The 57671-nt window shown below is 64.7% G+C and carries 52 protein-coding genes (2 of these 52 only partly in view); 22 read left to right on the forward strand and 30 right to left on the reverse strand.

Features of this window, described 5'->3' with window-relative positions; genetic code table 11:
• The 3 genes in view from panD to FB460_RS01855 are tightly spaced (at most 11 nt apart) and all read right to left on the reverse strand, a layout consistent with a single transcriptional unit that may run on beyond the window.
• Window positions 1–191 carry the start of an aspartate 1-decarboxylase gene (panD, locus tag FB460_RS01845; RefSeq protein ID WP_281281817.1) on the reverse strand. The gene continues 193 nt to the left of window position 1, outside the view, so only the first 191 of its 384 coding nucleotides appear in the window; it begins with the start codon at window positions 189–191; its stop codon lies off the left edge, out of view.
• An 11-nt stretch (window positions 192–202) separates the two neighbouring features.
• The gene (panC, locus tag FB460_RS01850) at window positions 203–1069 is read right to left on the reverse strand and encodes a pantoate--beta-alanine ligase (protein WP_142092416.1); all 867 of its coding nucleotides are present in this window, start codon (window positions 1067–1069) and stop codon (window positions 203–205) included.
• On the reverse strand, window positions 1044–1733 hold the full coding sequence (locus FB460_RS01855) for a DUF2520 domain-containing protein (protein WP_211345791.1): 690 nt from the start codon (window positions 1731–1733) through the stop codon (window positions 1044–1046). Before FB460_RS01855 ends, panC begins: the two co-directional genes overlap by 26 nt.
• 214 nt (window positions 1734–1947) lie before the next feature.
• Between FB460_RS01855 and FB460_RS01860 the strand changes: the two genes are divergently transcribed.
• Window positions 1948–3417, forward strand: coding sequence for a hypothetical protein (locus FB460_RS01860; protein ID WP_142092418.1), 1470 nt, complete (start codon window positions 1948–1950; stop codon window positions 3415–3417).
• A gap of 17 nt (window positions 3418–3434) precedes the next feature.
• Window positions 3435–4100, forward strand: coding sequence for a DedA family protein (locus FB460_RS01865; protein ID WP_142092419.1), 666 nt, complete (start codon window positions 3435–3437; stop codon window positions 4098–4100).
• Window positions 4101–4197: 97 nt separating this feature from the next.
• Here FB460_RS01865 and FB460_RS01870 read toward each other — a convergent pair whose 3' ends face one another.
• On the reverse strand, window positions 4198–7089 hold the full coding sequence (locus FB460_RS01870) for an aconitate hydratase (protein ID WP_170209908.1): 2892 nt from the start codon (window positions 7087–7089) through the stop codon (window positions 4198–4200).
• A 129-nt stretch (window positions 7090–7218) separates the two neighbouring features.
• On the reverse strand, window positions 7219–9444 hold the full coding sequence (locus tag FB460_RS01875) for a 6-phosphofructokinase (protein ID WP_142092420.1): 2226 nt from the start codon (window positions 9442–9444) through the stop codon (window positions 7219–7221).
• Between the two features lie 261 nt (window positions 9445–9705).
• Between FB460_RS01875 and FB460_RS01880 the strand changes: the two genes are divergently transcribed.
• Genes FB460_RS01880 through FB460_RS01890 form a run of 3 tightly spaced genes read left to right on the forward strand, consistent with a single transcriptional unit; the run spans window position 9706 to window position 12022 of the window.
• Window positions 9706–10539 carry an alpha/beta fold hydrolase gene (locus FB460_RS01880; RefSeq protein ID WP_142092421.1) on the forward strand — a complete coding sequence of 278 codons (834 nt, stop codon included), beginning with the start codon at window positions 9706–9708 and terminating at the stop codon, window positions 10537–10539.
• Window positions 10536–11225, forward strand: coding sequence for a TetR/AcrR family transcriptional regulator (locus FB460_RS01885; RefSeq protein ID WP_142092422.1), 690 nt, complete (start codon window positions 10536–10538; stop codon window positions 11223–11225). Before FB460_RS01880 ends, FB460_RS01885 begins: the two co-directional genes overlap by 4 nt.
• Window positions 11226–11284: 59 nt before the next feature.
• The gene (locus FB460_RS01890; protein WP_170209909.1) at window positions 11285–12022 is read left to right on the forward strand and encodes an alpha/beta fold hydrolase; all 738 of its coding nucleotides are present in this window, start codon (window positions 11285–11287) and stop codon (window positions 12020–12022) included.
• 37 nt (window positions 12023–12059) lie between these two features.
• On the opposite strand, the gene FB460_RS01895 is transcribed toward FB460_RS01890, so the two are convergent.
• Window positions 12060–13055, reverse strand: coding sequence for an alpha/beta fold hydrolase (locus FB460_RS01895; RefSeq protein ID WP_170209910.1), 996 nt, complete (start codon window positions 13053–13055; stop codon window positions 12060–12062).
• A gap of 93 nt (window positions 13056–13148) precedes the next feature.
• On the opposite strand from FB460_RS01895, the gene FB460_RS01900 reads away from it, so the two are divergent.
• From FB460_RS01900 to codA, 5 genes are all read left to right on the forward strand, one after another.
• Entirely contained in the window at window positions 13149–13736 is a 588-nt protein-coding gene (locus FB460_RS01900; RefSeq protein ID WP_170209911.1) for a TetR/AcrR family transcriptional regulator, read from the forward strand.
• Between the two features lie 75 nt (window positions 13737–13811).
• Complete coding sequence (locus FB460_RS01905) at window positions 13812–14645, forward strand: protein NO VEIN domain-containing protein (protein ID WP_142092425.1); 834 nt, start codon at window positions 13812–13814, stop codon at window positions 14643–14645.
• Between the two features lie 210 nt (window positions 14646–14855).
• Window positions 14856–15683, forward strand: coding sequence for a DUF559 domain-containing protein (locus FB460_RS01910; protein ID WP_142092426.1), 828 nt, complete (start codon window positions 14856–14858; stop codon window positions 15681–15683).
• Window positions 15684–15716: 33 nt separating this feature from the next.
• Window positions 15717–16973, forward strand: coding sequence for a cytosine permease (gene codB / locus FB460_RS01915; protein ID WP_142092427.1), 1257 nt, complete (start codon window positions 15717–15719; stop codon window positions 16971–16973).
• Window positions 16974–16987: 14 nt separating this feature from the next.
• Complete coding sequence (codA, locus tag FB460_RS01920; RefSeq protein WP_142092428.1) at window positions 16988–18223, forward strand: cytosine deaminase; 1236 nt, start codon at window positions 16988–16990, stop codon at window positions 18221–18223.
• 49 nt (window positions 18224–18272) lie between these two features.
• Here codA and FB460_RS01925 read toward each other — a convergent pair whose 3' ends face one another.
• Window positions 18273–19424, reverse strand: a complete 1152-nt coding sequence (locus FB460_RS01925) for a class I SAM-dependent RNA methyltransferase (protein WP_246044200.1) — start codon at window positions 19422–19424, stop codon at window positions 18273–18275.
• A 261-nt stretch (window positions 19425–19685) separates the two neighbouring features.
• Here FB460_RS01925 and FB460_RS01930 point away from each other — a divergent pair, with 261 nt between their 5' ends.
• A complete protein-coding gene (locus FB460_RS01930) occupies window positions 19686–20345 on the forward strand; it encodes a potassium channel family protein (RefSeq protein WP_142092430.1) in 660 nt (219 codons plus the stop codon).
• A gap of 74 nt (window positions 20346–20419) precedes the next feature.
• Entirely contained in the window at window positions 20420–21163 is a 744-nt protein-coding gene (locus FB460_RS01935) for a potassium channel family protein (protein ID WP_142092431.1), read from the forward strand.
• On the opposite strand, the gene FB460_RS01940 is transcribed toward FB460_RS01935, so the two are convergent.
• The 4 genes from FB460_RS01940 to FB460_RS01955 are packed head-to-tail and all read right to left on the reverse strand — an operon-like array spanning window position 21142 to window position 23409.
• Window positions 21142–21498, reverse strand: coding sequence for an OB-fold nucleic acid binding domain-containing protein (locus FB460_RS01940; RefSeq protein WP_142092432.1), 357 nt, complete (start codon window positions 21496–21498; stop codon window positions 21142–21144). The two genes, FB460_RS01935 and FB460_RS01940, sit on opposite strands and share 22 nt — an antisense overlap.
• Window positions 21499–21500: 2 nt before the next feature.
• Window positions 21501–22370 (reverse strand): DUF3710 domain-containing protein, encoded by an 870-nt coding sequence (locus tag FB460_RS01945; RefSeq protein ID WP_142092433.1) that lies wholly within the window; start codon window positions 22368–22370, stop codon window positions 21501–21503.
• Between the two features lie 59 nt (window positions 22371–22429).
• Window positions 22430–22864 carry a dUTP diphosphatase gene (dut, locus tag FB460_RS01950; protein ID WP_142092434.1) on the reverse strand — a complete coding sequence of 145 codons (435 nt, stop codon included), beginning with the start codon at window positions 22862–22864 and terminating at the stop codon, window positions 22430–22432.
• Entirely contained in the window at window positions 22864–23409 is a 546-nt protein-coding gene (locus FB460_RS01955; RefSeq protein ID WP_246044201.1) for a DUF3093 domain-containing protein, read from the reverse strand. The genes dut and FB460_RS01955 overlap by 1 nt, the downstream gene beginning before the upstream one ends.
• An 81-nt stretch (window positions 23410–23490) precedes the next feature.
• Here FB460_RS01955 and FB460_RS13260 point away from each other — a divergent pair, with 81 nt between their 5' ends.
• Entirely contained in the window at window positions 23491–23784 is a 294-nt protein-coding gene (locus FB460_RS13260) for a DUF4235 domain-containing protein (protein ID WP_246044202.1), read from the forward strand.
• A gap of 102 nt (window positions 23785–23886) precedes the next feature.
• Here FB460_RS13260 and FB460_RS01965 read toward each other — a convergent pair whose 3' ends face one another.
• Window positions 23887–24186, reverse strand: a complete 300-nt coding sequence (locus FB460_RS01965; RefSeq protein WP_142092437.1) for a DUF4193 domain-containing protein — start codon at window positions 24184–24186, stop codon at window positions 23887–23889.
• A 190-nt stretch (window positions 24187–24376) separates the two neighbouring features.
• The gene (hemH, locus tag FB460_RS01970; protein WP_142092438.1) at window positions 24377–25447 is read right to left on the reverse strand and encodes a ferrochelatase; all 1071 of its coding nucleotides are present in this window, start codon (window positions 25445–25447) and stop codon (window positions 24377–24379) included.
• A gap of 127 nt (window positions 25448–25574) precedes the next feature.
• On the opposite strand from hemH, the gene sepH reads away from it, so the two are divergent.
• Window positions 25575–26978, forward strand: coding sequence for a septation protein SepH (gene sepH / locus FB460_RS01975; RefSeq protein WP_170209912.1), 1404 nt, complete (start codon window positions 25575–25577; stop codon window positions 26976–26978).
• 17 nt (window positions 26979–26995) lie between these two features.
• On the opposite strand, the gene FB460_RS01980 is transcribed toward sepH, so the two are convergent.
• From FB460_RS01980 to FB460_RS01995, 4 genes are all read right to left on the reverse strand, one after another.
• Window positions 26996–27844: a sulfurtransferase gene (locus FB460_RS01980; protein ID WP_170209913.1), complete on the reverse strand. Its 849-nt coding sequence runs from the start codon at window positions 27842–27844 to the stop codon at window positions 26996–26998.
• Window positions 27845–27925: 81 nt separating this feature from the next.
• The gene (locus FB460_RS01985) at window positions 27926–29065 is read right to left on the reverse strand and encodes an alkaline phosphatase family protein (protein ID WP_142092441.1); all 1140 of its coding nucleotides are present in this window, start codon (window positions 29063–29065) and stop codon (window positions 27926–27928) included.
• 5 nt (window positions 29066–29070) lie between these two features.
• The gene (locus FB460_RS01990; protein ID WP_142092442.1) at window positions 29071–29658 is read right to left on the reverse strand and encodes a DUF5998 family protein; all 588 of its coding nucleotides are present in this window, start codon (window positions 29656–29658) and stop codon (window positions 29071–29073) included.
• A gap of 46 nt (window positions 29659–29704) precedes the next feature.
• On the reverse strand, window positions 29705–32365 hold the full coding sequence (locus tag FB460_RS01995) for a GNAT family N-acetyltransferase (RefSeq protein ID WP_170209914.1): 2661 nt from the start codon (window positions 32363–32365) through the stop codon (window positions 29705–29707).
• 91 nt (window positions 32366–32456) lie between these two features.
• Between FB460_RS01995 and FB460_RS02000 the strand changes: the two genes are divergently transcribed.
• The 3 genes from FB460_RS02000 to FB460_RS02010 all read left to right on the forward strand — a co-directional run bounded on the left by FB460_RS02000 (window position 32457) and on the right by FB460_RS02010 (window position 37803).
• Entirely contained in the window at window positions 32457–34145 is a 1689-nt protein-coding gene (locus FB460_RS02000) for an AMP-binding protein (protein ID WP_142092444.1), read from the forward strand.
• A 62-nt stretch (window positions 34146–34207) separates the two neighbouring features.
• Window positions 34208–35251 carry an App1 family protein phosphatidate phosphatase gene (locus FB460_RS02005; protein WP_142092445.1) on the forward strand — a complete coding sequence of 348 codons (1044 nt, stop codon included), beginning with the start codon at window positions 34208–34210 and terminating at the stop codon, window positions 35249–35251.
• A 140-nt stretch (window positions 35252–35391) separates the two neighbouring features.
• Window positions 35392–37803 (forward strand): DNA gyrase/topoisomerase IV subunit A, encoded by a 2412-nt coding sequence (locus FB460_RS02010; RefSeq protein ID WP_142092446.1) that lies wholly within the window; start codon window positions 35392–35394, stop codon window positions 37801–37803.
• Between the two features lie 3 nt (window positions 37804–37806).
• On the opposite strand, the gene FB460_RS02015 is transcribed toward FB460_RS02010, so the two are convergent.
• From FB460_RS02015 to FB460_RS02030, 4 genes are read right to left on the reverse strand one after another with little or no spacing between them, the layout of a single operon-like run.
• Window positions 37807–38451 carry a LutC/YkgG family protein gene (locus FB460_RS02015; protein WP_142092447.1) on the reverse strand — a complete coding sequence of 215 codons (645 nt, stop codon included), beginning with the start codon at window positions 38449–38451 and terminating at the stop codon, window positions 37807–37809.
• Window positions 38451–39947 carry a LutB/LldF family L-lactate oxidation iron-sulfur protein gene (locus FB460_RS02020; RefSeq protein WP_142092448.1) on the reverse strand — a complete coding sequence of 499 codons (1497 nt, stop codon included), beginning with the start codon at window positions 39945–39947 and terminating at the stop codon, window positions 38451–38453. The genes FB460_RS02015 and FB460_RS02020 overlap by 1 nt, the downstream gene beginning before the upstream one ends.
• Window positions 39944–40732 (reverse strand): (Fe-S)-binding protein, encoded by a 789-nt coding sequence (locus FB460_RS02025; RefSeq protein WP_142092449.1) that lies wholly within the window; start codon window positions 40730–40732, stop codon window positions 39944–39946. Before FB460_RS02025 ends, FB460_RS02020 begins: the two co-directional genes overlap by 4 nt.
• A gap of 10 nt (window positions 40733–40742) precedes the next feature.
• Window positions 40743–42437: an L-lactate permease gene (locus tag FB460_RS02030; RefSeq protein WP_142092450.1), complete on the reverse strand. Its 1695-nt coding sequence runs from the start codon at window positions 42435–42437 to the stop codon at window positions 40743–40745.
• A 107-nt stretch (window positions 42438–42544) separates the two neighbouring features.
• Here FB460_RS02030 and FB460_RS13395 point away from each other — a divergent pair, with 107 nt between their 5' ends.
• From FB460_RS13395 to FB460_RS02045, 3 genes are all read left to right on the forward strand, one after another.
• Window positions 42545–43246: a FadR/GntR family transcriptional regulator gene (locus tag FB460_RS13395; protein ID WP_142092451.1), complete on the forward strand. Its 702-nt coding sequence runs from the start codon at window positions 42545–42547 to the stop codon at window positions 43244–43246.
• A gap of 616 nt (window positions 43247–43862) precedes the next feature.
• Window positions 43863–45323: an NADP-dependent phosphogluconate dehydrogenase gene (gene gndA, locus FB460_RS02040; protein ID WP_142092452.1), complete on the forward strand. Its 1461-nt coding sequence runs from the start codon at window positions 43863–43865 to the stop codon at window positions 45321–45323.
• Complete coding sequence (locus tag FB460_RS02045) at window positions 45320–45844, forward strand: beta-class carbonic anhydrase (RefSeq protein WP_142092453.1); 525 nt, start codon at window positions 45320–45322, stop codon at window positions 45842–45844. The genes gndA and FB460_RS02045 overlap by 4 nt, the downstream gene beginning before the upstream one ends.
• Here the strand turns inward: FB460_RS02045 and FB460_RS02050 are convergent.
• Window positions 45828–47189 (reverse strand): MFS transporter, encoded by a 1362-nt coding sequence (locus FB460_RS02050; protein WP_142092454.1) that lies wholly within the window; start codon window positions 47187–47189, stop codon window positions 45828–45830. The genes FB460_RS02045 and FB460_RS02050 overlap by 17 nt on opposite strands.
• A 206-nt stretch (window positions 47190–47395) precedes the next feature.
• The gene (locus tag FB460_RS02055; protein ID WP_142092455.1) at window positions 47396–47593 is read right to left on the reverse strand and encodes a DUF7455 domain-containing protein; all 198 of its coding nucleotides are present in this window, start codon (window positions 47591–47593) and stop codon (window positions 47396–47398) included.
• Window positions 47594–47870: 277 nt separating this feature from the next.
• On the opposite strand from FB460_RS02055, the gene FB460_RS02065 reads away from it, so the two are divergent.
• Window positions 47871–49952: a DNA gyrase/topoisomerase IV subunit B gene (locus tag FB460_RS02065; RefSeq protein WP_246044203.1), complete on the forward strand. Its 2082-nt coding sequence runs from the start codon at window positions 47871–47873 to the stop codon at window positions 49950–49952.
• A gap of 134 nt (window positions 49953–50086) precedes the next feature.
• On the opposite strand, the gene FB460_RS02070 is transcribed toward FB460_RS02065, so the two are convergent.
• The 7 genes from FB460_RS02070 to FB460_RS02100 all read right to left on the reverse strand — a co-directional run bounded on the left by FB460_RS02070 (window position 50087) and on the right by FB460_RS02100 (window position 55956).
• Complete coding sequence (locus tag FB460_RS02070) at window positions 50087–50938, reverse strand: tetratricopeptide repeat protein (RefSeq protein ID WP_142092456.1); 852 nt, start codon at window positions 50936–50938, stop codon at window positions 50087–50089.
• A 32-nt stretch (window positions 50939–50970) separates the two neighbouring features.
• Window positions 50971–51639 (reverse strand): hypothetical protein, encoded by a 669-nt coding sequence (locus FB460_RS02075; RefSeq protein ID WP_142092457.1) that lies wholly within the window; start codon window positions 51637–51639, stop codon window positions 50971–50973.
• A gap of 122 nt (window positions 51640–51761) precedes the next feature.
• Window positions 51762–52634, reverse strand: coding sequence for a tetratricopeptide repeat protein (locus FB460_RS02080; protein WP_142092458.1), 873 nt, complete (start codon window positions 52632–52634; stop codon window positions 51762–51764).
• Window positions 52635–52688: 54 nt separating this feature from the next.
• Window positions 52689–53309, reverse strand: a complete 621-nt coding sequence (locus FB460_RS02085) for a hypothetical protein (protein WP_142092459.1) — start codon at window positions 53307–53309, stop codon at window positions 52689–52691.
• Between the two features lie 99 nt (window positions 53310–53408).
• A complete protein-coding gene (locus FB460_RS02090; protein ID WP_142092460.1) occupies window positions 53409–53900 on the reverse strand; it encodes a GNAT family N-acetyltransferase in 492 nt (163 codons plus the stop codon).
• A complete protein-coding gene (locus FB460_RS02095) occupies window positions 53900–55447 on the reverse strand; it encodes an RNA polymerase sigma factor (protein ID WP_246044204.1) in 1548 nt (515 codons plus the stop codon). Before FB460_RS02095 ends, FB460_RS02090 begins: the two co-directional genes overlap by 1 nt.
• A gap of 134 nt (window positions 55448–55581) precedes the next feature.
• Window positions 55582–55956 carry a universal stress protein gene (locus tag FB460_RS02100; RefSeq protein WP_142092462.1) on the reverse strand — a complete coding sequence of 125 codons (375 nt, stop codon included), beginning with the start codon at window positions 55954–55956 and terminating at the stop codon, window positions 55582–55584.
• A 163-nt stretch (window positions 55957–56119) separates the two neighbouring features.
• On the opposite strand from FB460_RS02100, the gene FB460_RS02105 reads away from it, so the two are divergent.
• On the forward strand, window positions 56120–57671 hold the 5' portion of the coding sequence (locus tag FB460_RS02105; RefSeq protein ID WP_142092463.1) for a S9 family peptidase. The gene runs 584 nt beyond the window's last position; 1552 of the gene's 2136 nt are visible here — the first part of the coding sequence; its start codon is at window positions 56120–56122; its stop codon lies off the right edge, out of view.

Genomic DNA, 57671 nt, shown 5'->3' on the forward strand with positions numbered 1-57671 from the left:
TCCCCACTACCGCGCTCGCCCTCGATCGTGTACGTGACGAATCGTTCACCGTTGTCGACATCGACGACATGCACCTGTTCGTGGACACAGATATCGGCTGCCTCCAGCAGATCGGGATCGATGGTGATCGACCCCACGTAGTGCAGATCGCTGCCGGTCACAGTGGCTCGATGGATCTTCGATTTCAGCATGGTTCGATGCATCAACGGCTCTTCTCCCCGGTCCCCGACCCGGGACCGATCACGATGTTGTCCAACAATCTGGTGGTTCCCACTGATCCGGCAAAGGCCACCAGCACCTCGCGGTCGATCTCGTCGACCGGCTCGAGACTGTCAGGGTCGACGAACGCAATGTATTCCACGAGCACTTCGGCCTCTGCCAGAACGTCCAACGCTCGAGCCGCCAGCGTACGCGCATCGATTTCCCCGCCAGCCACTGCATCGGCGATGGCGTTCAAGGACCGGGGAATCGCCAATGCTCGGGCACGTTCCTCATCCGAGAGATGCACATTGCGGCTCGACAGCGCAAGCCCATCCGCATCCCGCACGATCGGACACGCCACCACACGCACCGGCAGCCCGAGGTCAGTGACCATGCGCTGCACCACGATGACCTGCTGTGCGTCCTTCTGCCCGAAATACGCCGCATCGGCAGCCGAAGCGATCATCAACTTCGCGACGACGGTGGCCACACCATCGAAATGACTGCGCCCCCGCTTGGCCCCCTCCAAGGTCTCGGCAACCGGTCCGCTCACCACGATATTCGTCGCATAACCACGCGGATACATCTCGACCGGGTCCGGGAGGAACACCACGTCGACACCCGCCTCGGCAGCCGTTTCGAGATCACGTTCCTCATCACGCGGATAGGTCGCAAGGTCTCGTGCGTCATTGAACTGGGCGGGGTTGACGAAGATCGACATCACCACCGTCTCGCACTCGTCCTTCGCCCGCTCCACGAGCGCAAGATGCCCCGCGTGCAGTGCCCCCATCGTGGGCACCAGCCCGATCGGACCGTCGCGTCTGGCCATCTCCTCACACAGTTCAGCCACCGTGCGTACCACCAGCATGTGGTCCCTCCCCTTCCATGCCCGCGTCGCGGGCGATTTCTCGTGAGCATGCAAGCCGCCGCGTCGACCGGGCCAAGGCGTCGAATGTCTCAAGCCCCTCGGGTAGTCGCGCCGCCACGGCTTCTCTTTGACGCAGGACCACGGCATCGTCACCGCGGGCGATCGGTCCGGTGAGCGCAGCCGCAGCACCCTTCTCCACCCAGTTCTCGATGGCTGCCCGCGCGAGAGGAGCCAACATCCGTCGCTGGACACCGGCACTTTTCGCCATCTCGGTGGCGAGACCTTCCAGCGTCACCACGAAGTTGGACGCCATCGAGCACGCGGCATGGTAGGCGACTCGATCATCGTCCGCGACTCGGAAGGTCTCCATCGCCATGAGGTGCGCGATGTGTTCGGCCATCGCGATCTCTTCATCACCCACCCCCGCCACGGCAGCGGGAGCACCTGCGAAGTCGGTCTCGGCCCCGGTGATCGTCATGACCGGGTGCAGGCTGAAGGCCCGGTGCCCATGCAGGGGTTCCAGCGTCGTCGCTCCCGATAGGTGACCGACCATCGGCCCCGGGCCGATCATCGCTGCGGCGTCGGCGATGGCAGCATCAGGTACCGCGAGCAGAACCACGTCGGCACCTTCGCCGGTCGCACCACGCCCCAAAGGTTCGGACATTGCAAGTCCTGCGGCGCGGAGGTTGGCCACCAAAGCCTTCCCCACGCGTCCTCTACCGATCACTTGCACCACAGGGCGGGGATGCTCACAGGTCAACGGAGCCGACACACGAACTCCTCCCCCGGCCCTGGACCGATGCGACACCAACCCGGGGAATGATACTCGCCCACGGCAGGGTTCTGGACTCCCCCGAAGCTTTGTGAAGAATGGTCGCATGTCCGAACAGACCACCGGAATCCACTTTCCGCTCATCGGCGATCGACGCTCCACCACCGCGACGACCCGCGGCATCCTCGCCGATGCGGCCCGTCATACGGATCCGGCCCTGGCCGCCCGGATCACCGATGCCTCCAACTGGCGCCGCGACTACGTCGATCACGTCCATGCACTCACCGCGGCTTCATCGGTGTCCCCACGCGCTGCGATCGACATCGCCGAAGACGGGTTGCGGTCGATGTATCAACGCATGGTCGTGATCGCCGATGACGGATCCGAAACTCCGCTGGTTGATGCACAGCTTGAGGTGGGCTCCGCGTCACGCTTCGGGACCGAGACCGTCCGCGGCACCGGCACCCCGCACACCGAACTCGTAGTGCCCTACCGTGGCACGAAGCTCCGCGGTGACGCGCTGCGCCGCCAGCTCGATGCCTGGGTTGCCGATGGCATCGTCGAGGACGGCTTCCGATCCGCGATCACGTCGGTCATGGAGAACCCCGAGTGGCTCATCCTCCCCGATCATCAGGTGATGCTCATCGGCGCCGGCGCCGAGATGGGGCCCCTGGAGCCTTTGCTCGACTGGGGCTGCGACGTGCTCGCGATCGACCTGCCCCGCAGCGAGGCCTGGCGCCGCAAACGAGGAATCGCCGCGCGCTCGGCCGGATCCCTGACCTTCCCGATCGATGACCGGGGCCACGCCGGCGGGGACATCGTCCACCAGCCGGGGCAGGTCCTCGATTGGATCCGGCACAACCGTGATGGCTCTCCCCTCGTGCTCGGCATGCACGCCTATGCCGATTCCGGGGTCCACGTCCGTATCAGCGCTGCCGCCGATCTGCTCACCACGGTGCTGCTCGATGACGATCCCGACACCGCCCTGGCCTGGCTCGCCACCCCAACCGATGCCTTCGTGGTCAACGAAGCGATCGTCGCAGACGCCCGCGCGCACTGGGATGACCGGGGAAGGCTCATCCGAGCAGCACAGTCGTCGCTGCGCACCGTGTCCCGTGGGCGTCTCTACCGCCGTGCCTACCCGGAGGCCACCGAGGGCGGCCCCGGGGTCGCCGACATCATCGTGCCGCAACAGGGCCCCAACTACTCGATCGCAAAACGGCTACAACGCTGGCGCGGCGTTGCCGCCGAACAGGCGGGGCACACCGTCTCGTTCAACGTCGCCCCCGCGACGCTGACGCGATCGGTCACCAAGAACCCCGTACTGGCCGCTGCCTATGGGGGTGCACGACGCTTCGGCGTCGAGGTCTTCGAACCCGAGACCGTGCGTCCGCTCATGGCCGCCCTCATGGTGCACGACGTCATGCGCGGCCCCGTGGAACGGCAGCATCCCGAGGAACTCTTCAGCGACGCCGCCGCGCACGGCGGACTGTGGCGCGTTGGCTATGACCCGAAGAGCGTTCTGGGCATCGCTGCTCTGGAAGGCTTTCCGAAGCAGCTGTTCACGCGGCACTGAAACATATATTTATCGACATGAACCTTGTTGACTGGGCAGTACAGACGATCGACCACTTCGGTGGCCCAGGCGTCGCTTTCCTCATCGCATTGGAAAGCGTCTTCCCCCCGATTCCCTCCGAGGTCATCCTGCCGCTGGCCGGCGTCAGTGCTGCCGGTGCCGAGCAGAGCTGGGCAGGAATGCTGATCTGGTCGACGATCGGTTCCCTCATCGGCGCCTTGGTCCTCTATGGAATCGGCCGGCTCCTGGGCCCCGACCGACTCCGGAAGGCCTTCATCAGACTGCCGCTCCTCACCGTCGAGGACTACGACAAGACTGTCTCCTTCATGGACCGGCACGGCTCCAAGGCCGTCTTCTTCGGGCGCATGGTCCCAGGCATTCGCTCACTGGTGTCCATCCCTGCGGGCATCTACCTGATGCCGGTATGGAAACTCACCGTGCTCACCGTCGCTGGAAGCGGAATCTGGAATGTCCTGTTCATCAGCTTCGGCTACCGGCTCGGACAGGACTGGCAGATCATCGAGCCCTACACGAACCTGATCTCGAACATCTTCTACGCCATCATCGGAGCCATGCTTCTGTGGTGGATCGCAGGTCTGATCCGACGCGAACGTCGACGCCGCGCACTTGGCCTCCCGCACCCTGATGAGGCGAACACAGACGGCTGGAACCCCGACGACTGATCGTCACATGCCGGACGTCACATGCCGGACAACGCCCGAACGCCGGGTGCGAGGACGAACCTCGCACCCGGCGTTCGGGCTTCACGACGTCAGAACGTCAGTTCTTGGCCATGTTCCGCAGCACGTACTGCAGGATGCCTCCGTTGCGGTAGTACTCGCGCTCTCCCGGTGTGTCGATACGGACGACCGCATCGAACGTGATCGGGTCAGCGCCCTCGCCGGTGGCAGTGACCTTCACCGTTTCGGGGATCGAGTTGTTCAACTCGGCGACACCCTCGATGGAGAAGACCTCTTCACCGGTGAGGCCCAGCGAATCGGCCGATTCCCCTTCGGGGAACTGGAGCGGCAGGACGCCCATGCCGATGAGGTTCGAACGGTGGATCCGCTCGAAGCTCTCGGTGATGACGGCCTTGATGCCCAGCAGCGCCGAGCCCTTGGCGGCCCAGTCACGTGACGAACCCGAGCCGTACTCCTTACCGCCGAGGACCACGAGCGGCGTATCGGCCTGCTTGTAGTTCTGGGCGGCGTCATACACCGTGGTGACCGGTGCATCGGACTGGGTGAAGTCACGGGTGAAACCACCCTCGGTGCCCGGGGCGAGCTGGTTGCGCAGACGGATGTTCGCGAAGGTGCCACGCACCATGACCTCATGGTTGCCACGACGCGAGCCGTAGGAGTTGAAGTCCTTGCGCTCAACGCCGTGCTCGCTGAGGTACTTACCCGCGGGGCTGTCGGCCTTGATGGCACCGGCCGGCGAGATGTGGTCGGTGGTCACCGAGTCGCCCAGCTTCAGCAGCACACGGGCGTTCTGGATGTCCTCCACCGGAGCCGGCTCGGCAGGCATGCCATCGAAGTACGGGGCCTTGCGGACGTAGGTCGAGGCGTCCTCCCACTCGAAGCGCTCGCCCTCGGGCGTGGGCAGGTTCTGCCAACGCTCGTCACCGGCGAACACATCGGCGTAGCGGGAGGTGAACATCTCGGCGTTGATCGAGCCGTCGATGGCGGTCTGGATCTCGTCGGCCGACGGCCAGATGTCCTTCATGAACACGTCGTTGCCCTCGGCGTCGGTCCCGATGGGATCGGAGTCGAGGTCGATGTCCATGGTGCCGGCCAGGGCATACACCACGACCAGCGGCGGGCTGGCGAGGTAGTTCATCTTCACATCGGGGCTGATGCGCCCCTCGAAGTTGCGGTTGCCCGAGAGCACCGCGGTGACAGCAAGATCGTTGTCGTTGATCGCCTGGGAGACCTCGGGGATCAGCGGACCGGTGTTGCCGATGCACGTGGTGCAGCCGTAACCGACGAGGTTGAATCCGAGCTTGTCCATGTAGGGCGTCAGGCCGGACTTGGCGAGGTAGTCGGTGACCACCTTGGAGCCGGGTGCGAGCGAGGTCTTGACCCAGGGCTTGCGGGTCAGGCCCTTCTCGATGGCCTTCTTCGCTACCAGACCGGCCCCGACCATGACGCTCGGGTTGGAGGTGTTGGTGCACGAGGTGATGGCCGCCACCGCAACGGCGCCGTGGTCGAGGGTGAACTTCTCACCACTGGAGAGGGTCACCTCGACGGGGTTGGACGGACGACCCGAGACACGCTCGGCCGCCTTGCCCTTGACCGATTCAGCAACCGAACCGACCTTGTCGGCAGCCGCAGCCGCAAGACCCTTCGCCTTGTCAAGAAGACCACCCTTGTCAGCGGTCTCAGCAGCAGTCTTGTCGCCACCTTCAGCGCCCGGAGCCGCCGCTGCGGGATCAGAGGCCTCCATGGAGTCGGCCACGGCCTTGTCCTGGGGCTCCATTTCGGTGACGTAGTTGCGGATGTCGGAACGGAACTGCTTCTTCGAATCGGCCAGCAGGATGCGGTCCTGCGGACGCTTCGGGCCGGCGATCGAGGGCTTGATGTCACCGAGATCCAGCTCGAGGTACTCCGAGTAGACCGGCTCGGCGGAAGGATCGTGCCACAGGCCCTGCTCCTTGGCGTAGGCCTCTACGAGGGCGATCTGCTCCTCGGAGCGACCGGTCAGGCGCAGGTAATCGGTGGTCTTGTCATCGACGGGGAACACCGCGATGGTCGAGCCGTACTCGGGGCTCATGTTGCCGATCGTCGCGCGGTTGGCCAACGGCACGGCCGAGACGCCGGGTCCGTAGAACTCGACGAACTTGCCGACGACCTTGTGCTCACGGAGCATCTCGGTGATCGTCAGCACCAGGTCGGTGGCGGTGACGCCGTCGGGCAGCTCACCGGAGAGCTTGAAGCCCACCACGCGAGGCACGAGCATCGAGACCGGCTGACCGAGCATGGCAGCCTCGGCCTCGATGCCGCCGACGCCCCAGCCCACGACGCCGAGGCCGTTGACCATGGTGGTGTGCGAGTCGGTGCCGACGAGGGTGTCGGGGTAGGCACGCAGAACACCATCGACCTCACGCGGGAAGACCACACGGGCGAGGTTCTCGATGTTGACCTGGTGCACGATGCCGGTGCCCGGGGGGACGACCTTGAAGTCGTCGAAGGCGGTCTGGCCCCAACGCAGGAACTTGTAGCGCTCCTCGTTGCGCCCGTATTCGATGTCGGTGTTGCGGGCGAAGGCGTCCTGGGTGCCGAAGACGTCGACGATGACCGAGTGGTCGATCACCAGTTCGGCGGGCGACAGCGGGTTGACCTTCTGCGGGTCACCCCCCAGATCGGAAACGGCCTCACGCATCGTGGCGAGGTCGACGATGCAGGGCACACCGGTGAAGTCCTGCATCACGACACGTGCGGGCGTGAACTGGATCTCGTTGCTGGGTGCTGCGTTGGGGTCCCACTGCCCGAGGCCACGGATCTGATCCGCGGTGACGTTGGCGCCGTCCTCGGTCCGCAGAAGGTTCTCCAGCAGGATCTTGAGGCTGTACGGGAGCTTCTCCGAGCCCTCCACGGCGTCCAGCCGGAAGATCTCGTACGTCTTGTCGCCGACATTCAGGTCAGCGCGTGCTCCGAAACTGTTCTCGCTCATAGGCTCCACTTCCGAGTCGCTCACTTGTCTTGACATCAAGATAGTACAGTGATGTCTCGAACCAGACTCTGCCCCATCGGCATCATGAGCCGGAGGGAAGGTACACCTTCCTTCCGCCTCACGGAGACCTCACTGCCGCTCGGGCTCATTGGAAACCGCCTCGAGCACCGGCTTCAGCGTCATCCACCACTGCGCACGCGGGCGGCGGCATTCGAGATCGAAGTCGTCGAACAGGTGAGCCATCGGCGTGCGACGCACGTGTCCCTGGACCAACCCCACGGCTTCGGCGTCCGATGTTCCGGCCTCCACCCGCTGGGCCAAGTCGTCGATGGCATGCATCACCAGACGCGTGGCCAGGGCGCGGTCGGCCGGGGTCGGATTTCCGCCCTGCTGGATGTGCCCAAGGACATTTTGTCGCACGTCATACAGGCCACGACTCTCCTCGGCGAAGAGCCGACTGATGAAGTCGGTGGTGTAGAAGCGGTTGGCCTCTTCGTTGCGGATCGCGAGGAACAGGCGTCGGCCGTCGGCGAAACTGCTGCGCAGACGCGCCACATCACGGGAGAGGTCCTCAAGGGTGACCCCCTCCTCCTGCAGATAGACCCGCTCGGCTCCCCCGGCGAGGCCGCCCATCATGGCCAGATATCCGCAGTGCCGGCCCATCACCTCAACCACGAAGCAACGCTGCGCCGCCGACGCAGACTGCTTGATGCGATCCAGCGCGTCGACGATCTCGTTGAGTGCGGTGTCCGCACCGATGGAGATCTCTGACGCCGGAAGGTTGTTGTCGATGCTGGCGGGCACCAGGACCATGGGAATGCGGAACGCAGGGTACCGCTCACGCTCCTGCCACAGGTGATGCATTCCCTGATAGGCGTTGAACCCGCCGATGGCGAGGATTCCACGGATGTCCTGGTCTTCGAGAACGCGTGCGATCTGGAAGTAATCCTGGGTGTGGGGAAGGTCGCGACGGGTACCCAGCTCGGCGCCACCCACCGGGACCCAACCCTCCACATCGGCCCACCCCAGAGAGCGGAGTGCACCCGATGCCAGCCCCGGGAAACCGCCGGTCACACCCACGACGTCGAGCCCGCGCTCGATCCCCAGGCGCACCGCCGCGAAGGCGGCCGCGTTCATACCCGGCGCCAATCCCCCAGCATGCAGCACGGCAATACGCGGAGCGGCCTCCACCACGTCGACGCGAGGCGGTTCGGACATGTCACGGAAGACATCGCGCAGTTCACCAAAGGTGTCTCCACGCAAGGATGTCGCCTTCTCCACATCGCCGACCTCGATGGCCTCCGGGACCTCCCGGGTGGCGCGGACCGCGTCCACAAGTGGAAGGCGCCCAACACGACCGTTGCGTTCGCACACGACAGGAAGCTGATCACCGGGCTCAGCGCCGAGCGCTGCGAGGGCTGCCTCATGGCCCAGCCACGTACTCATCCAGCGATCGAACGCGCTGGGAGAACCACCTCGCTGCACGTGGCCGAGGATCGTGACGCGGGCATCCTCACCGAGGCGTTCCTTGAGAACTCCTTGAACGTCATGAGCGGTGATCGGCTCCCCCTGCGCATCATGAACCCCCTCGGCCACGAGCACGATCGACTCACGCCGCCCCGCGTTGCGCCCCCGAGTGAGTTCGGCACACATGCGATCGACCCACTGCGGCCCCGGAGGCGTCTCTGGAATGAGGACGTAGTCACAGACACCGGCCACTGCAGCGTTGAGTGCGAGATAACCGCAGTGGCGCCCCATGACCTCCACAACGAATGTCCGCTGATGGCTCGCCGCCGTGCTCGAGAGGTCATCGAGGGCGTCGACGATGCGATGCAGAGCCGAATCGGCACCGATGGTGGTGTCGGCGCCGACGAGGTCGTTGTCGATGGAGCCGACCACACCGGCTCCCATAAGCATCGAATGCTCCTGCGCCTGCTCCTTGGAGAGATCACCGGATTCGACGAGCTCGGCCAGCAGATCGGGCCACTCCTCCCGGAAAGCATCCAGACCGGAGAGGGAACCATCGCCGCCGATGACGATGAGGCGATCGATGCCGTGCTCCACGAGGTTGCGAGCCGCCCGGCGTCGGCCCTGGCGCTCACGGAAGTCACGGCTTCTGAAGGTCCCGATGATGGTTCCACCCCGATGAAGGATGGAGCCGACGTCATCCCAACCGACCCGGCAAATGCCATCACCGCCATCGACGATGCCCTGATAACCCTCGGTGACCATGTACACCTCGGCATCCAGAGCAAGAGCCGTTCGCACCACCGCACGCACCGCGGCGTTCATCCCCTGCGCATCGCCACCACTTGTCAGTACTGCCAGCCTGCGTCCTGCGAAATCCGCTGCCATGGGCCCATCATGCCGAGAGGATGAGGCGGCTCATCCCCGGGGCTCATACTCCGCACAGGCGATCACCTCCTGGAGCCGTGGAGGCTTGGCTGATCAGGGCTTGGCCCGACGAAGAGAAGTCGGCGACGACTCCGCGCGCCCCCATGCCGATCGGGACGCCACAGACCCGGAGCCCACGATTCACTCTCCTCAGCCGTTCACATCCGATGTTTCCCCATGCCACAGATTGACCATTTGGATAATTCTGGTCAATATGTACACATGGTCACCGACGATCAACAGCTGATCACCCTCGCCCGCGTTGGCTCGCTCCTGCACGCATGGTCGGCAGGCGACCCGAACCACCCAGCAGTGGTCCTCAGCCATGGAGCCGCCATGGATCATCGAACCTTCGACCCGAATCTGCATGCACTCTTAGAGGCCGGTTACCGCGTCCTCACATGGGACATCCGTGGCCATGGTCGATCGAAACCCCTGGGGAAGACACCCATCAGCGTCGAAGACATGGTCGACGATCTGATCGCAGTTCTGGACCACTTCGACGTCAACGCGCCCGCATGCATCGGCGGACATTCGCTCGGGGGTTACATCGCACAGAAACTTGTAAAGCGCGCCCCTGAACGAGTTGCAGCCCTGGTCATCATCGGCTCCACATGCACCACCATGCCCATCACCCGCATGGAGAAGTGGGCACTCCAGTCGTCCCCGCAGTGGTTCCGGCCATGGCCATGGGGCCACCTGAAACGCACCATCGCGCAATCCACGGCACGCCACCAACACGTTCGCGACTATGCAGCAGAGGCAGCCGCAGCCCTGACCAAAGACGAATTCCTCGCCATCTGGCACGCCGTCTCGCACTGCATCCACCCCGAGCCTGACTACCGCATCGAAGTTCCCCTGCTCCTCACACACGGCGCACAGGATCGAACTGGAAATGTTGCCCGAAGCGCGCCGAAGTGGGCCGCACGCGACCCCCACTGCACCTACAGCGTAATCCCGGACGCATCCCACAATGCACATCAGGACAACCCCGAATTCTTCAATCAGGTCCTCTTGGATTTCTTGATCAAGCACTTTCCAGGAGCAGCCACATGAGCCAGCGCCGAACCCAGCTCCTGATCGCGGCAGCACGGCTGTTCGCCCACTACGGCTTCCGCAAGACGAGCGTGGAGGAAGTCACAAGGTCGGCAGGAGTCTCGAAAGGGGCTTTCTATCTGGAGTTCCAAACCAAGGAAGACCTCTTCAGAGAAGTCGTGACCTCCGAGTTCTGCGCCTATCTGAATGACGCGGAAGAGCGCATCCTGGCCGACCAGGAGGGAGGACGCCTTTCAAGGATCTATCACCACAGCGTGGAGGCCCTGCTCGATCGCCCGTTCCTGCGAGCCCTCTACACCGACGCCGATGGCACCATGAACGGGATCCTCCATACGCATGGAACTGACCGTTACCACCCCCGCATACTTCTGGGAGCAGAGTTCATTGCACAGATGCAGGCGAACGGGCTCCTGCGCGAAGACGCATCACCGGAAGAAACCAGCCACACCCTCAGCGTTTTGACGCTCGGCCCGCTGCTGGCCGAACCGCTCCTGCGCTTCCCGGAATCGCCGAGTTTGGAACAGACCCTCAAAAGCATCAGCAGGATGATCGTCGCATCGCTCGAAACGTACGACGGTGATCCTGCTGCCGGGAAGCGCGCTTTCCACAAACTGAAATCGCAGATGGTCGAAGCGCTCAAGGAGTCACGACCAGACGGTTCACACAGATCGGCTCCCGGCTCATGAAGCTCCATCGCCCCGGCACGTGGATCCACTACGAGACGCAAGGGCAAGGGCCGCCTGTCGTGCTGATCCATGCCATAAGCACCGGATCCCGAATGTGGACACGACAGGTCGAGGCTTTTACCGACCACGCGAGAGTGATCACGTTCGACGCACGTGGCGTGGGCCGCTCTGGCAATCTGACCGGCCCCCGTCACATCAGAGACCAGATATCAGACGATATTGCCGCATTACTTGATGAACTGGGCGAAGAGTCAGCCTTCATATGCGGAGTCAGTTTCGGCGGCGTGATCGCCCAGCACTTCGCAGCCACACACCCACACCGTGTCGAGGCGCTCATGGTGGTCGATTCGTACGGGGACTCTCGACCTCTCTCCCTCTCCAGAGCGGCATGGCTGGCGAGCGTCTACGCCGGATCCGTCTCCAACTTCCTCCCTCGCACCCTCTTGACGGGGCTGATGCAGCAGGCCTACCGGCAGTGGCCGGAAGCCGCAGCACACCTCGCCGACGCCGTTCGCAGCCTTCGCCCGTGGCAGGCGTTCTACACACGCAATGCGATCAACCTTGTCAACTACCTCCCCGCGATCACGTTGGCGAACTACCCGGTCTGGTTTGTTCTCGGCGAGGACTCGTGGTGGAGGTCGGAGCGATTCGCGACAGAATTCGCAGCAGCCGTGCCGCGAGCCAAACTCATCAGAGTCCCAGACTCTGCAGATCCCACTCCTCTGTGCCAGCCGGAAACATTCAACGACATTCTTCGGAACGCTCTCATCGAGACCGGCCACGTCAAGAACGACTGACCAAGCAGCGTCCCGCATTGGAAGCACCGATGCCCCGTCACCGCCTCCGTGATACGAACTCCCGCACCCGCGCATTCAGTTCCTTCGCGTGTTCCCCATGGATGGCATGGGTGGCCTCCGGCTTGACCACCACTACTCCGCGCCTCAGCCGCACCCGCGCCACTTCCGCAGCCGCTGCTGGATCCACGTGCATCACCGAGCGCCCCGCGATGAACGCCTGCACCGGAACATCGAGTTCACCAAGGGCGGCCTCAGGAATCGGGGCAGGGGCTGGTTGCACCACTGAATAACCCTCGATCCCGGCACCGATGATGCGCGCCTCCGGAACCGACTCATCCACGGGCGCGCCACCTGCGGTCCACGACATGAACCAGTCGTCGTACCGATCCGGCATGAGCGGGAACTCGGTCAGCATGGCGGCCACCATGGTCTTCCCAGGTATGCGACTGAAGACCATCACCGGATCGAAGAGGCTCACCGAGGCCACCCTTGCCGGATGGCGGGTCGCATGGTTCATCGCAGTCCAGCCTCCGAAGGAGACCCCCACCAGGTGAACACGCTCGAGCCCCATCCCGGCCAGGGTCTCCTCGAGCCATTGGGCCTGGTCGGCAGAGTCGACCACCTTGCGCGTGGGCACCGACATGCCCGGCTGCCCCAACAGGTCGATCGCCACAACCGCACGGTCCGTGTACAAATCGGACACCGTCCCCTGCCACATCGGGACCGGAGCACTGTGCCCCGGAAGAAGAACCAACGGATCACGTGCACGGTAGGCCGCATCAGCTCCCTGGCGCTCGAAACGGTAGGCCCGAACGACTCCGAAGGATGTCTCGACATCATGAGTCTCGACAGGCTCGGGCATCAGCGCCAGCGTCTCCGCGTAGGTCTTCTCGAAACGCAGCCGCGACTCCTCCGAACGCCAATGGCTCAGTTCCGCACCATCCACCATCAACGCGACATTCAGCGCGACGAACCCCACGGGGATCCCCACTGCGATCACCAGCACCCCCGTCACCATCCGCTTGATCCGCACCACACCCTCCTCACCGAGCACGCGGCCACAAACAATGCGACCGCATTGCAACTCTACCCCTTGACGATGCAGTCGCATTGCTACCGTGGGGTCATGCCCCGCCACGCCGACCCCGAGCAACGTCGACGAGAGATCGCCCTGGGCGTCATCCACGTGATGATTCAGCACGGCATCGAGGCCGTGAGTCTGCGCCGAGTCGCTGATGCCGCCGGAGTATCGATGGGGCGTGTCCAGCACTACTTCGCAACGAAGGACGACTTGCTGGTGCACGCCTGCCTGACCATCACCGAGCTTGCCGAGGACAGATACATCAAAGGCGATACCGATCCGCGAGCTCGCCTTCGCCATCTGCTGATGCAAGCGATACCCACCAATGACATCGGCATCGCCGCTCTCTCGGCCTGGTACATGTTCATCACTGCCGCCGTCGCACACCCTCGGGTCGCTGCAGTGATTCGCGAGGCCTGGACCTCTCTGCATGACGAAATCACGTCGTTGACCTACGAGCTCGGGGACACTTCACCCGAAACAACCGCGAACCTGCTCGCCGCCGTCCTTGACGGGATCTGTCTTCGCGTGATCAACGGCGCGCTGTCGCCAGCTGAGGCACGGTCCGTTCTCGACCGGTCTCTCGATCGCTTGCTCCCCGGAGAATGCGGTCTCGCACAAACACCCCGTTGAACGACTCAAGAGGGAAGATTTCCCTCCTGAGTCGCTGAGAGGCCGACAAATGCGAGGGCCCGCTAGCCTGGCGACGTGCGCAAGGATGCTTGGTCCCCGGAGGAGAACGCCGCCACCGTGACGGCCTACCTCGACATGCTCGAGCAGGAGCTGGCCGATCAGAGCTACTCCAAGGCCAACCACCGTCGACGGCTGCAGGAACGTTTTGGGCGGCGTGAGAGCGCCTACGAGTTCAAGTTCGCCAATATCAGCAGCGTGCTCCGGGATCTGCATTGCGTGTACATCAAGGGGTACAAGCCTCGCGGGAACCGCCAGCACAGCCTGGAGCACGAGGTCCGGCAACAACTCATGCGACGTGACGGGTTCATCGATCTCATGGAGCGGTCGGTGGATCACCCGGCCATCGAACGGCCAGACCTCGAGTGGGAGGTGATCAGCCCTCCCGATGACCTGATGCTGCGCGTTCCCGGGGCAGGACAGCACGGTGTCTTCGTCGATTTCGTCGCTCGTGAGGCGAACAACCGAAGCCTCGGTCGGGCCGGCGAGAAAGCCATGGTGCGGCGCGAACAGGCACGGCTGACCGAAGCCGGTCGCCCCGACCTCGCGGCCGAGGTCGTACATGTGAGCCAGACCGAAGGCGACGGTCTGGGGTACGACATCCGATCCTGGACGTTGGAGGAACGACCGCGACTCATCGAGGTCAAGACCACGCGGCAACCTCAGTCCTGGCCAATGATCGTGACTCGCAATGAGGTGTCGGTGAGTGAGAACCACAGTGACACCTATGTGTTGGCCCGTCTCTACAACTTCAGTGAGAAGCGAATCGGGATCTACGAGTTGCCGGGCCCGATCGAACGGACATGCATTCTCGAGCCCACCACCTTCGAAGCATTGCCCCGCCCTTCCTGACACCGCCATCTCGCACAAACACCCTGTTGAACGACTCAAGAGGGAAGATTTCCCTCCTGAGTCGCTGAGAGGCCGACAAATGCGAGGTGCCGGAATCAGTGGGGCCGAGCCCAGGATCGTGGACGACAGGCTGGTGGGGGTGAAGGCGAGGTACCGGAATCGGTGGGCCGAGCCGGTGTGTCGCTTCGTGAATCAGGCAAAAATGCCGACATGGAACTCCCTCTTCCCCGACATGCAGCGCCCCGCGCATGGTTCATCAACCAAGGTTGGTCCCGGGCCGCGATCGACCTGGCGGTGAGGCGTGGACGACTCGCTCGGCCCACACGCGGTTGGCTGGTGACTCCCACTGCCGACCTCACAGTGGTGCAGGGGCTCGGTAATGACGGCATCGTCTCGTGTGTTTCCGCGCTGGAGCTCCACGGGTTGGAAGTATTGCGGCCCCGTCGCCTGCATCTCCGCCCGCTGCGTGCAGCTCCCTCCCCGGGGCGCACATGGTGCCCCACCTGGCGTGCTCACCCGAAAGACGTTCCCATCGACCCGCCCGAGGTCGCGATGGAAGCCGCGATCCGATGTCTGGAGGGAGAAGAGCTACTCGTGGTGCTGGATTCCGCGCTGCGCCAATGGGGCTTTCCCGCTGGCGACCTCGAGTTCCTGCTCTCCTTCGCCAACAAACGCAAGCAGCGACTGCGTGAGCTGATGGGAAGCGCCGACGCCGTGGGCGAATCACTCGTGCACCACCGTCTCCGTGCCAAACGGATCCGGTTTCGCCCACAGGTGTACATCGACGGTGTCGGCCGCGTGGACATGCTGATCGGAGAACGCCTGGTCCTTGAGGTGGATGGCCGGAGATACCACAGCGATGATGCGGCTTTCATCGATGACCGGCGACGCGACCGCCTGCTGCAGGAGTTCGGATATCTCGTGCTGCGCATCACCTACACCGACATCCACCGTCGCTGGCCGGCCATCGAGACGCAGATCCTCACATTCCTTCGCGCCGACCGGCATCGCCGACGCCCTCTCGGCCTCGTGGGTTAATCTCTGGCGAACACTGCACCTCTTGGAGACCGTATGAGCGAAAGCACCCGCCCCGTCGTGTCTGCCACCGACGATGACTTTTCCTTCGAAGCGGTGGACGCCAGAAACCGTCGCGGTTTCTGGGCGGTCGGCTTCGTCATGCTGGGGTTCACCTTCTTCTCCGCCTCCATGAGCGTGGGCGCCAAGCTCGGCAACGGTCTCGACTACACGACCTACCTCTGGGCGGTCTTCCTCGGTGGCATCATTCTCGCCGCCTACACCGGTGCCCTCGGGTACATGGGTGCGAAGACCGGCATGAACCTCGATCTACTGGCGCAACGCGCCTTCGGCACCAAGGGATCGTTCCTCCCCAGCGCGCTGATCTCGGTGACTCAAATGGGCTGGTTCGGGGTCGGCGTGGCGATGTTCGCCCACCCCACCGCTGAACTGCTCCAGATCAGTCCTTGGTTCATCGTCATCGTCGCCGGTGCTCTGATGACCGCATCGGCCTACTTCGGCATCAAAGCGATCGAGGTGGTCAGTTTCATCTCGGTCCCGCTCATCGCAGGCCTGGGCACATATTCCATGTTCCGTGCCATCGACGAGGGTGGTGGTGTCGACACGATCTTCGCCCAATCCACGGGGATGACGCTGATCGCCGGGATCGGCATGGTCGTGGGCTCATTCGTCTCCGGTGGCACGGCCACCCCCAATTTCACGCGCTTCGCACGCAACCCCGTCTCGGCTGTCATCACCACCGTGGTGGCCTTCTTCCTGGGCAACACCCTGATGTTCAGCTTCGGTGCCGTGGGCGGGGCCAGCACCGGTCAAGATGACATCTTCTACGTCATGATCGCTCAGGGTCTGGCCATCCCCGCCCTCATCGTTCTCGGGGCCAACATCTGGACCACCAACAACAACGCCCTCTACACCACCGGACTGGGCTACGCGAACATCACCAAGATCGACAAGAAACCACTTGTGCTGGTGGCCGGTATCATCGGCACCGTGCTCGCCCTGTGGCTCTACGACAACTTCGTCGGCTGGCTCAGTTTCCTCAACGCCACTCTTCCACCGGTGGGCGCCATCATCATCGTCGACTACATCCTCGACCGACGCGTCTACGCACAGAAGGTCTCCCCCACACTGGCCCCGGGTGCGATGATCGGCATCATCGCCGGAGGGCTGGCCGGCTGGTTCATCCCCGTCGGCATCGGTGCTCTCAACGCCATGACCGTCGCGGTGCTCTGTTACCTCATCGGCCGCCGCATCCGCATCGACCACGACCCCGTCATCGCCGATCCCCACTGACAAGCTGAGGCACCATGAATCTGCTCGTTCGCAACGTTCGTATCGAGAACGCCGCCGACACCACCGACATCCGCATCACCGATGGGCGCTTCAGCGAGATCGGCCCCTTCCTCGAGCACCACGGCGAGGAGATCATCGACGGAGCCGGACGCCTGTGTCTGCCGCCCCTCATCGAGTCCCACGTGCACCTCGACACGGCTCTCACTGCGGGAGAACCCCGCTGGAACGAATCAGGCACCCTCTTCGAAGGCATCGAGGTGTGGTCCGACCGCAAGAAGTTCCTCACCCACGACGATGTGAAGGACCGCGTCCGGCGCGCCGTCCGACAGCAGGCGCGCTTCGGGATCCAATACGTGCGGACGCATGTCGACGTCACCGACCCCGACCTCACCGCGCTCCACGCCCTGCTCGAGATGCGCGAGGAACTCGCCGACCACATCACGCTCCAGATCGTCGCCTTTCCTCAGGAGGGCATCGATTCATTCCCCGACGGTCGTGGCTTGATGCGCCGCGCAGCCGACTTGGGGGTCGACGCGATCGGCGCCATTCCCCATTTCGAGTTCACCCGCGAGTACTCGGTGTCGTCCCTCGACTTCGCCGTCGACCTCGCCGATGAATTCGGGCTCCTGGTGGATGTCCACTGCGACGAGATCGACGACGAAGCGTCCCGCGGTCTGGAAACCCTTGCGACACGCGCCTACGAACGCGGTATGGGCTCCCGTGTGACGGCCAGCCACACCACCGCGATGCATTCGTACAACAACGCCTACTTCCTGCGCCTGCTTCGGCTTCTCCAGCTCAGCGGCATCAACTTCGTCTCCAACCCGATGGTGAACACCCACCTGCAGGCACGCACCGACACCTACCCCAAGCGCCGCGGAGTCACGCGGGTGAAAGAGCTCACCGAGGCCGGGCTGAACGTCAGCTTCGGGCAGGACGACATCGTCGACCCCTGGAACCCACTGGGCACCGGCAACCTGCGCGATGTCGTTCTCAACGGGCTCTACGTGACACAGATGATGGGCCATCAGCAGATCTTGGATTCCCACCGCTTCGTCACCCACAACGCAGCCCGCACGCTCTGCCTGGACGACTACGGCATCGAGCCGGGCAACAGTGCCGACTTCGTGCTGTTCGACGCCCCCACCTGGTACGAGGCACTGAGCTTCAACGCTCCAGTGGTGGCGTCATACCGCGGCGGACGCCTGATCGCCTCGGCCACGCCTCTCGAACACGATGTGCACTTCTGACCCCGGGTGCTTCTGATTCTGGCACTTCTGGCGCTGGGCACTTCCGGGGTCAGAGGCGCTGCAGCAGCGCGACGGCTTCCATGTGATGGGTCTGCGGGAACAGGTCGAACGCGCGGACGTCCCGGATCTCCCAGCCATGGTCACGTGCCGTTCCCAGATCCCGTCCAAGTGACGCCGGGTCGCACGCCACGTACACCAGTGCGCGCGGTGATCGTTCCAGCGCCGCACGCATGACGTTGCGTCCCGCTCCCTTGCGGGGAGGATCGAGCACGATGATGTCCGCACGTCGGGGCAGACGCTTCAACATCCGTTCGACCGGCCCATGCAGGAGTTGGGCCTGCGGCACATTCGTCGACGCATGCTTGATGGCCTTGGAGTCCGATTCCACACCCCAGACCTTGGCACCGCTGTCCGCAAGCACTCCTGCAAAAAGACCCACGCCACAGTAGAGGTCGAAGGCACGATCGCCACGCTGTGGTTCGGCGAATTCAAGCACCTGCTGAGCCAATGTGTCGGCTGCTTGAGGATGGACCTGCCAGAAGCCGGAGGCCGCCACCCGCCATGACCGCCCCATGGCGTGCTCGGTCACGACACCACGGCCGACGGTCACCTCACCGTCGATGAGAGTCAAGGTGTTGCGCCCGGCCTGGACGAGTCGTACCTCGGATCCGTCGGGGATCTCAGGATCGTGGGGCACCGACATGGCTGCGATCCGGCAACCCTCTTCAGGCAGAGGGATGAGCTGGTGTGAGTGATGCTGCCGCATCGCCGGCCCGTGTTCGCTCTGCCAGTAACGCAGACGTGTGCGCCAGCCCAGGGTCGGTGGCACCGACACCAACTGACCGTCCCATTCATATCCGGCCAGACGACGCAGCTGCTCGGTCAGCACATGTTGTTTCATGGCGCGTTGGGTCGCCGAGTCCAGGTGTTGGAAGTCGCATCCGCCACAGCCGCCGGGACCCGAGATACGGCAGGACGGCTCGATCCGACCCGGATGTTCTCGATGGATGGCCACGGCATCACCCCGCCAGAACGCATCACGGCTGGTGTCGGTGAGACGGACGCTGACCCGCTCCCCCGGAGCGGTGTGCCGCACGAACACCACTCGGCCCTCGTGGCGAGCCACGCAGTGGCCCCCGTGAGCCACTGCGGTGACCTCGAGCGGACCGATGACATCGCCGACGGACTGCCCCGAACTCACGCCACCCGGATTCATCGCGCCCCGTGGTGGCAGCGGCGACTGATCGAGGGCACCATGACATCGCCCACCCCGCGACCTTGGCCGCAGGGGCCGACATGTGGGGTCGCCCCTGTCGATGATCCTCTACTTCCACCCATGATCAACGGCATATGTCCGAATATAGACGTATGGCGCGTCCGCGTGTGTCCGGCACCGTCCGGGGCGAGTCTCCGCTGCCGCGTCCGGTTGCGCCGTCCGAGAGCCGAGGGGGAGGATGCCTCCATGCACATCGTCATCATGGGGTGCGGACGCGTCGGCACCCGCCTCGCCAGGAGTTTGGAGAAGCGTGGGCATTCGGTGGCCATGATCGACGCCGACGTGAACAGTTTCCGGCGCCTCGGGACCGAGTTCCAGGGAATCACGGTCAAGGGGGTCGGATTCGACCGTGACGTGCTGCGCAAAGCCGGAATCGAAGATGCCGGCGGTTTCGCCGCGGTGTCGAACGGCGACAATTCCAACATCCTCGCTGCTCGTGTGGTGCGTGAGACATTCGAGGTCGAGAACGTGGTGGCCCGCATCTACGACCCACAGCGGGCCGAGGTGTACGAGCGTCTGGGGATCCCCACGATCGCCACGGTGCGCTGGGCTTCGGACAACATGCTGCGCAGGCTCCTCCCGGAAGGTTCCGAACCGGTGTGGCGTGATCAGTCCGGTTCTGTCCAGTTGATGGAGATGTTCGTCCACGAGGGGTGGGTCGGACACCGCATCAAATCGATGGAGACCGCGGCTTCGACACCGATCCCGTTCCTGCTGCGTCTCGGGCAGGGCATCGTGCCCCACAGTTCCACGGTGTTCCAGCACGGCGACCTCATGTACGTGGCGGCCGAGGGCGACCGCATCAGCGAACTCGAAGGTTTCTTCGGTTCGCCGCCGAAACGCTGACTGCAGGACCCTGCGCGTCCCCGAAATCAACGCATCCGAACAGAACGCACCCGAGCCCAATGAAGAAGGACCCCATGCGAATCGCCATCGTCGGAGCTGGAAACGTCGGCCGCTCCATCGCTCGCGAATTGTTGGAGCACGGCCACGATGTGACTTTGCTGGAACGTGACCCTCGGGCCATGAAGACCGAAACCGTTCCGGGTGCACGCTGGGTGTTGGCCGATGCCTGCGAGATCGGTTCCCTCGAGGAGGTCGAACTCGACACCTTCGACGTGTCGGTGGCCGCCACCGGAGACGACAAGGCGAATCTGGTGCACACCTTCCTCGCCAAGACCGAGTTCGGGGTCCCCCGCACCGTCGGCCGGGTGAATCACTCGGGCAACGAATGGATGTTCGACGATGTGTGGGGCGTGGATCTGGCAGTCTCGATGCCGCGTCTGATGACAGCCCTGGTGGAGGAAGCCGTCACGGTGGGCGATGCGGTGCGCCTGTTCAGCTTCCGCGACGGCAACACCCATCTCATGGAACTGACGCTTCCAGCCTCCAGCAGCATCGTGGGAACGTCACTCGGCGACATGGATTTCGGCCCCGGAATCATCCTCGTGGCCATCATCCGCGCCGGATGTCCACTGGCCCCCGACCCCGCCGTGGTCTTCGAGGACGGCGACGAGCTTCTGCTGTTGACCGAGACCGAACAGGAAGCGCGTCTCACTGCGCTCATCGCCAGCCATGATGCCCCCGTAGCCCACCGGGATGGGGACGGATCCGACGTGCAGGGCCCCGATGACACCAGTGGTCAGACGCAAGCGAGTTCGTAACGTGGATTGAACATGGTGCGACGCTTGTCGTGCACACACACACGTCCCTCGACGGTCAGCATGGTGCCGACCCCGATCCCGGGGATACTGCGGCGCCCCATCCACACCACCTCCAGTTCACCGGATCCGTCACTCAGACGCGCCACCAGTGAGCAGGCCCCGTCGTGCGGACGGATCTCGACCGACGTGACCGTGCCATGGACACGTCCTTTTGCGCGGTCGGCGCACGTGGCTACTTCTTGAACCCCTTCGAGAGCCTCGTCGTATTGGACCGGTTCGGCCCAGAACGCGTCATCTGGAGCTCCCAGACGCCGCCACCATTCCCGAAGCCCCATCGTCAGCCCTGTCGCGCGACGCCCATGACGCCACCCTCACCGATCGGACCGTCGTCCTTCGTCTCGTCCTTCTTGGCAGCCTCCTGCTGCGCAGCCAGCTGCTGGGCTGCAGCCTGCTCCTTCAGTTCATCGGGCACATGCAGAGCAAGCACCTCACCACTGGGACGCGGGTCTTCACCACGACGCACGATCAGGTCGCTGAAAGCGTCGAAAAATGGGCCGACCAGATCGTCGTCCCATTCCTCGCTGACCGAAGTCGGGCCGAACAGGATGCCGCGCAGGAACCAACGTGGCCCCTCGGCCACCCACATGCGACTCGGCTGGATACCGGTCTTGCCGTCGGGAAGCTGGACGCGCATGCGTCGACGCAATTCGGTTCCGAACGGCCCCTCGGCGCACTCGGCGACACCGCCGGTCGAGGTGGTCTGCTCGATCAGCTCCGCGCGCACATCGGCCCACATGCCGGGGGTACGCGGGGCGGCGAACACTGAGATCTCCATGGCCGACTGGCCAGAGATCATGAGCGCCGACACGATCTCCTTCTTGGGCTCCGACATCTGCAGACGCAGCTCCGAACCGGGTATGGGCGTGATTATCAGCGAGCCGAGGTCGAGTCGGTTGGCCTCGTCATCGACGAGGTCGACCTCGTCGATGTCGAACGGACCGTCCGCACGCCAGTCCTTCGACAGGTCGAATTCACGCCAGGCGTCGGCCTCATCGGATTCGGAATCGTCGGCGTCGACGTCATCCGGATCCGCGTCCTCGACGTCATCCGAGCCGGTCTCATCCGCGTCCAGATCGACATCCTGCTCGAGGGCCTCCTCGATCTCATCCGCCTTCTCGGCGGACTTCTTCTTGCGACCAAAGATCATGGAACATCTCCTACGCGCTGCTCGGTTCGACCACCTGCAGATTGCATCATGTCACCCGGTCAACCACCCGTCGAACCGTGACCACCCACACCGCGTTCGCTGCCCGACAGCTCATCGACCTCGACCGGTTCACAGTGCACCACCGGTTGCACCACGAGCTGGGCGATCCGCTCCCCCCGCTCGGCGCTCCATGTGGCTTCGCGGTCGGTGTTCAACAGGCATACCTTGATCTCACCGCGGTAGCCGGCGTCCACCGTCCCCGGTGCGTTGACCACGGTGATGCCATGTTTCGCGGCGAGTCCCGAGCGGGGGTGCACGAACCCGGCGTGTCCCTCCGGGAGCTCTATCCCGATCCCGGTCCCCACCAGCGCACGCTCCCCCGGTTCAAGAGTGATGTCTCGGGTGCACACCAGATCGAGTCCGGCATCGTGCTCATGGGCGTACGACGGCGTCGGAACGTCAGCGTCGAAACGGATGAAGGGCAGTCGAATCATCAGGGCTCCTGCAGTACGTCGGTCTCGGGCGTCTCGGCCCGGGCGGTGTTGATCGCGGCACGAAGGGCAGACGCGTCCCGCGTCCCCACGAGCCAGTACGGATGAGGGTCAGCCGGGTCATCAAGCTCGAGGCGGACCGCTTCATGCAACCACGGTCGCATCTGCAGGAACGCTCGGGGATCGGCGTCAGGCCCGAGAACGCGCTCGGTCTCGTCACGGTTGAGTGCGGTCGCCGCACCGACCCATCTCCACTCGATGCGATTGGGGCCGACGCTGAGGGCGTCACCGCCGACACGCACAGGGCTCCTGCCCCAGACGAACACGATCCAGCCGACGATGAGCCCGATGCCTGCAGTCAGCAACGCCGCGTCCCTCAGCCCCAGGTACCACCACGTGGCAAAGCCGGCACTGAAAACGAAGAAGGCAATGACCGCCCACCACCACATCGGCACATGGCGGTGCTCGATGAAGATGGTCGAGTCCTGGAGCGACTCGTCATTGTCGGGCTCGGGGGTATCAGGCTCGGGGAGATCAGGTTCAGGCACATCGGCCAGCCTACGTCCACCCTTCCGGAACAACGCCGGTCCTGCCCCTACGATGGTGCTCACGCAACAGAGGAGGAGCCCGTGGGACCCACGCAGAGCTTGGTCTGGAAGATCTATGCCGGCGCCGTCGGCGCCGTGACCACTATCGCCACCCAGAAGCTGATCACCCAGGTGTGGAAGATGGTTTCGGGCGAAGAGCCACCGGAGCCCAATGACCCCGACACGCCCCTGTACCTCGCGCTCACGTGGGCGATCGCGTCAGGGATCGGTATCGGCGCGACCCAGCTGATGGTCAACCGCTTCACCGCACGCCAGTGGCAGCGTTCGATCGGAACCCAGCCGCCGAGCATGAACAAGGTGAGCTTCAAGATCTGACCGGCGGGTCGGAGACGACGGCGGCCGACACATCCTGAGGATGTGTCGGCCGCCGTCGTTCTCGTCAAAGATCTCCTGCTCGTCAAAGATCTCCTGGCGGGCTCAGCCGGCGCAGTCGAAGCAGTAGGCCTGCCCGCCGCGCTCCTCGGCCACCTGGCTGCGGTGGCGGACGAGGAAGCACCCGGCGCAGGTGAACTCATCGGACTGCCGCGGCAGAACGCGGACAGTCAGTTCCTCGTGCGAGAGATCGGCGCCGGGAAGTTCGAAGCTCTCCGCAGCCTCGACCTCGTCCTCGTCCACCTGACCGGACTGCTGGTCATTGCGGCGGGACTTCAACTCCTCGATCGAGTCCTCGCGCATCTCCTCATCGGACTTGCGTGGAGCGTCATAATCAGTGGCCATCGTGTCCCTCTCTGCCCTCGCCCAACGGCGTGCCGGACGCCCCGAAGACCTTCGAGTCGTCTCACATCTTCGCGTATGGATATCACACGATCTGGTCTGTCGGTGAACTCCACGCGCAATCACTTCGCGCATGAATATCACATGCCTGCATGAATGTGCCCATCGTGTCCAAACCGATACCGAGCACCACTCAGAAGACGGCCCCGGAGCGTTCTGCCATCGCCGCCTTCCCCGGGTCGCGCAGATTGGCACAGCACCCGGCCGAGCAGCGTTCGGACGCCCGCCACGCCCGCCCCGGGCCGGTGAACGGCTGCTGTCTCGACGCCGCCGCGTCCTGGGCGAACACCAACTCGATCAGTGCGTCCACGAATGCCGGATGGGTCCCCACCGTGCCGGACCGGCGCGCCTGCAGCCCCAATTCGGTGGCGGTCTCCATCGCTTCCTCATCAAGATCGTTGAGGACCTCCATGTGATCGCTGATGAACCCCACCGGCACCATCACCACACGCGTCACCCCAGCATCGGCAAGGGCCCGGAGGTGGTCGTTGATGTCCGGCTCCAGCCACGGCTGCTGCGGCGGTCCGGACCGCGAGCAGTACACCAGACTCCACGCGGCGATCCGGTCCGGCTCCAGCGCATCGACGATGCGCTCGGCCACTGCGAGGTGGGAATCGTTGTAGGCGTCGGCTTCGGTGGGGCCGGACGCGGCGGCCATGGCCTCGGGAATCGAGTGGGTGACGAAAGCGATGTGTGCCGGCTCATCGAACCCTTCGAGAGCGTCACGGACGGCGTCCACATTCGCTGTCACGAATCCGTCATGCTCTCCATACGCGGGCATGACGTCGATCTCCAGGTCGATCCCGCCCTCGGCGCAGGCATCGTGAAGGTTCTCCCGATACTGGCGGCACCCCGAATACGAGGGGAAGGCGCTGGTGAGGAGCGTCAGGACCCGGCGGTGGCCATCGGCATGGATCTGGCGAAGCGCATCGACAAGCCAGGGCTGGGAGTTGCGGTTTCCCCAGTACAGGGGCACCTCGGCGCCACGAGCGGAGAATCGCTCGGTGAGTGCGGCCAGGAGGGCCCGTACCTGCCCGTTGATGGGGCTGACGCCGCCCCGGGCGAGATAGTGCGTGGCCACCTCATCCAGACGTTCGGCGGGGATACCCCGCCCCCGCGTGACATGTTCGAGAAAGGGCCGGACCTCATCGGGGCTCTCCGGCCCCCCGAACGAGAGCACGAGCACGGCGTCATAGAACTGCATGAGCTCGATGATGGCACGCCCATGGAAGGCCTCCGTGCGGGGAGCTTCCGAGCGTCCAGATGACCTCGGCTGGTGGAGCACGATACGTTGGGGGGTACGTTTGCGGACGATCGGGTCTGGAGGCCGAATGGAAAGCGCACTGACACCGCGGGAGGTTCAGGCCCGCGTCCGAGCTGGCGCCTCGTTGGACGAGGTTGCCCGCTTGGCTGGTGTGCCGCCGGAAAAGGTGGCGCCCTTCGCCGAACCCGTCCTGGCCGAACGCGACCACGTGGCAGGAATCGCCCTCTCATCACCGGTCCGTCGGCATGGCGAGGCATCCGGCCACATGGCCCTGGGTGAGGCGATCCGGCAGCGGTTGACCGCGTCCGGCATCGACCCTGATCAGGTCACGTGGGACACCTGGCGAATGCCGAACCGACGCTGGGTCCTGCGCGCGGTGTGGGTCCATGAACCGACCACCGACGAGACCACCGGCAGCGCCCCCGCTGACTCCGACGAGGCAGCCGTGGACAAGGTCACCACGGACGACAGGACCGTCGAGGACACCAAGGTCGGGTCGACCGGACACGGGGACGAGCAGACCGCCGAATCCGGGGAGACCCCCGAGTCCGGATCGGAGGAGATCCTCGAGGCCGAAGAGCCCGATTCGCTGACCACAGCAGAGTTCCACTTCGATCTGATGGCGCGTTTCTCGGTGGCCGCCAACCCGTGGGCATCCTGGTTGATCGACGATGGCCCCAATCCGGACGCGAACGAGGACAGCGACCAGCTCGCCATCATCCGCGCCTTGGGCGATGACTTTGAAGCAGCGTCCCCACCCGGGGCCGATGCGCCGGTTCCCGGTCCGGGTGAAGGCACGCCGACCGCTCCCCCGTCGACCGTCAGCGACGCAGAACCCCGCTCCTTTGATCTGCCACGCAGCATCGTCACTCCGCAGGAGATCGGGGAAGAAGTCGAGGCCGACATGGATCAGGCACTCTCGCTCGCTCCCGGCGGCAGCTCCGATCTCGACGTCCTGTACGACATGCTGGGCGGGATCGCTGAGGACTCGGTCAACATCTACGCCAACCTCGATCCCGATGCCCGACGCAGCAGCACCACACGCTCGGCCCGCAGCTCCCTGCACGATGAAGTGGACGACACCACCTCCTTCGAGAATGAGGCGACCGAACGTCTGGCCGAGGAGCTGCGTCAGCTCCGCAACAAACCCCCACAGGAGTCGACTTCCGCCACAACGCCGGTCATCTCACCCGAGTCGAAACAGACGCATGGACCGGAATCGGATGCGAAGGCCGCCGTCTCGGACAAGGACCCTGAATCTGCCGAGGAAGCGAAGCAGACCAAGGAAGCAGAGCCGGGGACGAAGAAGCCCCGCAAGCGCACGGATCGCCGCAAACCAGAGCCCGAACAGCCCTCGTTGATGGGCGATGACGAGCCGGCCAAGCCCGCACCTCGGAAGCGCAAACGCCGCGCTCAGGTACCGAGCTGGGACGAGATCATGTTCGGCAGCCCACCGAAGCGCGATGACTGAGCCCCGGCGGGCGTCGTTCAGGCGTCTGCCGGAACCGACACCTCGACCGCACGGTCGGGGTCACTGATCCAGTCGCTCCACGACCCCGCGTACAGGGACACGTCGGTCTTGCCGATCACATGCAGGGCCCAGATCACCTGACAGGCCGTGATACCTGATCCGCACGAGATGATGTCGCCGGACTTCACTTCAGCGAGAATCTCCTCGAGCTCGGGGATCGGACGCAACGCACCATCGACGAACAGCGTCGCCGCAGGCAGGTTGCGTGAGCCGGGGATGTGGCCGGCCACGTGATCCACCGGGTCCGACTCCCCACGGAAACGCTCGGGCGCGCGCACATCCCACACAGTCGCGTCCGTGGATTCGACCTCGTCGGCGTCGACCACATCCAATTGACCGGTCTCGGCGATGAAACGCCCCTCGCGTGGACGAACCTCGCCGGTCTCGATGTCGTACCCGGCCTCCATCCAGGCCGAGAGACCCCCATCGAGGATGCGCACATCTTCGTGACCGGCGTCGGTCAGCAGCCACCACATACGCGCCGCCGAGAGGCCGAGCCCGTCGTCGTAGATCACCACGGGGCAGTCGTTGCAGATGCCCAGACGTCGTGCGGTGTGCTCGAAGGCGTCAGGGCACGGCAACGGATGCCGACCCTCACCTCCGTTGGGATCACTGAGCTTGTGCTCCAGGTCGACGAAGACCGCTCCGGGGATGTGCCCACCCATGTAGGCAGCGCGTCCCGCCTCGGCAGTGGAACCGAGCTTCCAACGCACATCGAACACTGCGGGCTTCTCGCCCAGATCGAGTTCGTGCCGCAGTTCCTCGACACTGATCAACACGGGGTTCCGACCCTCGTGCACCGTCATGGCTCCTCCGGATGTCGTCCTGTGGGCATCCATTGTCTGCCCGACAGGTGGCAAAGGCCAATCGTCGACGCGGCCCGGGGGTCACGAAACGATGAGAGGAATCCTCATCTCGGCGGGTGTGAGGGACCCGTGGTGGCCCACCAGTTCGCCCATCGCCAGTCCCGGACGGGCCAGGACCGCCCAATCGGTGCGCATCGCCACGACGACGTCACCGGCTCGTTCCGACAGTGGTCCGCCATTGACGAGGTCAGGATCTCCGAACCAGCCATCGGCAGTGGCCGCGTCGAACGTCCGAACCCAGGCGTGGTCGCCCAGGACATTCGCCCACCTCGACACCACACCATCGGGGTCGGGGGTGTGCACATGCACGAACCGGGGTTCTCCGAAGATCCGGGTGACGCCGTCGGCGAGTTCGGGTTCTTCGGAGACGAAGAGTTGATTGCGGCCGGGAACGTCGACCATCCCATGATCGCCGGTGACGATCAGACGCGTGCCATCGGGCAGGGCCGCACGCAGCCGCGCCACCCAGGCGTCGATCTCCTGCAGCACCTCGAGCCACGTCTGCGAGCGGCATCCGTGCACATGACCGGCCATGTCGAGTCGCCGTTCATAGGTGTAGACGAGCGGGTGGGAGGCAGCGGTCTCAGTGACCGCGGCGATCCGGCCTTCGCCATCGAGTTCGTCGACGGGAACGAAGCCTCCGCGGCCGAGGGACGCCGAGGTCAGACCAGTGCCGACGAAATCGGCCAGCGAGACCTGGACCCCATCATGCTCCTCGAACATGGGACGGATCGGCTGAACCACATCCACCGGGCGCTCCGGACGCCATGGGAGCGGGTGGAACACGTCACCGTCCGATCCCACCCCGGGCATCCAGAAGGTGTAGCCGACGATCCCGTGTCGGGCAGGTGGCACACCGGTTCCAAGACTCGTCAACGACACCGCGGTCGTGCTGGGGACACACGAGGTGAGCCCCCCGAGTTCGGTGGCTCCGGCAAGAAAGGGCGCATCCTCGGCATGACGGTCAAGGAGCTCCCGGCCAAGGCCGTCCACCAGGAGGATGACCCATCGCTCCCCCTCCGGCAGGCCCAGATTCGATGCGCCACGGTCCCGCATCTCCACGACGCCCTGCCGTTCGAGGACTGCCGGCACGAGGTCGGCGATCGTGCGACCGGGCGTGGGGATCAGCGGGTCAGTCGGGATGGGGGTCGGCCAGGGCATGGAGCTCAGCGGGTCCCCGAGTTGTCGCCGGTGATGCGTTGCAGTCGGGCCGCGAAGGCGAACAGGCGGCTGAGATCGTCCTGTCCGTCGGCGGCCACCGACATCCGAACGCTCAGGTCATCGGGCAGCACCGATCCGGTGTAGCCGTGGTCGGCCTCGCATTGGGGATCTGCGCAGGTGGCGGGCTCGAGTTCGATACGACTCACCGATCCCCAGGCGATCGACAGCCACCCGGAATCGGCCTGGTCACCACTGCGGTAATTCTCGGGCTTGCTCACCACCCGCGTCATCGCCACATTGGTGATGCGGTGCAGACCAACCGATTCGGTCGAGCAGATCGCGTGGTTCTCCGGCTCGGTCCATTCGGGGCTGCGGTCATCGGTGTGGCCGATCACCAGCCGCGTGGGAGTCAGCGCCAACACCGTCAGATGGCGACGCACCTCGTCCATGCTGAAGGTCGGTTCGTGATGCACCACGAAGTCCTCGAGTTCCTCGCCGCCGAGCGCGATCTCGATCGAATCCATCATCAGATCCGGGTAGTACCCGCACTCCTCGAGTCGAGTCCGCAACTGACTGCACACAGAGACGTCCATCACGCGAGTATTGCATCACAACTCACGCATCGGTGCAGCCACGCACTCAGTGCAGACTGCGCGAGAGCGCATCACGCTGGTCGACCCCGGGCGTCAGCCGGACCTCCGCCCCGGCCACCCGAACACCGGTGGGTCCGGTGATGCAGGGGTTCAGCACCATCTCCGCCACCTGGGGCAATCGATCGGCCAGTGCGGCGACCCGCACGAGGAGGTCGGCGACAGCGTCGATGTCGACCCCAGCCGCCCCCGCATCGCCGAACAGTTTGGGGGCGACCCCCAGGGAGGCCAGCATGTCGCGCGCATCATCCTTGGTGAGCGGAGGAACGCGCCAGGTCACATCACCCAACAGTTCCGACGCCACCCCGGCCAGTCCCACCGAGATCATCGGGCCGAACGCCGGATCCTCACGCGTGCGGATCGCGAGCGAGACTCCCGGCGGCACCATGGCCTGGACCACTGGGGCCGCCGCGAGCTGCGGATTCTCCGGGTCGGTGCCGGGCATCTGCAGATCCAGCATCAAGCGGCCCAGATCCTCCCAGGCCTCGGCGAGGTCCTCGGGCCCATCGATGTTCCGGAAGACGCTCGCGCGGTCGGGTTGTCCACGAACCGCCGATGCACTGGCCTTCAGCACCACCGGCCAGCCGGCTTCAGCGGCCGCTTCGGTGGCCTCGGTCAGAGAATCCACGCGGGTCCGTGCCAGGACGTCGATCCCGGCGCACGCCAGCAGATCGTGCCCGGTGGCCGCGGGCAGGATGCGACCATTCGGATGCTCGTCGAGGTCGGCGGCGACGAGGTCATGGGCACGGACACGGTCCAGAGGCGGCTCCACCCATGGCTCGCGCGTCGAATTGCGCCACGCCGCGTACTGCACGATGCGCCCCAGCGCCTGCAACGCCTCGGCATAGCCGCGGAAGGTCGGCAGACCGCCGGGACCATCGGGGCCGGACACATCAGCTTCCACATCGGTGAAGTCCGCGAAGACACCGAGCAGCGGTTTGGTGCTCTCCGACGCCACCTCGGCCAGAGCATCGTGGGCCGCTTGGGCAACCTCGTTGAACACATCGACCACGACGACCACGACCGAGTCCACCTCGGGGTTTTCCAGCGCACGGCGTGCGGCTGCGGCATAGTCCTCGGGGGCGCTGCGCGATCCGATGACCTCACCGGTGCACGTCAGCCCCTCGTTCTCGGCCACGCGTCGGCTGTGCCGCTCCATGGCCGGCCCATTGGTGATGACGTGGACACGGTCGCCCCCGGGAAGGGGTTGGCGAACGAGGATCTGCGCGATGTCGAACATCATGAGTCGGCGGTGGCACACGATGAGTCCGGCCTGCGTGAAGACCGCATCGACCGCCTCGGGGGACGCCTGTTCCAAGTGTTCGGTCCCCGGTGCGTAACCCTCACGGTCGGCGGCTCCGGGGCTGAAGAGGATGACCGGTTTGTTCTCGGCGACGGCTCGGGCGATACGGAAGAACTTGCGCGGGTTTCCGATGCGGTCCAACGAAAGGATGCAGATCTCGGTGTCATCGGCCTCGAGCCAGTGGTGCAGGACATCGTTGTTGGTCACATCCGCGCGCATGCCGCTGGAGATGAATGTCGAGAGCCCCAACTTCTGGTCCAGGGCCGTGGCCAACAGGATCACACCCACCGAGGACGACTGCGTGAAGACGCCCACCCGTCCGCGACGTGGCATGGGGGCGGGGCTCGCATTGAGGCTCACCTCCGGGTTGGTGTTTATCATGCCCAGAGCGTCAGGCCCGATGGCCCGCAGACCATGGCGTCGGGCCAAAGCCACGACCTCGCGGTTGGCGTCGAACCCGTACTCCCCGCTGTGCAGCACGACCATGCCGAAGGCGTTCTGGGCCGCGGCCGCGTGCACCGCGTCGGGCAATTCATCCAGCGGCAGCGAGACCACCATCAGGTCGATGTCACCGGCCTCCGAGACGGTGGCCGCAGTGGGCACACCGTGAACCTCTCCCCCGTCAACGGGAACAGCGACGACCGACCCGTGATAACCCCCCGCCAGGATCGAGGTGATGATCGGCCGCAGATCGTCGGCCCGACTCACCAGTGCGATTCTCTTCGGATGCAGCAGACGCTGCACCGATGTGGCCTCGGCGCGTCGCTCTCGCCGGAGCATCACCTCCAGTGAGGTGTCGGTGGGGAGGATCGGGAACTCCACCATGATCATGCCGTCCTCGAACTCACGGCTCACGGTGTATCCGGCTGCTGCGAACACCTGGGCCATACGTCGGTTCTGCGGCAGCACTTCGGCGACGAAACGGCTGAGCCCGCTTTCCCGCGCGGCCTCGGCAAGGTGTTCCAACAGGATCGGCCCGACGCCTCGCCCCTGCACACTGTCCTCGACGAGGAAGGCGACCTCGGCGTCGGTGTCGTTGATCTTGTCGTAACGCCCCACCGCGATCATGTCATCACCGAGCATCAGGATGAGCGCCACCCGTTGGTCGTGATCCACATGCGTGAACCGGTGGACGTCCTTGTCGGTGAGCACGGGATAGGGGGCGAAGAACCGCAGGTACTTGGATTCGGGGGAAACCCGCGCGTAGAAGTCCACGAGGCGTTCGGCATCCTCGGGCGTGATCGGACGGAGGTGTGCGGTACCTCCGTCACTGAGGAGGACGTCGGCCTCCCATGACGCGGGATAGTCGGCGACCTCGGGGGCTGGACCGGCATCGTCGGAAGTCACGTAGGGAACTGTAGCCGGATCACCCTGTGATCTGGCAGGCTGCACCCAAGACGACCACGTCCATCGCTCTGCTCGTCCCAAAGGAGGGACCATGCCCATGCATCCTGACGTTCTCGCCGCCCGTGATCTCCTGGTGCAGCACCGGACCGATCTCGACGCCGCCCGCGCCGCCTTCAGCTGGCCGCGCCCCGACACCTTCAATTTCGTCTCCGACTGGTTCGACGGCCTTGCCGAGACCCAGCCCGAGGAGACGGCCCTGTGGATCGTGGACGGATCCGGTGACACGCTGACTCGCCTGACCTTCGCTGAACTGGCACAGCGTTCCAAGGAGGCCGCGGCCTTCCTGCAGGAGCAGGGAATCGGGCGCGGAGACCGGATCCTGGTCATGCTGGGCAATCAGGTGGAGCTGTGGGAAGTGATGCTGGGTGCCATCCGCATCGGCGCGGTGCTGATCCCGTCCACCCCGCAACTCGCGCCCGACGACCTTCAGGATCGCGTCGCGCGCGGCCATGCAGCGCTCATTGTGGCCAACACCGAAGACACCCCGAAGTTCGCCGACGTGGACGAGTCGTGCCGACGCGTCTGTGTCGGCGAGACCGAGGGGTGGACGACATACCAACGCATCGAGGGTGCCGAGCCCACGATCGAGGGAGAGTCGCGGGCCGACGACCAGCTCCTGCTGTACTTCACCTCGGGCACCACCTCACGCCCCAAGTTGGTGGAGCACACGATGGCGTCCTACCCCATCGGACATCTCTCGACGATGTACTGGATGGGAGTGCAGCCCGGCGATGTACATCTGAACATCTCCTCGCCGGGGTGGGCCAAGCATGCGTGGTCGAACCTCTTCGCTCCCTGGCTCGCCGGCGCGACGATCCTGGTGTTCAACTACGCACGTTTCGACGCCGCCTCGCTGCTCCGCGTGCTGAACCATGCCCGCGTCACCACCTTCTGTGCCCCACCGACCGTGTGGCGCATGTTGGTGCAAAGTGACCTCGCTTCGACCGAGGTGTTCGTGCGCGAGGCGCTGTCTGCCGGTGAGCCGCTGAACCCCGAGGTGATCTCGCGTATCCAGCAGGCCTGGAATGTGACGATCCGGGACGGCTACGGCCAGACCGAGATGACGTGCTCGGTGGGCAACACCCCCGGTCAGGAGGTGGTGCATGGGTCGATGGGCAAGCCCCTCCCCGGCTACGACATGGTGCTCATGGACCCCGCGACCGACACCGAGACCGAGAACGAGGGCGAGCTGTGCGTCCGGCTCGACCCGGCTCCACAGTCACTGATGACCGGCTACCGCGATGACGCCAACACCTTCAACGACGAGAAGAACACCGAGGCGAATCGGGCCGGCGCGTACCACACCGGCGATGTGGTCTCGCGTGACGAGGATGGACGCATCACCTACGTGGGGCGCGCCGATGATGTGTTCAAGGCGTCCGACTACCGGATCAGCCCCTTCGAGCTGGAGTCGGTGCTCGTGGAGCACCCCGCGGTGGCCGAGGCGGCCGTGGTGCCCAGCCCCGATCCGCTGCGGCTCGCCGTGCCCAAGGCTCATGTGGTGCTCGCCAGCGGGTGGGAACCGAACGAGGAGACCGCCGAGGAGATCCTCCAGTTCGCCCGCACCCATCTGGCTCCGTACAAGCGCATCCGCATTCTCAAGTTCGGTGACCTGCCCAAGACGATCTCGGGCAAGATCCGGCGTGTGGAATTGCGCAATGCAGCGTCCGAGGAACGTCAACGTGGCGAATTCTGGGCGTCGGATTTCGACCTGAAGTGATCCCGCGGCGCCCCGGGTGATCGGCTCCACATCATCGGCCCGGGGTCGCTAGGCTGCGCAACATGAGTCGACCCTTCTTCGCCGCTCGCCTCGAGTACCTCCTGAACGTCAAGCGCAACGCGAGAGCACGCAATCGTGCCTGGAGCGAGGAAGTCGTTCCCTACACCGGATACGGCTCATCCAAGTTCATCCGTGTGCTGGCGCGGGTGCTGCTCACGCCCGATGAGGCCACACCGGGCTTGGCTTGGTGGGGTGATGTCAGCCCCCTGGCACAGCGGGGTTGGCGGAACTTCGTCAATCTGCCGGCCGTGGACGCGACGGTGACCGTGCGTGTGGGTGATGAGGAGTACCAGGTCGAAACCAACCGTAACGGGCACGTCGACCAGCGCTTCCCCGTCCGTGGGCTGGAGCCCGGATGGCACAGCGTCGAGATCACCTCGGGATCATCGACGGTGACGGCACCGATCATCATCATCGACCCCGATCAGGAGTACGGCCTGGTCTCCGACATCGACGACACGATCATCTCCACCTCGCTGCCCCGCCCGATGCTGGCGGCGTGGAACACGTTCGTGCTGCAGGAGTCCGCGCGTCAGGCCGTGCCGGGCATGGCCGAGATGTACCGTGCGCTTCTCGCCGATCATCCACAGGCGCCCGTCGTCTACGTCTCCACAGGCGCTTGGAACACCGCGCCGACGCTGAATCGTTTCCTCAATCATCACGGGTACCCACGCGGTCCCCTGCTGCTGACCGACTGGGGCCCGACCAACTCGGGATGGTTCAGGTCGGGGCAGGAACACAAGCGAACGTGCCTGCGCGATCTCGCCATCGACTTCCCGAAGATCAAGTGGATCCTCATCGGCGACGACGGCCAGCACGACCCCGCGTTGTACGGCGAGTTCGCCGAATCGCACCCCGACCGGGTGTCGGTGATCGGGCTCCGTGAACTCACCCCGGGGGAACAGGTGCTGGCACACGGAACGCTCGGCTCGCTGGAATCGGGCCAGACGAGCAATGTGGCCGTTCCCGAGGTCCGGGCCGGTGACGGCCACGAACTCCTTCCCCTCGTGCAACGTGAACTCGCACACGAGGCGCGCAGCGTCTGACGTCCCACATCTCACCGGCCAGCGGCCGCAAATCAGAGGACACGCAGCGTCAGCGCCCCGGGAGCGGCGTCGTCTCTGGAAGGATGACGATGCTCAGGGCCGGAAGGCCAGGTGTGATGCATGAAGGGACCCACTGAACGATGGCGCGCAGGACGACCGAGCCGCCCGAGGAGATCGAGGACAACGTTCTCGACGTCGATGTCTCCTCGGAGATGCAGACGTCCTTCCTCGAATACGCCTATTCGGTCATCTACGCCCGCGCGCTCCCCGATGCCCGCGACGGACTCAAGCCCGTCCAGCGCCGCATCCTCTTCGCGATGCAGGAGATGAACCTGCGCCCGGACCGTGGTCACGTCAAGAGCTCGCGTGTGGTCGGCCAGGTGATGGGCCTCTACCACCCGCACGGTGACACCGCGATCTACGACGCCCTGGTGCGCCTGTCCCAGGACTGGACCATGCGTCTGCCGGTCATCGACGGTCACGGCAACTTCGGCTCCCCCGACGCTGGCCCGGCCGCCATGCGTTACACCGAGTGCCGTCTTGCACCGGCAGCGCTGGCGATGACCGACGAACTCGATCAGGACACCGTCGACTTCCGCCCCAACTATGACGGGCGCGAACGCGAACCCGTCGTGCTCCCAGCGGCCTTCCCGAACCTTCTCGTCAACGGCACCACGGGAATCGCGGTGGGCATGGCCACCAACATCGCTCCACACAACCTGGGCGAAGTGATTCGCGCGCTGCGTCACATGCTGAAACATCCGAATGCACAGCTCGAGACGCTCATGCGCTACATCCCCGGCCCCGACCTGCCCACCGGTGGCCGCATCATCGGCCTTGGTGGGATCGCCGACGCCTACGCGACCGGCCGAGGAACCTTCAAGATCCGCGCCACCATCAAGATCGAGAAGGTCAGCCCCCGACGTCAGGGCATCGTGGTCACCGAGCTGCCGTGGACCGTCGGCCCCGAGAAGGTCATGGAGCAGATCAAGGGGCTGGTCCAGAACAAGAAGATCCAGGGCATCGCCGAGGTGGCCGACCTCAGCGAACGTGGCGGAACACGTCTGGTCATCGAGGTCAAGAACGGTTTCAACCCCGAGGCCGTGGCCGAGAAACTGTTCCAGCGCACGAAGTTGCAGGACAGCTTCAGCATCAACTCCGTCGCCCTCGTCGAGGGACAGCCACGGACGCTGGGGCTGCGCGACATGCTGCAGGTCTATCTGGATCACCGTCTCGAGGTGACGCTGCGACGCACCACATTCAACCGCGACAAGGCGCTGGAGCGTCTACATCTTGTGGAGGGTCTGCTGATCGCGATCCTCGACATCGATGATGTGATCGCGATCATCCGCAGCTCCGAGAATGCCGGTGAGGCCCGCGAACGCCTCATCGAGGTCTTCGAGCTGACCGAGACGCAGGCCAACTACATCCTGGACATGCAGCTGCGTCGTCTGACGAAGTTCTCCCGCATCGAGCTGGAGAGCGAGCGCGATGAGCTTCGTGCCCGGATCGACGAGCTCACCGAGATCATCGAGAACGACGCACGTCTCCGTGAAGTCGTGGACGGGGAGCTGGCACAGGTGGCCGAGACCTACGGCACCCCGCGTCGCACCGTGCTGCTCGAATCGAGCGGGGTCACCTCCACCGCCGCACCACTCGAGGTTCCCGATGATCCATGCCGTGTGATCCTCGGCGCCACGGGACGCATCGCCCGCGTCGACCATGAGGGCGCACTCCCTGCACGGCAGGAACGTGACCGACATGATGTGCTCGTCAGCGATGTCGCCACCACCGCACGCAGCGAGATCGGCGTCGTCACCAACCGCGGACGCCTCGTGCGCCTCAACGTGCTCGATCTTCCGTCGGTGCCGGCCACAGCGCAGGCCCCCAACCTCACCGGCGGTTCCCCCGTCGCCGATGTGGTCGACCTCGACCCTGACGAGAAGGTCCTGTTCCTCACGACCCTCGACCCTGAATCGGCTGGCCTCGCGCTCGGCACCCGCCAGGGCGTGGTCAAGCGCGTCAAGCCCGAGATCCTGGGCCGTGACGACTGGGACGTGATCTCCCTGGCCGAAGGCGATGAGGTGGTCGGCGGCTGTGAACTGCCCTCGGACGATCTTGAGCTGGCGTTCATCACCTCCGACGCCCAACTGCTCCACTTCTCGGCGAGCTTGGTACGTCCCCAGGGCCGCACCGGTGGTGGCGTGGCGGGAATACGGTTGGCCGCCGACGCCACCGTGAGGTTCTTCGGCGCCGTCGGCGACGACGCCCAGGTGGTCACCGTCGCCGGTTCGGATGCCCTGCCCGGCACCGACGGCGGCAGCGTCAAGGTCACTCCCCTGTCGGAATATCCGAGCAAGGGCCGGGCCACGGCTGGCGTCCGCTGTCACCGGTTCCTCAAAGGCGAGTCGACGCTGTCACTCGCCTGGGTCGGGGCTGCACCGATCGCGGGCCAGGCCTCCGGAGCACCGACGGACCTGCCTGCCGAGCACGGCCGACGCGATGGTTCGGGCGTGCCCGCAGGCGGGCCCATCGATGTGTTGGGACGCTGAGGCTCACTCCACCACGATCACGTACAACGTCCTTGGTCCGTGGACGCCCTCCACGCGGCTGAGCTCGATGTCGCTGGTCGCCGAACCACCGCTGAGCCATGTGACCGGAAGACCATGACGAAGGGCGGGCTTGAGTGCGTTGATCCCTTCAGGCACATCGCTGACGATCTGATCGGCGCGCACGACACACAGGTGCCGATCCGGCAGCAGCGTCAAGGCGCGTCGCCCCTGCCCCGTGGAGTGGTCGAGCGCGATGGTTCCCGAATCGGCCATGGCCACCGCACATGTGCTGATGACGCTGTCGATGGCGTTGAGTTCGGCATGGCTCAGGGGTCCCTCGTCCGAACACAGGTCGATGTCGGTGAGAGGTTCGGTCCAAGCCTCCGGGATCCCTTCGGGAACCACCAGCCGCTCAGTCCCCAACCGGCGGATCGCCTCGGAGATCTCCACCGGCAGATCGGACTGCGGAACACGCACCACCGTGGCCCCGTAGTCCTCGACCTTGATGACGAAGTCTTCGATGATGTCCTCGGTCGGCAGGGCGGTTCCGTAGGTCCAGGTGATCGGGATGTCGACCTCAGGGTCTGCCTCCTGCACATCGGCAAGAGCACCCCGGATCTTGTTCAGGATCGCTTCCTTGGCCGTCATCACTTGCCCTCCCTGTGCGTGCGCCACCAGGCGCGGAATGTCTCACTCGGCGGTGGTTCGGCGTCACGTGCCTGAAGCCATCGTGAAGCCAACGGCATGGGCATGGGCCCGAGCCAACGTTCACGGAAGACTCGACCGGCCATGCGGGAGCCCCAGTGCACTTTCTCCAGGTGGCTGCCACTGGACATGGCCCAGGTGGTCGACTTCATCAGGCCCTGCTCGATCGTGGGACGCTTCGCCGTCTTGTGCTCGACGACCTTGTTCCGCAGGTGGACCAGGATGTCGGTGAACGGGATCTTCACCGGGCACACCTCGTTGCAGGCCCCGCACAGCGTCGACGCGAACGGCAGTGCCTGGTCCACCTTGCTGTCCAGGCCCCGCAGCTGTGGATTGAGGATCGCCCCGATCGGGCCGGGGTACGGGCTCCCGTAGGCGTGTCCTCCTGCCCGTTCATAGACCGGGCAGATGTTCAGACAGGCCGAGCAGCGGATGCATCGCAACGCGGCTCGTCCCACTGGATCGGCCAGAACATCGCTGCGCCCGTTGTCGAGCAGGACCACGTGGAGGTCCTGCGGCCCATCACCGGGACGGACGCCGGTCCACATCGAGGTGTATGGGTTCATACGTTCCCCGGTCGAGGACCTCGGGAGCAGCTTGAGGAAGACCTCCAGATCATCCAGCGTCGGCACGATCTTCTCGATCCCCACCACCGACACCAGTGTCTCGGGCAGCGTCAGGCACATGCGGCCGTTGCCCTCCGATTCGACGATGACCAACGTGCCGGTCTCGGCCACGATGAAATTGCCGCCGGAGACGGCCATCTTGGCCCGCAGGAACTTCTCACGCAGATGAGCCCGTGCCGCATTGGTGAGTTCGGTCGGCTCGTTCGAGAGCCCTTCGGGAGCCGGAGCCCCGTACCGTCCCATCTCCTCGGTGAAGATGTCGCGGACCTCGGTGCGGTTGCGGTGGATGGCCGGGACGAGGATGTGGCTGGGCAGATCGTGTCCGAGTTGGACGATGAGTTCGGCCAGGTCGGTCTCCCAAGCGGCGATCCCCTCGGCCTCCAGGTGCTCGTTGAGGTCGGTCTCCTGGGTCACCATCGATTTGATCTTCACGATCTCTTCGATCTGTTTCGCCTTGGCGATGTCGGAGACGATCCGGTTGGCCTCCTCGCCGTCACGGGCCCAATGCACCGTGACGCCGGCCGCGGTCATCGCTTCCTCCGCCTGCACAAGGTATTTGTCCAGGTGCCGCCCGACGCGGTCCTTGATCTGCTCGGCGGCGGTGCGCAGTTCCTCCCAGTTCTCCACCTCCGATGCCCGCAGCACACGCTTCTCGCGGATCACGTGGGTGGCATGGGAGAGGTTCTTGCGTTGCTGGGACAGCTGCAGTTCGGTCTTGACCGCTTCGGGGAAGGGAGGGATTCCCAGCCAGGTTCCCGGTTTCGGCGTCAGCCGTGGCTTGTCGGCGGTGAGGGTCTTGTCAGATGCGGTCATCGGGTCTCCTCCTGCGTGCTGGCCAGGATCTCGGCGAGGTGAATGGTGCGGACGCCGGTGCGCCCTCGGTGCAGGACGCCGCCGATGTTCATCAGGCAGGCATGGTCACCGGCCACGAGGTACTCGGCTCCGGTACTGAATGCATTACGGGCCTTGTCCGAGGCCATGGCGATGGAGACATCGGGGTTCTTCAACGAGAACGTCCCGCCGAAACCACAGCACTGCTCGGCCTCGGGCAGATCGATGACCTCGATCCCGCCCACGGCACGCAGCAGGCGCAACGGCTTGTCCCCCACTTTGGCGATGCGGGCGGAGTGACACGTCGGGTGATAGGTCACCTTGTGTGGGAACCATGCGCCCACGTCCTCGACGCCGAGGACGTCGATGAGGAACTCGGAGAGATCGCGGGTGGCAGCGGCTGTCTGGGAGGCTTCCCGTGCGAGGGCGGCGTCACCGGCGCGGTCGGCGAGCATCTCGTGCTGGTGACGCACCGACCCGACGCAGGAGCCGGAGGGGGCGATCACGTGGTCGTATCCGCCGAAGGCATCGACGTAGTTCTTGACGGTGGACAGGCCCTCGTCGAAGTAGCCGGTGTTGGTCATGATCTGGCCGCAGCAGGTCTGTTTGCGGGGGAACTCCACTCGACAGCCGAGTCGTTCCAGGATCTGAACCACGGCCTTGGGGATCGAGGGCTTCATCGTGTCGGTGATGCAGGTGGCGAACAGGGCGACGGTGAGGCCTTCCCCCGGACGCTCCCTGTGTGTGGGCTGTGTGGTGACGGTCATGGGATGCCTTTCAGATCAGCCAGCTCAGCACTGGTGTGGACATGAGGCCGGTGAGGATGCACATCAGGATGAGGAGCACGATGCTCCAGCCGAAGACCTTGCGCAGAATGATCGATTCCGAGCCTCCGAGCCCGATCGCGGCGGCTGCGATCGCAAGGGACTGTGGGGAGATCATCTTGCCGACGACGCCACCGGCGGCGTTGGAACCCACCAGCAGCGCGCGCATGCCTTCCACCCCGAGATGGCTACCGGGGCCGATCTGCTGACCGACGCTGGATTGCAGACCGGAGAACAGGATGTTGGCCGAGGTGTCAGAGCCGGTGACGTAGGTGCCGATCCAGCCGAGCACCGGCGCGAGCGCCGCATAGATCGCACCGGCTCCAGCGATGGCCACGCCGAGGGCGAGCGTCTGCCCCGAATCGCCCATGACGTAGGCCAGGGCGACGACGCAGCCGATGGTGAGGGCGGCGAAGCGCATCTTCTTCATGTTCGTCCACAACACACCCATCGTCTCGGCGAAGGACATGCGGTAGATGAATCCGGTGGCGATCGCCACCAGCGCCAGCAGGATGCCCGGTGTCGAGGCCCACCCGAAGGTGAAGGTGGTGTGTGCGGACGCCGAACCGTCGATCTCCTGGAGTCCGGCGAGGAGTGGCCAGGCGAATTCGATGTCGGTGGCTTTGAGCACGTCCTTCACTGCCGGGATCGCGGCGATTCCGAACACGACGATCACCATCAGGTAGGGCACGAGGGCCATCATGATCCGCCCGCCGGTCAGTGCCCCGGCGGCAGCATCGTCATGGGCTTGGGGAATGAAGTCCTTCTCGACCTCGGCATCGAGCGGGACGCTGATCCGGTCGCGGCTCATATCCCCTCCGCGGGGGTGCCAGATCCGCAACATGCCGATGGCGACGCAGACGCTGACGACCGCCGCGAACATCTCGGTCAGGTTGTACAACGATGTGGACGAGACGATCCATTTGGTGGCTCCGAAGGAGAGGCCGAGGGCCAGGCCGATCGGCCAGCATTCCTTCAGTCCCTTGGCTCCATCCATCACCCACAGCAACAGGAAGGGCACCACCAGGCAGAGCATGGCGGTGATCCGTCCGGTGATGGGAGAGATGGCCAGCACGTCATCGAAGCCGCCGGTTCGCGCCGCCATCAAGACCGGCAGGCCGACGGCACCGAAGGCGACCGGAACCGTGTTCGCCAGCAACGCGGTCACCGCCGATCGCAGGGGTGAGAATCCCACCGCCACGAGCATCGCGGCGGTGATGGCGACCGGGGCACCGTACCCGGCGAGGGCTTCGAGAAGCCCGCCGAAGCAGAATGTGATGATGAGTCCTACCACGCGGGGGTCATCGGAGATCAGGAAGAAAGTGCGGCGGAGGTCCTCGAACCTCCCGGACGCCACCGTGACCTCATACATCCAGATCGCGGCCAACAAGATCCAGACGATCGGGAACAGCCCGTAGATGAAGCCGTGGACACTCGTGGACAGCGCCTGCCCCACGGGCATGCCGAAGCCAAGAATGGCCACGAGCGCCGCCACGGCCCAGGAGAAACCGCCTGCGACATGGGCCTTCCATCGCAGGACTCCCAGGGTCACCAACATGGACACGATGGGAAGCAGCGCCACCAGCGCCGAGAGCCACTGTTGGCCAAACGGATCGGTACTTGGGGTGAACGTATTGAGAATGACCATGCGAACTCCACTGTCCATTGGTCGGACCATCAATGGTATGACCATACGCCTGTGACTCTTCGACCGTCAAACCACCCCGCCAACAGGTCTCATGGCACACTGCTCGGATGAGTGCGCAGCATCCTGAGGGCGGTTTCAACCGGGCCATGCAGTACCTGACCGACCAGATCCTCACCCATCAGGTCGGCCCGGGGACACGGCTACCCTCCGAACGCGAGCTCGCCGAGCTGATCGGCGTTGGCCGCAGTGCGGTGCGCGAGGCCATCAAGGTGCTGCAGGCGCAAGGGCTCGTGACCTCCCAGGTCGGTCAAGCCGGCGGCACCACCATCGGATCGGCTCAGGGAATCTCGTTCGGACGGATGCTCCAGCTGCATATGGCACTCAAGGAGATCTCCCACGACGAACTCACCGAGACCCGCGTCCTGCTGGAGCGCGCTGCCACCGAGAACGCCGCCGCAACGGCGACCACCGCCGCACTGCAGGAGCTCCAGCAGATATGCGAGGAGATGGCCGAGGAAAACGACGTGGCCACCTTCAACGAGCTGGACACCCGATTCCATGTGGCCATCGCCCAAGCGGCACAGAACCGGCTCGTGCGGGATCTCACCATCGCCATCCGACAGGCCGTCGCCGCGCACATCCTCCAGGCGGAGCGGTCACTGCAGGACTGGCCGAAGCTCCAGGCTCGCCTGGTCACCGAACATCACAGCATCGTGCAAGCGCTGATCGACCACGATCAGAGCCGGGCAGCAGCGCTCGCCGAAGCACATGTCCGCGGCGCTCACGCGGTCCTGTTGACCTCCCCGTGACCCACCACTTGACCTCCCCGTGACCCACCACCTCGCGCACGAGCCACAACCCTGCACGCAACCCGCGACCCGCACACACCACTCATAACTCGTACCTCACCCGCGACCCACGACCCACACCTCACCCGCGGTCCACGCCCCACACCTCACCCGCGGTCCACGACCAGTACCTCACCCGCGGTCCACGACCAGTACCTCACCCATGATCCTGTCCATAACCCGCCACCTCACCGCCTCCATTCCCCACCGCCCTCATTCCCCATCACCCTCACTCCCCATCGCCCTCATTCCCCACCGCCCTCACTCCTCAGCACCGGACGAGAAACACAGCACCCCAACACAAGAAAAAACACTGCGGTCAAGATCGGTCCTCATCTACGCGCGGCGAAGACCTCGTGGGCGATATTGCGGACAAAATCTGACCTCAACGTTTTTTCATGTGTGGTGCCCCCACCTTTGCTGATCCACGCCGCACCCGAAGCGGTGGTTCCGCTCCTCCAGCCAGCGCCCTAAACTCGGGCGAGTGGCATCCGGAAACAGGATGCGATGAAGCGGCCCAGCCCAGCCCGGATCACTCCGAGAAGATTTCGCCGGATCACCCCGAGAGGATGCGATCGTGACGATCACCCCACCCGCCCCGGAATCAGCAGATATCGGCGTCATCGGAATCGGGGTCATGGGCGCCAATCTCGCCAGGAACCTCGCTCGCCACGGCCATGACGTCGCGATCGTGGACGTGGACCCCGCCAAGTGCACCGAACTCATCACCGAGCACGGGGACGAGGGAACATTCATCCCCGCAGCCGACCACGACCAGTTCGTGCAGTCACTGCGCGGGCCACGCGTGGCCATCATCCTCGTTCCCGCAGGCGATCCCACCGAGATGGTCATCGACGCCATGGCTGAGCGCATGGACTCCGGCGACATCCTCGTGGACGGCGGCAACTCCTTCTATCTCGACACCCTCGCCCGGGCCGACCGGCTCGCACCCACCGGTATCAACTTCATCGACACCGGCGTGTCCGGCGGTGCCGAAGGTGCCCTGACTGGTCCATCGTTGATGCCCGGCGGAAGCACCGAGGTCTACGAACGGGTGGGCCCCATGTTCGAGTCGATCGCCGCCCGGGTCGACGGTCACCCCTGCTGCACCCATGTGGGCCCCACCGGCAGCGGCCATTTCGTCAAGATGGTGCACAACGGCATCGAGTACGCCGACATGCAGCTGATCAGTGAGGCCTACGACCTGCTGCGCAACGCTGTCGGACTCACCGTCCCCGAGATCCGTGATGTGTTCGACGCATGGCGTTCCACCGAGCTGGATTCGTTCCTCATCGACATCACCACCGAGGTGCTCGGCCACACCGACGCCGACACCGGGCGTCCGTTCGTCGATGTGGTGCACGATGTCGCCGGGTCCAAGGGCACCGGCGCCTGGTCGGTGCAGCAGGCCCTCTCCCTCGGCGTCCCCGTTCCAGCCATCTCGGCGGCGACCACAGCACGCGCCCTCTCCGGGGCCGAGGCCCAGCGTCACAGTGTGCAGGCCCTTGACCTCCCTGCTCCCGTCCCGGTGCCCATGGACGACCGGGAATCGTGGACCGAAGCGATCCGTCAGGCACTGCTGGCGTCGAAGATCTGCGCCTACGCCCAGGGCTTCCACGAGATCGCCACGGCGTCGCACGAGCAGGAGTGGGACATCGACCTGGCCGAACTCGCCCTGATCTGGCGCGGCGGTTGCATCATCCGAGCCCGCTTCCTCGACCACATCGCCGATGCCCTCCGCGACGAGCCGTCACTGCCGATGCTGCTGGCCGCCCCTTGGTTCACCGAGCACATCACCTCGACGCTGCCCCAGTGGCGACGCGTGGTGGCCCTGGCCGCGAACTCCGGTGTCGCCACACCGGCCTTTGCGACTTCGCTCGGCTATCTGGACTCCCTGCGCGCCGGCCGGATGCCGACCGCACTGATCCAGGCCCAGCGCGACCACTTCGGCTCCCACACGTACCGGCGCACGGACCGTGAGGGTGTCTTCCACACGCGCTGGGAGGAAGACGACCGCCCCGAGGAGACATGGTCATGAACAGCGAAGAGAACACCACACCCGTCCCAGGCTTCGAGGATCTGCTGGAGTCCAACGCGAAATACGCCGAGCAGTTCAACGACGGCGGCTTCGACGGCATCGCCCGCAAGGGCGTGCTCATGGTCACCTGCATGGATTCCCGCATCGAACCACTCGCCATGATCGGGCTCCGGTTGGGTGATGCAAAGATCCTGCGCACCCCGGGTGGACGCATCACCACCGACGCCATGATCGGCTGTGTCCTGGCCGTCCACCTGCTCCAGGTCGACCGCATCATGATCGTCCCCCACACCCGCTGCGCGATGGGTTCGGGCGACGACCAGCAGATCGCCCAGAAGGCGCTGGAGACCTCGGGGGTGGACCTCCGCGGAATGGTTCTCGGCTCCACTCCCGATCAGGCTGCCGGTCTGCGCTATGACGTGACGCGCATGCGCAACCATCCGCTGCTGGCGTCCAAACACGTCACCATCGGCGGATTCCTGTATGACGTGGACACCGGGCAGCTCACGCAGCAGATGTGACGCGTGAGCGGTTGTGCGTGACGCCCTCGATGCGGACGAACCAGAACAGGATGAGTCCGCCGAGGAGCGTCAGCACGATGCCGAGCAGGCCCAGTCGGGTGCCGAGCAGCGCGGTGAAGATTCCGATGAGACCGGGTGCGATCCAGCTGGCAGCACGCCCGACGGTGTTGTAGAGCCCGAACATCTCATTCTCCTCCCCCGGTTCGATGACGCGGGTGAGGAGCGTCCGTGACGCCGACTGCACCGGCCCCACCAGGGAGCTGATGCCGAGTCCACCGATCCAGAACATCGCTGTGGCCGAGATCGCCAGGATCAACCCACCGAACACGACCATCGTCGCCAGCGAGGCGAGGATGACGAACCTCGGCCCCACACGGTCGTCGACGAGCCCAAACACCCATGCCCCCAGCGCGGCGGCGAAGTTCGCGGCAAGACCGAAGATGATGATCTCCGTGGTGTCCATCCCATAGGAAGTGGCCGCGATGACGCCGGCGAAGGCGAAGACCGCAGACAGGCCGTCCCGGTACACGGCGCTGGCGACGAGGAAGCCCAGAACCTGTGGCGAGGTTCGGAATTTGCGGCGCAGATGCCGAAAAACCTGCGCGTAGGCAGAGACGACGTTGAGCGTCCTGGCGTCCCCCTTTGCCGGTGGCGCCGGTGGCCCCCAGATCATCACCGGCACCGACATGACCAGCAGCCAGCCAGCACAGAACACGGCGATGGCGCGGTAGTTCATGGCGTCCTGCTCGGGCACGCCGAGGAAACCACCGTCGAGGACGAACAACGCCAACGTCGCTGCAAGGGTGATGACGCCTCCGAGGTAACCCAGGCCCCAGGCCGCCCCGGAGATGCGGCCGACATTGCTGGGCGTGGAGATGTCCACCAGCATGGAGTTGTAGAAGATCTCGGCCACCTGCTGCATCATGTTCGCCAACGCGATGAGCCCGGCTCCCAGATAGAGATATTTCAGGCCATGATGCGTCTCGTACGGGAGCACGAACCAACACATCGACACACTCGCGACCACCAGCAGCGTCGAGACCGAGAGCATGAGCCGGCGTCGACGAACCCGGTCGGCCCACACCCCGATGACGGGCGCCAACAACGCGACGATGATCCCCGCGACGGTCTGCATGTTGGCGAAGACCTGCTGACCGGTCTGCTCATCGGGCGCGGCGGCAGTGGTCACATAGACCGAGAACACGAAGGACAGGATCACCGTGTTGTAGGCGTTGGATCCAAAATCCCACAAGCACCACGAGACGATCTGCCCAAGGGACCCTCGGCGCCCATGGTCGAGGGCTGCTGTCGAATGGTCGTGGACCGGCTGCTCGGTGGCGCTCACACCACCTGAGGCTACGGCATCACATCACCTTCTGGGTGTCTCGTCACTGAGATACCGAACAGCCCAGACGACGACCGACCAAGACACGAAACGCCCAGACAACAAACGACCAGACGACAAACGACCAGACGACAAACGGCTCCGGTTGATTCGGTGTCGAACCAACCGGAGCCGTCGGCACGCTGTCGCGCGACGCGCTCGAAGCGTCAGGCGTTCAGGCGGCTGCTCTCATCATGAATGTTGAGGGCCACCTGCTTGAGCCGATCGGAGTGCTGACGGCCGTGGTGCGCGCAGAACAGGAGCTCACCACCACCGCTGAGCTCGACGCGCATGTACGCCTGAGCACCGCAGCGATCGCAGCGGTCTGCTGCATTCAGCTCGTGTTCAATCACAGTCGTGGTCATGTTGGCCCTCGCTTTCTCAAGTCATCGTCACACCGTGCAACAATCACACAGAGCAACAACCGACCCGGGATTCGCATTCCCGATGGATGGTTCCCACCGACACTGCCACCGTACCGGGCTTCGGCGAGTTTTCCAGCAACTCCGCCCTCATACCGTCCGCCTCCAGCGAAACCCCACCGTCCGCCTCCGGCAAAACCCCACCGTCCGCCTCCGGCGAAACGCCGACCCGCGCCCCATGCTCCACCCCTCGACGGACAGCCCGGGCTAGGGTTGGTGGGTGCCCAAAGCGACTGCGAAGAACAAGCCTGGCGGAGGTGACTACGAGGCCCGGCACCTGCTGGTGCTCGAAGGCCTCGAGGCCGTCCGCAAACGCCCCGCGATGTACATCGGATCCACCGACACTCGCGGCCTCATGCACTGCCTCTGGGAGATCATCGACAACGCCGTCGACGAAGCCCTCAGTGGTTTCGGCACCGAGATCGGTGTGACGCTGGAGAAGAACGGTGCGATCGTCGTCCGCGATCAGGCGCGTGGCATCCCCGTCGACAAAGAACCCAAGACCGGCCTGACCGGAGTCGAGGTCGTCTTCACCAAACTCCATGCCGGCGGCAAGTTCGGCGCCGGCTCCTACAACGCCACCGGTGGTCTGCACGGCGTCGGCGCGTCGGTGGTCAATGCACTGTCATCACGCCTCGACGTACGTGTGGACCGCAACGGGGCCACACACGAGATGTCCTTCCGCCACGGTGTTCCCGGCGAGTTCGACGGCGACGGCCCCGACGCGAAATTCACCCCCGGCTCGAAGCTGCGCAAGACCGGCAAGATCGGACGTGGCGTCACCGGAACCCGCGTCCGGTTCTGGCCCGATCCGCAGATCTTCGGACGCGACGCCACACTCAACCGTGACCTGCTCTCCGCACGCGCCCGTCAGACCAGCTTCCTGGTCCCCGGGCTCGCAATCACCATCCATGACGATCGTGGCGAGGAGCCCTTCACCGAAGAACATCGCCATGACGGCGGCATCAGCGAATTCTGCGAATTCCTCGCCCCCGATCAAGCCGTGACCGACGTGGTCCGACTCCAAGGTACCGACAAATTCACCGAAACCGTCCCGATGCTTGACGATTCCGGATCGCTCACCCCCACCGATGTGGAGCGGGACCTGGAGATCGACATCGCCCTGCGCTGGGGAACCGGCTATGACACCGTCACCAAGTCGTTCGTGAACATCATCGCCACACCCAAGGGCGGGACCCACGTGAACGGCTACGAGCGAGCACTCGGCAAAGCCGTCACCAAAGCCCTCGACGGCACACGTCTGCTCAAATCCGGAGAACAGGTCACCAAGGAGGATGCCCTCGAGGGCCTGACCTCGGTGGTCACCGTCCGACTGGCCGAACCACAGTTCGAAGGCCAGACCAAGGAGGTTCTCGGCACCCCGGCGGTCTCTCGACTGGTGGCATCGTGCGTCGAACGTGAGCTGGGGCGGTTCTTCACCTCGTCCAAGGCCGGGGTCAAGCAACAGGCACGCACAGTGTTGGAGAAGAGTGTCGCCGCTGCTCGCACACGGGTGCAGGCACGTGCCCACAAGGAGGCCCAGCGTCGCAAGAACGCGCTGGAGAGCGCAACGCTCCCCGCCAAGCTCAAGGACTGCCGCAGCAAGGACGTCGAACGTCGCGAACTGTTCATCGTGGAGGGCGACTCGGCTCTCGGAACCGCGATGTCGGCACGAAGCTCCGAATTCCAGGCGTTGTTGCCCATCCGCGGCAAGATCCTCAACGTCCAGAAGGCTTCGGTCACCGACATGCTGAAGAACGCCGAGTGCGCTTCGATCATCCAAGTGGTCGGTGCCGGGTCGGGCCGTTCGTTCGATCTTGACGCCGCCCGCTACGGCAAGGTCATCTTCATGGCCGATGCCGACTCCGACGGTGCGCACATCCGCTGCCTGCTCGCGACGCTGTTCTTCCGATACATGCGCCCGCTGATCGAGGCCGGCCGCGTCTACAGCGCCGTACCTCCCCTGCACCGGTTCGAACTCACCAACCCGCGCAAGGGCATGGACAAGTACATCTACACGTACTCCGACGCCGAATATCAACGCAAGGCCGCCGAACTCACCAAGAAGAAACTCAACTTCAAGGAGCCGCAGCGCTACAAGGGCCTGGGTGAAATGGACGCCGATCAGCTCGCGGACACCACCATGACCATGGGGCGGCGAACGCTGCGCCGCATCACGCTCGACGACGCTGAAGAGGCCGAGGGCGTGTTCGAGATGCTGATGGGAAACGATGTCGCTCCCCGCAAGGAGTTCATCGTCGATGGCGCCTACCGCATCGACGCCGAGGCCATCGACGCCTGACCCGAACCGCACCGCTCTCCGACCGGACTCTCATACCATCCGACCGGACTCTCATACCAAGTGCAGCGTCTGATCCATGATCAACGCACTCTCGTGCCCGACCCATCGTCAGATGCTGCACTTGGCGCACCGGATCAGGAGATGAGCCCCTGCTCGACGAGAAACGTCCGGTAACGCGGCGGTTCCTCGTCGAGGATGTCCGGCACCTGCATGCGCGCGGCGATCAAACCGTTCGCAGCAGCACGCGTGTTGCCGAGTTCGTACTCACACTCGCCGAGCCGCAGCTGCACATACGGGTTCTCCATGCCGCCGGGGGCCTGCGTCGCACGGAAGAAGGTGTCACGAGCCTCAGCCCACTGACCCTTGTCCATATAGGCATCCCCCATGTGGGCGAGGAACCACATCGATCCGTCGGCTTCGCGTTCGTCTCCGAGAAGCCCGAGGGCACGCTGGCACAGGCCGATGGCGTCATCCCAGCGCTCGGCATCCATCGCCTCCTGGAGTTCGGCGACAATCTGTTGGACTTGGGGAGCATCCACGTTCAACGGTTCTCCCGATGCGGGGCGCTCACCACCCTGCGCGACAGCGATGTAGGACTCATCACGTCCGAAGGCAGACGGACCGAACTCGTCATACAGGGCAGCCAGAATCCGACGTCCCTCCTGCGCATCGCCGGTCTCCCAGGCAAGGACGCCCCGATGGAAGCGCGTCGACGGATCCTCGACGCCATAGTGCTGCTCGAAGCGCGGCAGCCATCTCGTCGCGGCGTCCCACGCGTCAACGCGCTGGAAACTTCCCATCGCCCGATACACGAATCCCTGAAGGCGTTCGTCCGTCGCCGGATCCCCGGGGAACTCGTTCCAGGCACGGTCGAACACCTCGACCACGGCTGCTTGATCTCCGGCAGCCAGCGCCGCATCGAGCGTCGTGTCGAAATCACCGTCCACGACCCAGTCGGCCCACTCGTCGAATGTGCTGAACGACATCGCTGTTTCCCTTCATCGCTGACAACAGAACGTTACGTGCCCGGCACATCGAGCACCCAGTCGCCCTCGGTCGGCATCGCGTCGGCGTATCTGGCGCGTTGGCTACCGCCGTTACGCCAGTTGTCGGGGCCATATTCGAAGATGTAGTTGTCCGCGTCGTGCATCCACGCCTTATTCGTCTCGGGCGGAAGCTTGTGACCCTTCGTGACCCAGTAATCCACAGCATCCTCGGGCATGTGCCCCATCGTGGCCTCGGTGAGATCACGCAGTTTGCCCGACTCGTCCTTCATGAACACCTTGCCGAGATCGTCGGCCACGAGGTCGCGGATGTTGCCGGCGTCATCCATGAACTTCTCGGGTTTGAGCTGACGCCCCATCGAGTCGTACAACAGCGCCGGCTTGCCGTTCGCGCCGACGGACTTACCCTGCAACATATTGCGCCAGATGCCCTGCGAGGTCTCCCCGATGGGTTTACCGGCACGCACTGCGGCCTTCGGCGTCGCTGGATTGGGGCCGAGCAGATGCGACCGCAGTTTCTTCTTCTCCCAACGCGCGACATCGTCCAGATTGTCGGCGACGCGGCGTGCGACGTCGGCGATGTCATCGGTGTACTTCGCCAACTGCGACGGCACTTTGAAGAACTCACCGCAATGTTTGACGATGAAGCCACCGGCTCCCTTGATCACGGTTGTCTTCGCCACGGGAAGAAACTATCGGCGGAGAGCCGTGGTCACCCGCGCCATGCCGAGGAAAGATCCTCCCTGTGGTGTCCTGCCTCGGCACGGAGCGACCGAGCCCGTTCCAGAGCGCGTCGGTCGGTGTGTCAGGAATCGATGAGGCCCTGCTCCCGAAGGAACTTCAGATACTTCGGGGGTTCCTCGTCGAGGATGTCCGGAGCCTGCATGTATGCGGCGATCAGACCGTTGGCTGCCGGACGCTCGTTGCCGAGCTCGTACTCCGACTGGCCGAGACGGAGCTGGATGTACGGGTTCTCCATACCACCGGGCACCTGTGTCGCCAGGGCGAACGTGTCCCGGGCCTCGGCCCACTGCTCCTGCTCCACGTAGGCGTCTCCCATGGTGCCCAGGAACCACATCGCCCCATCGGCGCTGCGTGGATCGCCCAGCAGGGACAGCCCTTCACGACACAGGCCGATGGCCTCATCCCAGCGCCCCGTGTCCATGGCGTCATTCACCTGTTCTGCAACGCCCTGGACGCGCGGATCATCCACCGACAACGCTTCGGCGTTCTCGGCCGCCACCGGCTCACCGGCAGGCGCCGACACCTCCCCGCGCGCCACCGCTACGTAACCGGGATCGGGCAGGAAACCGTTGGGCCCGAAGTCCTCGTACAGCTTGGCCAACTCCGCTTGTCCGGCAACGGCATCACCGGTGTTCCACGCGGTCACGCCGCGGTGGAACCGCACCGACGGCTCCTGCGCCCCGTAGAGCGTCGCCATGCGTGGCACCCAACGGGCTGACGCATCCCACTGGCGGAGATCATGGAAGTGTCCCAGTGCGGAGGAGACGACCCCCTGCAGCCGCTGGTCATCGTGCTCGCCGGGGAATGATTCCCACGCCTCATCGTGGAGTGCAACCACGCGGGCACCGTCTCGCGACTCCACCGCTTCGTCGAGCATCTCGTCGAACTCGTCGTCGATCCAGTCGGCCCAATCGTCGAAGGTCTCAAACCTCATGTGCCGTTCCTCCCACTTCTGTACTGCACCACGCGCCCAGCTCCGCCGAACATGCTAGGTCCCCGGCACATCCGCCGACCATGGTGGGACAGGGTCGGCGTTGGTGTACACGTTGCGCTGCTTGCCACCGTTGCTCCAGTTGTCCGGCCCGTACTCGAAGAAGTAGTTGTCCGGGTCGTGCATCCACGCCTTGTTCGCGTCGGGCGGTGACTTGTAGCCGGTGGTCGTCCAGTAATCGACGGCGTCGACCGGGTAATGCCCCATCGTCGCCTTCGTCAGGTCGTGATGGTTGCCGGCCGCGTCCTTGATGTAGATCTTCTTGAGGTCCGCATCGCCGATCCTACGGATCGTACCGTCGGCATCCATGAACTTCTCGGGCTTCAGCGTCCGTCCCGACTTGGAGTACAACTCGCCGTCGTTGAGCATGCGCCGGAAGATCCCCTGCCCGGTGTCGCCGAGTTTGGTGGGGTTCTTGCCCAGATAATGCGAACGGAGCTTGCCGGTCTTGAAGTTCTTCCGGATGAACGTGTCCATGTCCGGTGTCTTCGCAAGCTTCTTGGCAACATCGGCGGCCTCGTCGAGATTTCCCACGAAGCTCTTGGGGATCCGGAAGTAGTCTCCGCAGTGCTTGACGATGAAGCCACCGACCCCTTTGAACACGGTGGTCTTCGGCATGACGCCAATTTACGACAGCCGCTCCCGGAACCAGCCCGATGAGTGGGGGAATCTTCCTCGATGTCGGCGCCCCGGCCGAGGCGGACGAGCGGTCACGTCTCAGGCACGAACCATGCGGAGATCGCGCGCCCCATCGTCACACGGGCGCTCCCCACCATCGAACTCGAAGCCGTGGCGCCGGTAGAACTCGATGGCCCACTCATCGGCTTCAGTCACCCACAGGTGAGCGGGAGCATCACCGATCGTGACGGTGATGAGATGATCTGCGACGCCAGTGTCCCGAGCGGGCTCGAGCACATGGAGGTGCCAGAGCTCAAGCGGCCCGGGGGCGTCCTCGTCCCGTGCTGTGCCGGCGCGGGAGAACCCGACGAGGGCGTCGCCCTCCCCGGTGTCGTAGACCACCCAGAAGTACGCCCCCATGAGCATGTCCTGCTCCCACGAGGCGATGCGTTCTGACATCTGCGGCTCATGCTCGACGGGGTGTTCCTCCCCTGCCGCATGCGCCTGCCGCCACTCACGGACGAGCACATCGGCGATCTCCGGCAGATCGACGGGCGTCGCCTGCCGCACACGGAATCGTCCCGGCGCCATCAGTCCAGATAATCTCGGAGAACCTGTGAACGGCTCGGATGGCGCAGCTTCGACATCGTCTTCGACTCGATCTGGCGGATGCGCTCACGGGTCACGCCGTAGACCTTGCCGATCTCGTCGAGGGTCTTGGGCTGACCATCGGTGAGCCCAAAGCGCATCGACACCACACCGGCCTCACGCTCGGAGAGCGTGTCCAGCACATCGTGCAGCTGCTCCTGCAGCAACGTGAAACTGACCGCATCGGCCGGAACCACGGCCTCGGAGTCCTCGATGAGGTCGCCGAACTCCGAGTCTCCATCCTCACCCAGCGGGGTGTGCAGCGAGATCGGTTCACGACCGTACTTCTGCACCTCGACGACCTTCTCCGGGGTCATGTCGAGTTCCTCGGCCAGCTCCTCAGGCGTGGGCTCGCGGCCGAGATCCTGCAGCATCTGACGCTGCACACGCGCCAGCTTGTTGATGACCTCGACCATGTGCACCGGGATACGAATGGTGCGGGCCTGGTCGGCCATGGCACGCGTGATGGCCTGCTTGATCCACCACGTGGCGTACGTGGAGAACTTGTAGCCCTTGGTGTAGTCGAACTTCTCGACCGCGCGGATCAGACCGAGGTTTCCCTCCTGGATGAGGTCCAGGAACAGCATGCCGCGACCGGTGTACCGCTTCGCGAGAGACACCACCAGACGAAGGTTCGCCTCGAGCAGGTGGTTCTTCGCCTCGCGTCCATCGGCCGCGATCCACTCGTAATCCTCGCGATGACTGGCTTTGACCTTCTTCTCGGGATCCGCCAACTGCTCTCCGGCGAACAGGCCTGCTTCGATTCGCTTGGCAAGATCGACTTCCTGCTCGGCGTTCAGCAGGGCAACCTTGCCGATCTGCTTCAGATAGTCCTTCACCGGGTCAGCGGTCGCACCAGCAACCATGACCTGCTGCTCGGGCTCATCGGCGTCGTCGGTGTCGGAGAGAGAGAAGCCCTGCTCCTCGGTGAGCTTCTTCTCCTCCTCAGCCGTCTCCTCGGGCTTGAAGTCCTTCTCGTCGACATCGTCGAGCGTCCGCTTCTTGCCCACGGTCACGACCACATGGTCGCCCTCGATCTTGCCGGTCACCTTGCGGTTGACGAGGTCGTCGAGCACTTGCTCACGTGTGACCTCGTCCCCCACCTCGGGATCGATCGCCACCGTGGTCTTCTTCGCGGTCGACTTCTTTGCTGTCGTCGCCGCCTTCTTCGCCGCGGTGGTCTTCTTGGCGGCCGTCTTGGTGGCGGTCGCCGTGGCCTTCTTGGCCGCAGTCTTCTTCGCCGCCGTGGCCTTCTTCGCGGTCGTCTTCTTCGCCGTCGTCTTGGTGGAGGTCGCCGTGGCCTTCTTGGCCGCAGTCTTCTTCGCCGTCGACTTCGCCGCAGTGGTCTTTTTGGCTGCCGTCTTCGTGGCTGTCGTTTTCTTGGCTGCCGTCTTCTTGGCAGCTGCCGCCTTCTTCTTGGTCGTTGCTGAGGGCTTGGACTGCCCCGCGCTGGCCTCGGCGTCGGCGTTGTCCTTGGAAGTCGGCGTCACTATTACCTCTCGACCAAATGTTTCAGGGCACAGCAGGGCACGCTGTTGTCAACGTTTCTGCAACTCAGCCATCATGCCACGGTGACGCTCACTATTCGAATCGCGGCGTGTCCCGGATAGCCGAAGATGTTCGTTCACTCGGTCTCGTCGCCGGCCTTCACGGTGAGCACCGGGCACGGCGCATCGAGCAGAACCTTCTGGGCATTCGCTCCCAGAAGAAGCTTCCCTGTGGGCGAACGGCGCCGCAGACCGATCACGATCATCGACGCATGAACGCGCTCAGCCTCGTTCATCACCCGCTCCGCCACAGCCCCGGGCTCCCCCGCCTCGACGACCTCATAATCCTCGACGCCGGCCCGCTCCAGGGCCGCACGGGCCACAGCGACATCATCAAGCGGGCCAGTGGGGACCAACACAAGACTCGTGCCGCGCGCCAGGACCTCCGTGATCGCAGCGTGCAGCGCTGTCACTCCCTCGGGTTTCTCCGAGAACCCCACGACTATGGGCACGACACCTCCCGAACTCGCCCCGGATCAGCATTCCGCGTTCGCCACAGCATGCTTTCCTCCAGCATGTTTCGTACAGCATGCCCTGTGAAGGGCCGAGTCGCGAGCGGACACCTCCACGTGGCCGGACGCAGCCGCGTCGACGCTGTCCACTACTCTCCCGCACATGCCCAATCGCATCACTCCACCGATCGCCCCCGAACATCCCATCGCGCGGGAACACCACGGCCACCACGTCACCGATCCCTATGAGTGGATGCGTGACACCGAGGCCAGCGAGTTCATCGAGTATCTCGAGGCTGAGAACGCCTGGACCGACCACGTGACCGCTCCGTTGGGCGACCTCGCCGAGGAGCTTTATCAGGACGTGTATGCGCGCACGCAGCAGACCGACCGGTCGGTACCGACGCTCCGCACGCATCAGACCGCCACCGGGCCGCAACGCTTCTGGTACTACGGCCGTACGGTCGAGGGCTCCCAATACGGCATCTCGTGCCGAGTACCGGCGTCCGACACGACCATGCCCGATCTCTTTGAGGAGATCGAGGGCGAACAGGTGCTTCTCGACGCAAACCTCGAGGCCGAGGGAACCGAGTTCTTCTCCCTGGGCACTCTGTCGGTCAGCCCCGACGGGCGGCTGCTCGCGTACGGCGTCGACACCCTGGGCAACGAGCGGTACACCCTGCGGTTCCGTGACCTGACCACCGGCGAGGAACTCGGCGACGTCATCGACGACACCGCCGGCCCCGTCGCATGGTCCGGCAACGACACGATCTACTACCTGCGAGCCGATGAGGCCTGGCGTCCTCACAAGGCATTCCGGCACGTGCTCGGCGCGGATGAGGACACGCTGGTGTTCACCGAGCCCGATGAGAAGTTCTGGATGTCGATCGGCAATTCCACCGATGAGCGGTGGGTCATGCTGGGGCTCGGCTCGAAGCTCACCACCGAGATGCACATGCTGGACACACAGAACCCCGACGCCGGGTTCTGTTGCATCCGCCCGCGTGAGCAGGGGCTCACCTACGAGGTCGAGGTGGCCGGTGACCGACTGCTGATCCTCCATGATCAGGACGACCCCGACTTCTCCCTCGCCCAGGCCCCACTGCCCGGCAAGGGCGACACCACATCCTGGACCGAGGTGATCGCCCCGCAGAAGAGTGTTCGCCTCGTCGACGTGGATGCCCACACCGACCACGTGATCGTGGAGCTGCGCCGCGACGGGCGCACCGAGATCAACCTCATGACGCGCGACGCCGACGGCGCCCTCCTGCCCGGTCAGGACATCGAGTTCGACGAACCCGTGCGTACCGTCAGCGCGTTGGGTGCCCCCGACTACGACAGCCCCACGTTCCGCATCGCCTACACCTCCATGGTCACCCCGCCGATGATCATGGAGGTGGACGTCGCAACCGGTGAACGCACAGTTCTCAAGCAGAAACCAGTGCTCGATCACCCGTCCAAGGGCTCCTACAACCCCGACGACTACGTGCAGGAGCGCCTCTGGGCCACCGCCGAAGACGGCACCCGCGTCCCCATCTCGGTGGTCCGGCGACGCGATGTCCCCCTCGACGGCACTGCTCCCGCGCTGCTGTATGGCTACGGGTCTTACGAAATCTGCAACGACCCCGGTTTCTCCATCATGCGCCTCTCCCTGCTCGAACGCGGCCATGTGTTCGCCATCGCACACGTTCGCGGCGGCGGCGAGATGGGACGCG

The organism is Propioniferax innocua, assembly GCF_006716235.1.
In the GTDB taxonomy this organism is placed as follows: Bacteria; Actinomycetota; Actinomycetes; order Propionibacteriales; family Propionibacteriaceae; genus Propioniferax; species Propioniferax innocua.

Coding starts and splice junctions, on each gene's coding strand:
- codB (WP_142092427.1), top strand. CDS start 15,717: ATGAGCGAAAGCACCCGCCCCGTCGTGTCTGCCACCGACGATGACTTT.
- codA (WP_142092428.1), top strand. CDS start 16,988: ATGAATCTGCTCGTTCGCAACGTTCGTATCGAGAACGCCGCCGACACC.
- FB460_RS01985 (WP_142092441.1), bottom strand. CDS start 29,065: ATGCCCTGGCCGACCCCCATCCCGACTGACCCGCTGATCCCCACGCCC.
- FB460_RS02010 (WP_142092446.1), top strand. CDS start 35,392: ATGGCGCGCAGGACGACCGAGCCGCCCGAGGAGATCGAGGACAACGTT.
- sepH (WP_170209912.1), top strand. CDS start 25,575: ATGGAAAGCGCACTGACACCGCGGGAGGTTCAGGCCCGCGTCCGAGCT.
- FB460_RS02025 (WP_142092449.1), bottom strand. CDS start 40,732: ATGACCGTCACCACACAGCCCACACACAGGGAGCGTCCGGGGGAAGGC.
- FB460_RS02000 (WP_142092444.1), top strand. CDS start 32,457: ATGCCCATGCATCCTGACGTTCTCGCCGCCCGTGATCTCCTGGTGCAG.
- FB460_RS01940 (WP_142092432.1), bottom strand. CDS start 21,498: ATGGGGCTTCGGGAATGGTGGCGGCGTCTGGGAGCTCCAGATGACGCG.
- FB460_RS02030 (WP_142092450.1), bottom strand. CDS start 42,437: ATGGTCATTCTCAATACGTTCACCCCAAGTACCGATCCGTTTGGCCAA.
- FB460_RS01885 (WP_142092422.1), top strand. CDS start 10,536: ATGAGCCAGCGCCGAACCCAGCTCCTGATCGCGGCAGCACGGCTGTTC.
- hemH (WP_142092438.1), bottom strand. CDS start 25,447: ATGCAGTTCTATGACGCCGTGCTCGTGCTCTCGTTCGGGGGGCCGGAG.
- FB460_RS02055 (WP_142092455.1), bottom strand. CDS start 47,593: ATGACCACGACTGTGATTGAACACGAGCTGAATGCAGCAGACCGCTGC.
- FB460_RS01865 (WP_142092419.1), top strand. CDS start 3,435: ATGAACCTTGTTGACTGGGCAGTACAGACGATCGACCACTTCGGTGGC.
- FB460_RS01900 (WP_170209911.1), top strand. CDS start 13,149: ATGCCCCGCCACGCCGACCCCGAGCAACGTCGACGAGAGATCGCCCTG.
- FB460_RS01880 (WP_142092421.1), top strand. CDS start 9,706: ATGGTCACCGACGATCAACAGCTGATCACCCTCGCCCGCGTTGGCTCG.
- FB460_RS01910 (WP_142092426.1), top strand. CDS start 14,856: ATGGAACTCCCTCTTCCCCGACATGCAGCGCCCCGCGCATGGTTCATC.
- FB460_RS01870 (WP_170209908.1), bottom strand. CDS start 7,089: ATGAGCGAGAACAGTTTCGGAGCACGCGCTGACCTGAATGTCGGCGAC.
- FB460_RS01980 (WP_170209913.1), bottom strand. CDS start 27,844: ATGACGGTGCACGAGGGTCGGAACCCCGTGTTGATCAGTGTCGAGGAA.
- FB460_RS13395 (WP_142092451.1), top strand. CDS start 42,545: ATGAGTGCGCAGCATCCTGAGGGCGGTTTCAACCGGGCCATGCAGTAC.
- FB460_RS02005 (WP_142092445.1), top strand. CDS start 34,208: ATGAGTCGACCCTTCTTCGCCGCTCGCCTCGAGTACCTCCTGAACGTC.
- FB460_RS02090 (WP_142092460.1), bottom strand. CDS start 53,900: ATGGCGCCGGGACGATTCCGTGTGCGGCAGGCGACGCCCGTCGATCTG.
- FB460_RS01935 (WP_142092431.1), top strand. CDS start 20,420: ATGCGAATCGCCATCGTCGGAGCTGGAAACGTCGGCCGCTCCATCGCT.
- panC (WP_142092416.1), bottom strand. CDS start 1,069: ATGCTGGTGGTACGCACGGTGGCTGAACTGTGTGAGGAGATGGCCAGA.
- FB460_RS01855 (WP_211345791.1), bottom strand. CDS start 1,733: ATGTCCGAACCTTTGGGGCGTGGTGCGACCGGCGAAGGTGCCGACGTG.
- FB460_RS01990 (WP_142092442.1), bottom strand. CDS start 29,658: ATGGACGTCTCTGTGTGCAGTCAGTTGCGGACTCGACTCGAGGAGTGC.
- FB460_RS02080 (WP_142092458.1), bottom strand. CDS start 52,634: ATGAGGTTTGAGACCTTCGACGATTGGGCCGACTGGATCGACGACGAG.
- FB460_RS01945 (WP_142092433.1), bottom strand. CDS start 22,370: ATGATCTTTGGTCGCAAGAAGAAGTCCGCCGAGAAGGCGGATGAGATC.
- FB460_RS02070 (WP_142092456.1), bottom strand. CDS start 50,938: ATGTCGTTCAGCACATTCGACGAGTGGGCCGACTGGGTCGTGGACGGT.
- dut (WP_142092434.1), bottom strand. CDS start 22,864: ATGATTCGACTGCCCTTCATCCGTTTCGACGCTGACGTTCCGACGCCG.
- FB460_RS02020 (WP_142092448.1), bottom strand. CDS start 39,947: ATGACCGCATCTGACAAGACCCTCACCGCCGACAAGCCACGGCTGACG.
- FB460_RS01930 (WP_142092430.1), top strand. CDS start 19,686: ATGCACATCGTCATCATGGGGTGCGGACGCGTCGGCACCCGCCTCGCC.
- FB460_RS01965 (WP_142092437.1), bottom strand. CDS start 24,186: ATGGCCACTGATTATGACGCTCCACGCAAGTCCGATGAGGAGATGCGC.
- FB460_RS02045 (WP_142092453.1), top strand. CDS start 45,320: ATGAACAGCGAAGAGAACACCACACCCGTCCCAGGCTTCGAGGATCTG.
- FB460_RS01860 (WP_142092418.1), top strand. CDS start 1,948: ATGTCCGAACAGACCACCGGAATCCACTTTCCGCTCATCGGCGATCGA.
- FB460_RS02015 (WP_142092447.1), bottom strand. CDS start 38,451: ATGACGGCCAAGGAAGCGATCCTGAACAAGATCCGGGGTGCTCTTGCC.
- FB460_RS02085 (WP_142092459.1), bottom strand. CDS start 53,309: ATGCCGAAGACCACCGTGTTCAAAGGGGTCGGTGGCTTCATCGTCAAG.
- FB460_RS01875 (WP_142092420.1), bottom strand. CDS start 9,444: ATGGCAGCGGATTTCGCAGGACGCAGGCTGGCAGTACTGACAAGTGGT.